Source organism: Pseudomonas sp. A-RE-19, from assembly GCF_019956555.1.
GTDB lineage: Bacteria > Pseudomonadota > Gammaproteobacteria > Pseudomonadales > Pseudomonadaceae > Aquipseudomonas.
Genome location: NZ_JAHBDQ010000021.1, coordinates 1 through 56991, shown reverse-complemented (window position 1 = coordinate 56991; position 56991 = coordinate 1). Strand labels below are relative to the sequence as shown.

The 56991-nt window shown below is 59.2% G+C and carries 52 protein-coding genes (1 of these 52 only partly in view); 25 read left to right on the top strand and 27 right to left on the bottom strand.

What is annotated here, in order from left to right; all coding sequences use genetic code 11:
- The 4 genes from KGB14_RS14825 to rpsU form a co-directional block, all read right to left on the bottom strand.
- Nucleotides 1-189, bottom strand: the 5' end (the start) of a protein-coding gene (locus tag KGB14_RS14825) for a bifunctional diguanylate cyclase/phosphodiesterase (RefSeq protein ID WP_223487556.1). The gene continues 3558 nt to the left of window position 1, outside the view; 189 of the gene's 3747 nt are visible here — the first part of the coding sequence; its start codon is at nucleotides 187-189; its stop codon lies off the left edge, out of view.
- 123 nt (nucleotides 190-312) lie between these two features.
- Nucleotides 313-2160, bottom strand: a complete 1848-nt coding sequence (gene rpoD / locus KGB14_RS14820) for an RNA polymerase sigma factor RpoD (RefSeq protein ID WP_223487555.1) — start codon at nucleotides 2158-2160, stop codon at nucleotides 313-315.
- 67 nt (nucleotides 2161-2227) lie between these two features.
- Complete coding sequence (gene dnaG, locus KGB14_RS14815; RefSeq protein ID WP_223487554.1) at nucleotides 2228-4201, bottom strand: DNA primase; 1974 nt, start codon at nucleotides 4199-4201, stop codon at nucleotides 2228-2230.
- 482 nt (nucleotides 4202-4683) lie between these two features.
- Nucleotides 4684-4899 carry a 30S ribosomal protein S21 gene (gene rpsU, locus KGB14_RS14810; protein WP_002551877.1) on the bottom strand — a complete coding sequence of 72 codons (216 nt, stop codon included), beginning with the start codon at nucleotides 4897-4899 and terminating at the stop codon, nucleotides 4684-4686.
- 199 nt (nucleotides 4900-5098) lie between these two features.
- Here rpsU and tsaD point away from each other — a divergent pair, with 199 nt between their 5' ends.
- Nucleotides 5099-6124, top strand: a complete 1026-nt coding sequence (tsaD, locus tag KGB14_RS14805; RefSeq protein WP_223487553.1) for a tRNA (adenosine(37)-N6)-threonylcarbamoyltransferase complex transferase subunit TsaD — start codon at nucleotides 5099-5101, stop codon at nucleotides 6122-6124.
- Between the two features lie 23 nt (nucleotides 6125-6147).
- Here the strand turns inward: tsaD and plsY are convergent, their stop codons facing one another.
- A complete protein-coding gene (gene plsY / locus KGB14_RS14800) occupies nucleotides 6148-6717 on the bottom strand; it encodes a glycerol-3-phosphate 1-O-acyltransferase PlsY (RefSeq protein ID WP_223487552.1) in 570 nt (189 codons plus the stop codon).
- A 74-nt stretch (nucleotides 6718-6791) separates the two neighbouring features.
- Between plsY and folB the strand changes: the two genes are divergently transcribed.
- The gene (folB, locus tag KGB14_RS14795; protein ID WP_223487551.1) at nucleotides 6792-7145 is read left to right on the top strand and encodes a dihydroneopterin aldolase; all 354 of its coding nucleotides are present in this window, start codon (nucleotides 6792-6794) and stop codon (nucleotides 7143-7145) included.
- Nucleotides 7136-7654, top strand: coding sequence for a 2-amino-4-hydroxy-6-hydroxymethyldihydropteridine diphosphokinase (gene folK, locus KGB14_RS14790; RefSeq protein WP_223487550.1), 519 nt, complete (start codon nucleotides 7136-7138; stop codon nucleotides 7652-7654). Before folB ends, folK begins: the two co-directional genes overlap by 10 nt.
- A gap of 88 nt (nucleotides 7655-7742) precedes the next feature.
- On the opposite strand, the gene KGB14_RS14785 is transcribed toward folK, so the two are convergent.
- The 11 genes from KGB14_RS14785 to KGB14_RS14735 form a co-directional block, all read right to left on the bottom strand.
- A complete protein-coding gene (locus KGB14_RS14785; RefSeq protein WP_223487549.1) occupies nucleotides 7743-8966 on the bottom strand; it encodes a multifunctional CCA addition/repair protein in 1224 nt (407 codons plus the stop codon).
- Between the two features lie 63 nt (nucleotides 8967-9029).
- Complete coding sequence (locus KGB14_RS14780) at nucleotides 9030-10592, bottom strand: SpoVR family protein (protein ID WP_223487548.1); 1563 nt, start codon at nucleotides 10590-10592, stop codon at nucleotides 9030-9032.
- Nucleotides 10589-11860: a YeaH/YhbH family protein gene (locus tag KGB14_RS14775; protein WP_223487547.1), complete on the bottom strand. Its 1272-nt coding sequence runs from the start codon at nucleotides 11858-11860 to the stop codon at nucleotides 10589-10591. Before KGB14_RS14775 ends, KGB14_RS14780 begins: the two co-directional genes overlap by 4 nt.
- A 200-nt stretch (nucleotides 11861-12060) precedes the next feature.
- Nucleotides 12061-13983, bottom strand: coding sequence for a PrkA family serine protein kinase (locus KGB14_RS14770; protein ID WP_007904259.1), 1923 nt, complete (start codon nucleotides 13981-13983; stop codon nucleotides 12061-12063).
- Nucleotides 13984-14280: 297 nt separating this feature from the next.
- Nucleotides 14281-14610, bottom strand: a complete 330-nt coding sequence (glpE, locus tag KGB14_RS14765) for a thiosulfate sulfurtransferase GlpE (protein ID WP_030130002.1) — start codon at nucleotides 14608-14610, stop codon at nucleotides 14281-14283.
- 33 nt (nucleotides 14611-14643) lie between these two features.
- Nucleotides 14644-15525 (bottom strand): symmetrical bis(5'-nucleosyl)-tetraphosphatase, encoded by an 882-nt coding sequence (locus tag KGB14_RS14760; protein ID WP_223487546.1) that lies wholly within the window; start codon nucleotides 15523-15525, stop codon nucleotides 14644-14646.
- Nucleotides 15525-15905, bottom strand: coding sequence for a Co2+/Mg2+ efflux protein ApaG (apaG, locus tag KGB14_RS14755; protein ID WP_223487545.1), 381 nt, complete (start codon nucleotides 15903-15905; stop codon nucleotides 15525-15527). The genes KGB14_RS14760 and apaG overlap by 1 nt, the downstream gene beginning before the upstream one ends.
- A 115-nt stretch (nucleotides 15906-16020) precedes the next feature.
- Nucleotides 16021-16839 (bottom strand): 16S rRNA (adenine(1518)-N(6)/adenine(1519)-N(6))-dimethyltransferase RsmA, encoded by an 819-nt coding sequence (gene rsmA, locus KGB14_RS14750; RefSeq protein ID WP_223487544.1) that lies wholly within the window; start codon nucleotides 16837-16839, stop codon nucleotides 16021-16023.
- Nucleotides 16836-17825, bottom strand: coding sequence for a 4-hydroxythreonine-4-phosphate dehydrogenase PdxA (gene pdxA / locus KGB14_RS14745; protein WP_223487543.1), 990 nt, complete (start codon nucleotides 17823-17825; stop codon nucleotides 16836-16838). The genes rsmA and pdxA overlap by 4 nt, the downstream gene beginning before the upstream one ends.
- Nucleotides 17822-19138, bottom strand: a complete 1317-nt coding sequence (surA, locus tag KGB14_RS14740) for a peptidylprolyl isomerase SurA (protein WP_223487542.1) — start codon at nucleotides 19136-19138, stop codon at nucleotides 17822-17824. Before surA ends, pdxA begins: the two co-directional genes overlap by 4 nt.
- On the bottom strand, nucleotides 19119-21932 hold the full coding sequence (locus KGB14_RS14735; RefSeq protein WP_223487541.1) for an LPS-assembly protein LptD: 2814 nt from the start codon (nucleotides 21930-21932) through the stop codon (nucleotides 19119-19121). Before KGB14_RS14735 ends, surA begins: the two co-directional genes overlap by 20 nt.
- A 130-nt stretch (nucleotides 21933-22062) precedes the next feature.
- On the opposite strand from KGB14_RS14735, the gene KGB14_RS14730 reads away from it, so the two are divergent.
- The 3 genes from KGB14_RS14730 to KGB14_RS14720 are packed head-to-tail and all read left to right on the top strand — an operon-like array spanning nucleotide 22063 to nucleotide 24519.
- Nucleotides 22063-23082 carry an aminoglycoside phosphotransferase family protein gene (locus KGB14_RS14730; RefSeq protein WP_223487540.1) on the top strand — a complete coding sequence of 340 codons (1020 nt, stop codon included), beginning with the start codon at nucleotides 22063-22065 and terminating at the stop codon, nucleotides 23080-23082.
- On the top strand, nucleotides 23079-23750 hold the full coding sequence (murU, locus tag KGB14_RS14725; RefSeq protein ID WP_223487539.1) for an N-acetylmuramate alpha-1-phosphate uridylyltransferase MurU: 672 nt from the start codon (nucleotides 23079-23081) through the stop codon (nucleotides 23748-23750). Before KGB14_RS14730 ends, murU begins: the two co-directional genes overlap by 4 nt.
- 1 nt (nucleotide 23751) lies before the next feature.
- Complete coding sequence (locus KGB14_RS14720; protein ID WP_223487538.1) at nucleotides 23752-24519, top strand: TerB family tellurite resistance protein; 768 nt, start codon at nucleotides 23752-23754, stop codon at nucleotides 24517-24519.
- Between the two features lie 142 nt (nucleotides 24520-24661).
- Here the strand turns inward: KGB14_RS14720 and KGB14_RS14715 are convergent, their stop codons facing one another.
- On the bottom strand, nucleotides 24662-25654 hold the full coding sequence (locus KGB14_RS14715) for an alpha/beta hydrolase family protein (protein ID WP_223487537.1): 993 nt from the start codon (nucleotides 25652-25654) through the stop codon (nucleotides 24662-24664).
- Between the two features lie 74 nt (nucleotides 25655-25728).
- Between KGB14_RS14715 and KGB14_RS14710 the strand changes: the two genes are divergently transcribed.
- The 10 genes from KGB14_RS14710 to trpE all read left to right on the top strand — a co-directional run bounded on the left by KGB14_RS14710 (nucleotide 25729) and on the right by trpE (nucleotide 38142).
- A complete protein-coding gene (locus KGB14_RS14710) occupies nucleotides 25729-28122 on the top strand; it encodes a PAS domain S-box protein (RefSeq protein WP_223487536.1) in 2394 nt (797 codons plus the stop codon).
- Between the two features lie 104 nt (nucleotides 28123-28226).
- Entirely contained in the window at nucleotides 28227-28856 is a 630-nt protein-coding gene (locus tag KGB14_RS14705) for a response regulator (protein WP_223487535.1), read from the top strand.
- 337 nt (nucleotides 28857-29193) lie between these two features.
- A complete protein-coding gene (locus KGB14_RS14700; protein ID WP_223487534.1) occupies nucleotides 29194-30318 on the top strand; it encodes an ABC transporter ATP-binding protein in 1125 nt (374 codons plus the stop codon).
- 49 nt (nucleotides 30319-30367) lie between these two features.
- On the top strand, nucleotides 30368-31411 hold the full coding sequence (locus KGB14_RS14695) for an ABC transporter substrate-binding protein (protein ID WP_223487533.1): 1044 nt from the start codon (nucleotides 30368-30370) through the stop codon (nucleotides 31409-31411).
- 180 nt (nucleotides 31412-31591) lie between these two features.
- Entirely contained in the window at nucleotides 31592-32839 is a 1248-nt protein-coding gene (locus KGB14_RS14690) for an ABC transporter permease (RefSeq protein WP_223487532.1), read from the top strand.
- A gap of 12 nt (nucleotides 32840-32851) precedes the next feature.
- Complete coding sequence (locus KGB14_RS14685; RefSeq protein WP_223487531.1) at nucleotides 32852-33676, top strand: ABC transporter permease; 825 nt, start codon at nucleotides 32852-32854, stop codon at nucleotides 33674-33676.
- Between the two features lie 184 nt (nucleotides 33677-33860).
- Complete coding sequence (locus KGB14_RS14680; RefSeq protein WP_223487530.1) at nucleotides 33861-35009, top strand: iron-containing alcohol dehydrogenase; 1149 nt, start codon at nucleotides 33861-33863, stop codon at nucleotides 35007-35009.
- A gap of 91 nt (nucleotides 35010-35100) precedes the next feature.
- Nucleotides 35101-35775: a ribulose-phosphate 3-epimerase gene (gene rpe, locus KGB14_RS14675; RefSeq protein ID WP_223487529.1), complete on the top strand. Its 675-nt coding sequence runs from the start codon at nucleotides 35101-35103 to the stop codon at nucleotides 35773-35775.
- Entirely contained in the window at nucleotides 35772-36590 is an 819-nt protein-coding gene (locus KGB14_RS14670) for a phosphoglycolate phosphatase (RefSeq protein WP_223487528.1), read from the top strand. Before rpe ends, KGB14_RS14670 begins: the two co-directional genes overlap by 4 nt.
- A 70-nt stretch (nucleotides 36591-36660) precedes the next feature.
- Nucleotides 36661-38142, top strand: a complete 1482-nt coding sequence (gene trpE / locus KGB14_RS14665) for an anthranilate synthase component I (RefSeq protein ID WP_223487527.1) — start codon at nucleotides 36661-36663, stop codon at nucleotides 38140-38142.
- 98 nt (nucleotides 38143-38240) lie between these two features.
- Here the strand turns inward: trpE and estP are convergent, their stop codons facing one another.
- Nucleotides 38241-40151, bottom strand: a complete 1911-nt coding sequence (gene estP / locus KGB14_RS14660; RefSeq protein WP_223487526.1) for an esterase EstP — start codon at nucleotides 40149-40151, stop codon at nucleotides 38241-38243.
- Between the two features lie 410 nt (nucleotides 40152-40561).
- On the opposite strand from estP, the gene KGB14_RS14655 reads away from it, so the two are divergent.
- The 4 genes from KGB14_RS14655 to KGB14_RS14640 all read left to right on the top strand — a co-directional run bounded on the left by KGB14_RS14655 (nucleotide 40562) and on the right by KGB14_RS14640 (nucleotide 43894).
- Nucleotides 40562-41155 (top strand): aminodeoxychorismate/anthranilate synthase component II, encoded by a 594-nt coding sequence (locus tag KGB14_RS14655; RefSeq protein ID WP_008067458.1) that lies wholly within the window; start codon nucleotides 40562-40564, stop codon nucleotides 41153-41155.
- Between the two features lie 9 nt (nucleotides 41156-41164).
- Complete coding sequence (trpD, locus tag KGB14_RS14650; RefSeq protein ID WP_223487525.1) at nucleotides 41165-42214, top strand: anthranilate phosphoribosyltransferase; 1050 nt, start codon at nucleotides 41165-41167, stop codon at nucleotides 42212-42214.
- Nucleotides 42211-43047: an indole-3-glycerol phosphate synthase TrpC gene (gene trpC / locus KGB14_RS14645; RefSeq protein WP_223487524.1), complete on the top strand. Its 837-nt coding sequence runs from the start codon at nucleotides 42211-42213 to the stop codon at nucleotides 43045-43047. The genes trpD and trpC overlap by 4 nt, the downstream gene beginning before the upstream one ends.
- 145 nt (nucleotides 43048-43192) lie before the next feature.
- Nucleotides 43193-43894, top strand: coding sequence for a biotin/lipoate A/B protein ligase family protein (locus tag KGB14_RS14640; RefSeq protein WP_223487523.1), 702 nt, complete (start codon nucleotides 43193-43195; stop codon nucleotides 43892-43894).
- Nucleotides 43895-43904: 10 nt separating this feature from the next.
- Here the strand turns inward: KGB14_RS14640 and crp are convergent, their stop codons facing one another.
- The gene (crp, locus tag KGB14_RS14635; protein ID WP_223487522.1) at nucleotides 43905-44549 is read right to left on the bottom strand and encodes a cAMP-activated global transcriptional regulator CRP; all 645 of its coding nucleotides are present in this window, start codon (nucleotides 44547-44549) and stop codon (nucleotides 43905-43907) included.
- A 248-nt stretch (nucleotides 44550-44797) separates the two neighbouring features.
- On the opposite strand from crp, the gene KGB14_RS14630 reads away from it, so the two are divergent.
- Both KGB14_RS14630 and speD read left to right on the top strand, forming a co-directional pair.
- The gene (locus KGB14_RS14630) at nucleotides 44798-45220 is read left to right on the top strand and encodes an OsmC family protein (RefSeq protein WP_007941657.1); all 423 of its coding nucleotides are present in this window, start codon (nucleotides 44798-44800) and stop codon (nucleotides 45218-45220) included.
- Between the two features lie 198 nt (nucleotides 45221-45418).
- Nucleotides 45419-46213 (top strand): adenosylmethionine decarboxylase, encoded by a 795-nt coding sequence (gene speD, locus KGB14_RS14625; RefSeq protein ID WP_223487521.1) that lies wholly within the window; start codon nucleotides 45419-45421, stop codon nucleotides 46211-46213.
- 122 nt (nucleotides 46214-46335) lie between these two features.
- On the opposite strand, the gene coq7 is transcribed toward speD, so the two are convergent.
- From coq7 to hemJ, 6 genes are all read right to left on the bottom strand, one after another.
- Complete coding sequence (coq7, locus tag KGB14_RS14620; RefSeq protein WP_223487520.1) at nucleotides 46336-46983, bottom strand: 2-polyprenyl-3-methyl-6-methoxy-1,4-benzoquinone monooxygenase; 648 nt, start codon at nucleotides 46981-46983, stop codon at nucleotides 46336-46338.
- A gap of 199 nt (nucleotides 46984-47182) precedes the next feature.
- Nucleotides 47183-47521 (bottom strand): histidine triad nucleotide-binding protein, encoded by a 339-nt coding sequence (locus KGB14_RS14615; protein ID WP_223487519.1) that lies wholly within the window; start codon nucleotides 47519-47521, stop codon nucleotides 47183-47185.
- 81 nt (nucleotides 47522-47602) lie between these two features.
- Entirely contained in the window at nucleotides 47603-48391 is a 789-nt protein-coding gene (locus tag KGB14_RS14610) for an SDR family NAD(P)-dependent oxidoreductase (protein WP_223487518.1), read from the bottom strand.
- A gap of 62 nt (nucleotides 48392-48453) precedes the next feature.
- Nucleotides 48454-49431, bottom strand: coding sequence for a DUF805 domain-containing protein (locus KGB14_RS14605; protein WP_223487517.1), 978 nt, complete (start codon nucleotides 49429-49431; stop codon nucleotides 48454-48456).
- A gap of 70 nt (nucleotides 49432-49501) precedes the next feature.
- The gene (locus KGB14_RS14600) at nucleotides 49502-50470 is read right to left on the bottom strand and encodes an NAD(P)H-dependent flavin oxidoreductase (RefSeq protein WP_223487516.1); all 969 of its coding nucleotides are present in this window, start codon (nucleotides 50468-50470) and stop codon (nucleotides 49502-49504) included.
- A 33-nt stretch (nucleotides 50471-50503) separates the two neighbouring features.
- Nucleotides 50504-50935, bottom strand: coding sequence for a protoporphyrinogen oxidase HemJ (hemJ, locus tag KGB14_RS14595; RefSeq protein ID WP_223487515.1), 432 nt, complete (start codon nucleotides 50933-50935; stop codon nucleotides 50504-50506).
- 135 nt (nucleotides 50936-51070) lie between these two features.
- Between hemJ and argC the strand changes: the two genes are divergently transcribed.
- Nucleotides 51071-52105, top strand: a complete 1035-nt coding sequence (gene argC, locus KGB14_RS14590; RefSeq protein ID WP_223487514.1) for an N-acetyl-gamma-glutamyl-phosphate reductase — start codon at nucleotides 51071-51073, stop codon at nucleotides 52103-52105.
- A 168-nt stretch (nucleotides 52106-52273) separates the two neighbouring features.
- Complete coding sequence (erpA, locus tag KGB14_RS14585; RefSeq protein ID WP_007906865.1) at nucleotides 52274-52624, top strand: iron-sulfur cluster insertion protein ErpA; 351 nt, start codon at nucleotides 52274-52276, stop codon at nucleotides 52622-52624.
- A gap of 73 nt (nucleotides 52625-52697) precedes the next feature.
- Here the strand turns inward: erpA and KGB14_RS14580 are convergent, their stop codons facing one another.
- Entirely contained in the window at nucleotides 52698-53789 is a 1092-nt protein-coding gene (locus KGB14_RS14580; RefSeq protein ID WP_223487513.1) for an anhydro-N-acetylmuramic acid kinase, read from the bottom strand.
- A 2-nt stretch (nucleotides 53790-53791) separates the two neighbouring features.
- Nucleotides 53792-55210 (bottom strand): peptidoglycan DD-metalloendopeptidase family protein, encoded by a 1419-nt coding sequence (locus KGB14_RS14575; RefSeq protein WP_223487512.1) that lies wholly within the window; start codon nucleotides 55208-55210, stop codon nucleotides 53792-53794.
- A 210-nt stretch (nucleotides 55211-55420) separates the two neighbouring features.
- Between KGB14_RS14575 and tyrS the strand changes: the two genes are divergently transcribed.
- Nucleotides 55421-56620, top strand: coding sequence for a tyrosine--tRNA ligase (tyrS, locus tag KGB14_RS14570; RefSeq protein WP_223487511.1), 1200 nt, complete (start codon nucleotides 55421-55423; stop codon nucleotides 56618-56620).
- Nucleotides 56621-56991: the final 371 nt, after the last annotated feature.

Sequence of the window (56991 nt, the reverse complement as noted above, 5' to 3'; positions counted from 1 at the left end):
AGCCAAGCCTTGATAGCGGCCATGTTCGTCGCGAAATTCAAATGGCGGCCAGGACGCGTCGACACCCAGACGCAACTCCGGGTGAGCCGTCAGCCAGCCACGTTCTTCGTCGGTCAGAGTCAGCGCGCCAGCCGTTGCGGTCCAAGTTATCAGCGACAGCAAAAAAAGCACGGTCGACCATCTGGGCATAACGGTCTCGTTATGGCTTGGGGGGAATGTTTCGAGTGTAGACGGGCAATTCGGCGGGAGGGACGTGCGGGGCATTTAATCTGCATAAAGCAAAACCCCCGGCCTGGGCCGGGGGTTCTGTGATCACTCGTCGAGGAAGGAGCGCAAATGCTCGCTTCTCGTCGGGTGGCGCAGCTTGCGCAGCGCCTTGGCTTCGATCTGGCGAATCCGTTCACGGGTCACGTCGAACTGCTTACCAACCTCCTCAAGGGTGTGGTCGGTATTCATGTCGATACCGAAGCGCATGCGCAGAACCTTGGCTTCACGGGCAGTGAGGCCGGACAGGACTTCGCGAGTCGCTTCTTTAAGGCTCTCAACAGTGGCGACATCGATTGGCGACTGCATGGTCGAGTCTTCGATGAAATCACCCAAATGAGAATCTTCGTCATCACCGATCGGGGTTTCCATGGAGATCGGCTCTTTAGCGATCTTCAATACCTTGCGGATTTTGTCCTCAGGCATTTCCATGCGTTCGCCCAGCTCTTCCGGGGTCGGTTCGCGACCCATTTCCTGCAGCATCTGCCGGGAAATACGGTTGAGCTTGTTGATCGTCTCGATCATGTGCACCGGAATACGGATGGTGCGGGCCTGGTCGGCGATCGAGCGAGTGATCGCCTGACGGATCCACCAGGTGGCATAAGTCGAGAATTTGTAGCCGCGGCGGTATTCGAACTTGTCTACCGCTTTCATCAGACCGATGTTGCCTTCCTGGATCAGATCGAGGAATTGCAGGCCACGGTTGGTGTACTTCTTGGCGATGGAGATCACCAGACGCAAGTTCGCTTCGACCATCTCTTTCTTCGCGCGGCGGGCCTTGGCCTCACCGATCGACATGCGACGGTTGATGTCCTTGATCTCGGCGATCGTCAAACCGGTTTCGGTTTCCAGCGCGGTCAGCTTCTGCTGGCAACGAATGATGTCCGGTTGCAGGCGACCAATGGCTTCAGCGTATTTGCTTTTGCCTTTGGCCAGTGCATCGCTCCAGCTTTCGTCAACTTCGTTGCCCGGGAACTGGCGCAGGAAGTCGGCACGCGGCATGCGGGCATCACGAACGCACAATTGCATGATCGCGCGCTCTTGCTGACGCAGACGATCCAGGGCACTGCGAACACGCTCGACCAGGCCTTCGAATTGCTTCGGCACCAGTTTGATCGGCATGAACAGCTCAGCCAGGGCGATCAGCTCGGCGATTGCCAGCTTGTTGCCACGACCGTGCTTTTTCAGGGCCTTGCGGGTGATTTCCATCTGATCGGCGACAGCGCCAAAGCGCTGTGCGGCGATGACTGGATCCGGACCGCTTTCGGCTTCTTCTTCGTCATCGGTCGCTTCGGCATCATCGTCGTCGGCGTCGTCGGCAGCTGGAGCGGCTTTCGGGTCGACAGGCGGTGGTACTTCGGCTGCAGGCGGCGCAATGCCGTCGTCCGGGTCGATATAACCGCTCAGGACGTCGGACAGGCGGCCACCTTCGGTGGTGACGCGAGTGTACTCGGAGAGAATATGGTCAACCGTGCCAGGGAAGTGCGCGATTGCGCCCATCACTTCGCGGATGCCCTCTTCAATACGTTTGGCGATTTCAATTTCGCCTTCACGTGTGAGGAGCTCTACCGTACCCATTTCACGCATGTACATGCGCACCGGGTCGGTGGTGCGACCAATGTCGGTCTCGACCGCTGCCAACGCTGCTGCTGCCTCTTCGGCCGCGGCTTCGTCGGTATCGGCGTCGGCCAGCATAAGGGAATCCTTATCTGGCGCAACCTCGAATACGTTGATCCCCATGTCATTAATCATGCGGATGATGTCTTCCACCTGTTCCGGATCTGAAATATCCTCCGGCAGGTGGTCGTTGACCTCCGCGTAAGTCAGGTAGCCCTGCTCACGACCAAGTGTGATCAACTCTTTGATACGAGACTGCTGTTGCGCTTTTCCGGACATAACACCCTATCCACTGAAGGTCTTGGCGGGCAAAAAACAAGCCGAGGATTATACCTGAGCTATGACCTCACGCGCCAGTTGAGGTCGGGCTTGATGCGGAAACATTGCGACTTAAAAGGTCGCGCAGTTGATTCTTCTCTTCGGTGCTCAATTCACTTTGACGTGCTTTTCGAAGAAGTTGTTCCAGGTTTCGCTCGCGTTGGCGGGCTGACAAGCTAGTAATGGTGTCGAAAAACTGTTGTTCAAGGTTATCTCCATCAATCAGCCATTCCTTTTCTGCCAGCGCTTTGAGCAATCGGCCTTGTTCGGTGCCGTGCCAGCGCGCAATCAGTTGAAATGAGTTTAGCTTGGGATTCTTCTGTACGGCTTCGAGCAGGGCGACCAACAGTTGCGTGTTGGTATGGTCCTCGGCAGCGAAGTGCCCGGCGTCCTCGACTTTCTCAGCCAGTTGCGGGTGATGCAGCAGTGTGCGCAAGGCTGCCAGGGTGGGCGGCTCTACAGCGGCCGGAATCCGTGGCGCGCGCGGCTGATCACGATCGCCGCCGCGTTTGCCGTTCTTGTCCCACGGCTTCTTGTCCCATTTCTTGCCGCCTGCGCCAGGCTTCTTCGGCGTCCATTCCTGCTGCGGCACGTACATCTCTTGTGCCTGCGGCTGATGGTAGTCGCTGTAATCCGGCATGGCGTCGTAATCGATGCCCGGATCGTAAGCGGGTGGCGCTTCCTGAGGCTGTGGCGTGCTTTGCACCAGTTGGCTTACGGCTTCACCGCTAAGCCCGGTAATTTCGCTCAGGCGCTGGCGCATCAAGATGCGCAGGTTGGCGCCCGGGACTTTGTCGATCAGCGGCGCGGCGAGGGTGGCCATGTGGGCCTTGCCTTCAAGCGAGCGCGGGTCCGATTCCTCGGTCAACTGCTGAAAAAAGTAATCGGCCAATGGCTGGGCATGCTGATTGATTCGCGCGCGGAAGGCGTCAGTGCCCTCGGAGCGGACCAAGGTGTCCGGGTCCTCGCCCTCGGGCAGGAACAGAAAACGCGCCCGACGCCCGTCCTGCAGGCACGGCAGGGTGGCTTCCAGTGCTCGCCAGGCGGCATTGCGGCCAGCCTGGTCGCCGTCGAAGCAAAACAGCACGCTGGGCACGACACGAAACAGGCGCTTCAAGTGTTCTTCGCTAGTGGCGGTGCCCAAGGTTGCGACGGCATTGCGCAGGCCTTGCTGGGCGAGGGCGATGACGTCCATGTAGCCTTCGACGACGATGATTTCGTCGAGGTTGCGGTTGTTCTTGCGTGCTTCGTAAAGGCCGTAGAGTTCCTGGCCCTTATGGAAAACCGGGGTTTCCGGTGAGTTCAGGTATTTCGGCTTGTCGTCGCCCAGTACCCGGCCGCCGAAGGCGATGATGCGCCCGCGACTGTCGCGGATCGGGAACATCACGCGATCGCGGAAGCGGTCATAGCGCTTGCCGGTTTCAGCGTTCTCGATCAGCAGGCCGGCATCGATCATGGCTTTTTGCTGCAGGGTGTCGCTGCTCAGGTGCTTGAACAGATTGTCCCAGCCCGGCGGAGCAAAGCCGAGGCCGAAGTCCCGGGCGATCTCGCCGGTCAAGCCGCGTCCTTTCAAGTAGTCCACAGCTGCTTTGCGCGCCGGATGGCTTTTCAGGGCCTGACGGTAGAAGTCGGCGGCGGCGGTGAGCAGCGGATACAGGGGCGAATCGGTGGGCTGCCGCGGTTTGTGCGGTCGACCGCTTTCTTCGCGGGGGATTTCCATGCCGGCGGCTTTGGCCAGTTCTTCGACAGCCTGGACGAAATCCAGGTTGTCGTGGTCCATCATGAAGCCGAGGGCGTTGCCGCCAGCGCCGCAGCCGAAGCAGTAATAGAACTGTTTGTCGGGGCTGACACTGAAGGACGGGGTTTTTTCTTTGTGGAACGGGCAGCAAGCGGTGTAGTTCTTGCCGGCCTTTTTCATTTGCAGGCGCGAGCTGACCACATCGACGATGTCGGTGCGGTTCAGAAGGTCGTCAATGAAGCTCTGGGGAATTAGCCCGGCCATGGCGTTCTCGTCATCTGCGCTGAAAATGGACCCAAAACGAAGGGCGGCCGAACGCGGGTCGTTGTTTGAGGCGCGCAGGGTATGCGGCTCGACCGGTGTCGTCTGCGTATCGCTGTCGGGAAGTGTATCTGCCGAAAATCCACTGACGTTAGTACCAATCAGTAATCGACTATTTGAAAGTGTTTCGCTGAATCCGGCGACGGCCAGTCATTGGCCTCGGATAGCTCATAAGCGGGCACGCAAGAAGGTGCCTTGGGCTGATCGTCGTGAGAGGAATCAGTGGGTGTGCTCGTCAGTAGCCTTGGAAGGCTCGTCAGAAAAGACGTGCACCGCTGGCAAAAGAGCCAGGTCTGACGCTGTGAAGCAGGTTTGTCTCGGTCGCGTCTGCGGCTTTGACGGTGAAGCATCAAGCGTTGTCCGCAAATGCCATTAGCCCGGCTGAGGGCCGGGCTTGGCAGAAGCTTGCTACGATCGTCTGTGTATTAGTACAGACGAACGGCGCGGCGCTGTTCGCGCTGAACTTTCTTGGCGTGACGCTTAACAGCGGCTGCTGCTTTACGCTTACGCTCAGAAGTTGGCTTCTCGTAAAATTCGCGGCTACGAACTTCAGCCAGTACACCGGCTTTTTCGCAGGAGCGCTTGAAACGACGCAGAGCTACGTCGAAGGGTTCGTTCTCTTTTACTTTGACGGCTGGCATCCAGAGCTACCTTCATTCATTACCGGGGTCAACATCCTCGCGGCAAAAGAGCACTTGAAGACGTCGGTTTTTAAGGGTTGCGGATGTTAACCCCTCATCGCTCGGAATGCAAAGCCTCTGATCGAAAACCGCTGGTCGGGGCATCACGCGACGACTATTATGCGCGCCTTCGAATTCAGCCTCTACAAGGCGCAAACCCATGCTAGTACTGGGATTAGAAACCTCTTGCGACGAAACCGGTGTCGCGCTTTACGACAGTGAACGCGGGTTGTTGGCCGACGCACTGTTCAGTCAGATCGACCTGCATCGCGCCTATGGCGGCGTGGTGCCGGAGCTGGCTTCGCGTGATCACGTCAAGCGCATGCTGCCCTTGATCCGTCAGGTTCTGGCCGAGGCCGACTGTGTGCCGACCGAGATCGACGCCATCGCGTATACCGCCGGCCCCGGCCTGGTCGGGGCCTTGCTGGTGGGGGCTTCCTGCGCCCAGGCGCTGGCGTTTGCCTGGGGTATTCCGGCCTTGGGCGTGCACCACATGGAAGGTCACTTGCTGGCGCCGATGCTGGAGCCGCAACCACCGCAGTTCCCGTTCGTCGCTTTGTTGGTATCGGGTGGTCATACGCAGCTGGTTCAGGTCGACGGGATCGGTCATTACACGCTCCTGGGCGAGACGCTTGACGATGCTGCCGGCGAAGCGTTCGACAAGACCGCGAAAATGATGGGCCTCAATTATCCGGGAGGCCCGGAGATCGCTCGTCTGGCGGAGCAGGGCGTTGCAGGACGTTTCACTTTTCCGCGTCCGATGTGTGATCGTCCAGGCTTGGCTTTCAGCTTCAGCGGCCTGAAAACCTTTGCTCTGAACACCTGGCAGCAGAGCGTCAGCGCCGGGGACGACGGCGAGCAAGCCCGTTGCGACATCTCGCTGGCGTTCCAGCAGGCCGTGGTGGAGACTTTGACCATCAAGTGCAAGCGTGCCCTGAAACAAGCGGGCATGAAGCGTCTGGTGATCGCAGGAGGCGTCAGCGCCAACAAGGCGTTGCGGGCTTCACTGGAGAAAATGCTCGGCGACATGAAGGGCGATGTATTTTATGCCCGTCCGGAGTTCTGCACCGACAATGGCGCGATGATTGCGTTTGCTGGCTGCCAGCGCTTACAGGCTGGTCAGCATGAAAGCCTGGCGATCAGCGTGCAGGCGCGCTGGCCGATGGAGCAGTTGTCGGCCCTGTGATGAGCGGCGTTCACGAGCGGTATTTAAAAATGCCGTTCGCGCCCGGCAAACAGGTCGCGTAGATTGCCGCGATGGCGCCAGACGATCAGGCCCGTGAGCGCGCTCATGGGCAGCAGTGCCGCCGGTTCTTGCCAGGCAAGTAACGGCAAGGTCAGTGGTGTGGCAATCAGGGCGGCGAGTGAGCTGGTGCGGGTCAGGTAGAACGTCAGCGTCCAGGCGCAGACCGCCAGCAACGCGGCGGGGGGGTAGAGCCCCAGCAGCATGCCGGCCGCGGTGGCGACACCCTTGCCACCGCGAAAGCGGAAGAACAGCGGAAACAGGTGGCCGATGACGGCACAGACGCCGATCCAGGCCTGTTGCGGCAGCGAAAGGCCCGCTGCACCTGCGATCAACACTGGCAGCAGACCTTTGTTCAGGTCGCCGAGCAAGGTCAGGATGGCGAGTTTCTTGCCGGCCAGACGCAACATGTTGGTGGCACCGGCATTGCCCGAGCCACTCATTCGCGGATCGGGGTTACCGGTCAGGCGGCTGAGCAAAATGGCGAAGGACAGAGAGCCAAGCAGGTAGGCGAGGATCGCCAGTAACCAAAACATGCTAACTATTCCGGGCGAGGACGCCCTGATTCTAACGGCGCATTGCGCCCTTGTCGTGCAGCGGAGAGAAGTGCTTGGACAGAGTGTTTATCGAGGGCCTGGAAGTCGACACCGTGATTGGTGCCTACGACTGGGAACGAGGCATCCGACAGTGTCTGCGACTTGATCTGAGCTTCGCCTGGGACAACCGTCCGGCCGCCGCCGGTGATGACCTGACCCTGGCGCTCGATTACGCGAGCGTTTCGGCACGCATCCAGGCATTCGCCGAACAGGCGCAGTTCCAGCTGGTCGAGACCTTTGCCGAGCGTCTGGCAGAAGTGCTGATGAGTGAATTCAAGATCACCTGGATGCACCTCAAGCTGACCAAGCCAGGTGCGGTCCCGGCGGCCACGGGCGTGGGTGTGGAGATCGAGCGCGGATGTCGCTGACTCAGGTGTATCTCGGGCTCGGTAGCAATATCGAGCGCGAAGCCCATTTGCAGGCCGGCCTGGACGCCTTGGCGGGTTTCCTGGTGGATATGCACTGCTCGGCAGTGTTTGAAAGCCAGCCGGTGGGGATCAAGAGCGGGCCGTTTTTCAACTTTGTGGTCTCGGGCTTCACCGATCTGCCGCTGATGGAGCTGGATCGACGGCTGAAATTCATCGAAGCGGATAACGGCCGTTACGCGCCCGACCGCAAGGGGTTGCCGCTGGATATCGATGTGCTGCTGTTCGGCGATCTGGCAGGTAATTTCGATGGTTTGATCTTGCCGCGTGCAGAGATTCTGAAAAACGCCTTCGTGCTGTGGCCGTTGTCGCTGATTGCGCCGGATAGGGTGCATCCGGGCGTAGGCAAGAGCTTTGCGACCCTGTGGGCTGAGGCGCAGATCGATCAGGTGTTGGCGCCGGTGGCGTTTGAATGGCGCGGCCAGCAGTTGACCCCCTCCGATATGCTGTAAAACAAAAGATCGCAGCCTTCGGCAGCTCCTACAGAAGTTCACCATTTCTCTGTAGGAGCTGCCGAAGGCTGCGATCTTTTGCTCTTGCTTACGCTTGTTCTTTGTAAGCCTTCAACGCCTTGAGCCTCTCGCGCTTGATCGCCTCGCCCAGGTCCGGCCCCTTGAATCCCTTCTCCAGCAACGGCTGAACGGCAACACTTCGCGCCGCGGTTGCCGCGCCACGTAAATAATCCGCCTGTGGATAACTTCTTTGCTCCAGGCCTTTACGTCCCCGAGCGTCCATCTCGCAGGCTGCGATAAATTCCTCAAAGCGCTGAGGCCGACGATAGACGTCGAAACTCTGCAGCAACTCCTGCAAGGTTGACGGTTTCAGCTCCAGGGCGCGATGGCCGTGGGTGTGATACTCGCCCACCAGTAGCGCCAGTTCCTGACAATCCTTCGGTGCCTTGAAGCGTTCGTTGACTGCTTTGATCAGCTTCAGGCCTTTGTGTTCGTGAGCAATGTGGCGGGGCCATTCGTCCTTGGGTGTCAATCCTTTGCCCAGGTCGTGCAGCAGGCAGGCCCAACGCACGGTCAGCGGTTGTTTGTGCAGCGCCGCCTGCTCCAGCACGCTCAGGGTATGCACGCCCGTGTCGATTTCCGGGTGATGGGCTTCGGGTTGCGGCACGCCGAACAATGCGTCGACTTCCGGCATCAGCACTTTGAGCGCGCCGCACTCGCGTAACACCTCGATGAACACTTGTGGCTGATCTTCCATCAAGGCACGGGCGATTTCTTTCCAGCTGCGCTCGGCGGTCAACGCCTCCAATTCACCTGATTCGCTGAGGTGGCGCATCAACTCCAGCGTCTCGGGCGCGACGGTGAATCCCAGGCCTGCATAGCGCGCAGCGAAGCGGGCAACGCGCAGAACACGGAGCGGATCTTCGGCGAACGCGGGGGAAACGTGACGAAGCACGCGAGCCTCGAGATCCTGTTGGCCATGGTAGGGGTCGGTCAGGTTCTGCTGATCGTCTTCGGCCATGGCATTGATCGTCAGGTCGCGACGAATCAGATCTTCTTCGAGCGTGACCTCGGGGCTGGCGTGAAAGGTGAAGCCGCCATAGCCGCGCCCGCTTTTGCGCTCGGTGCGGGCGAGGGCGTATTCCTCACCGCTTTTTGGGTGAAGAAATACCGGGAAGTCCGCGCCCACCGGACGAAAGCCCTTGGCGAGCATTTCTTCAGTGGTGGCACCTACCACGACCCAGTCGATATCGGTGACAGGTTTGCCCAGCAGGCGATCGCGTACCGCACCGCCGACTTTATAGATCTGCATAAAAAACCTCCGTTAGCCCGACAGAATAACCTTTGCGTCGAACTTCCGGAGGCAGAAACAGGATCAAAGATGAATGACAGCCAGGTCCAGTCGACCGTAATCCCCTTCGCTATGTTCGCCTCTGGGCGGAACATGGTGGGTTTTCACTACCTGGTCTCCTTGCAGGGTTTCCAGGTGAATGTCGAAGCCCCAGAGCCGGTGCAGGTGTTTGAGCACTTCCTCGGTCGAGTCGCCCAGTGGTTTGCGGTCGTGTTGCTGGTGGCGCAAGGTCAGGGAGCGGTCGCCACGCCGATCGATGCTGTAGATCTGTATGTTGGGTTCGCGATTGCCCAGGTTGTATTGCGCCGCCAGGGTTTCGCGAATGGTTCGATAGCCGTCTTCGTCGTGTATCGCTGGAACCAGCAGATCATCTTTCTGATCGTCATCGAGGATGCTGAATAGCTTCAGGTCACGGATCACCTTGGGTGACAGGTACTGCAGGATGAAACTCTCATCCTTGAAGCTGCTCATGGCGAATTTGATACTGGACAGCCAGTCGGTGCCGGCGATTTCCGGGAACCAGCGGTAGTCCTCCTCGGTGGGTGCTTCACATATCCGCCGGATATCGCGATACATGGCAAAACCCAGGGTGTAGGGGTTGATTCCGCTGTAGTAGGGGCTGTCGAAGCCGGGTTGAAAGACCACGCTGGTATGGGACGTCAGGAATTCCATCATGAAGCCATCGGTGACCAGGCCTTCGTCGTACAGGTCATTCATCAGCGTGTAGTGCCAGAACGTGGCCCAGCCCTCGTTCATCACCTGGGTCTGGCGCTGTGGATAAAAATACTGCGCGATCTTGCGCACGATCCGTACGATTTCGCGCTGCCATGGCTCCAGCAGTGGGGCGTGTTTTTCGATGAAGTACAGGATGTTTTCCTGAGGTTCGGCAGGGAAGCGCGCGTTGTCCTTGTCGCTGTACTTGTCCGCGCCTTTTGGAATGGTTCGCCACAGATCATTGATTTGCTTCTGCAAATGCTCTTCCCGATCCTTCTGTCGACGACGTTCTTCTTCGGCGGAAATCGGATAAGGGCGTTTGTAACGGTCGACGCCGTAATTCATCAGCGCATGGCAGGAATCGAGCAAGTCTTCCACCGCGTCGATGCCGTGGCGTTCTTCGCACTGCATGATGTACTGCTTGGCGAACACCAGGTAATCGATGATCGAGCTGGCATCGGTCCAGGTGCGGAACAGGTAGTTGCCTTTGAAGAAGCTGTTATGGCCGTAGCAGGCGTGAGCCACCACCAAGGCCTGCATGCAGATGGTGTTTTCCTCCATCAGATAGGCGATGCAAGGGTCCGAGTTGATCACGATTTCGTAGGCCAGTCCCATCTGGCCGCGACTGTAGGATTTTTCGGTGCTGAGGAAGTGTTTGCCATAGGACCAATGGTGATAGCCCAAGGGCATGCCGACAGAGGCGTAGGCGTCCATCATCTGTTCGGCGGTGATCACTTCGATCTGGTTGGGGTACGTATCCAGCGCGTAGCGGGCCGCAAGGCGACTGATTTCGCGGTCGTAGGCCTGGATCAGCTCGAACGTCCATTCAGAGCCGGTGGAAATGGGTTGGCGCTTCTGCTCTTTGGCGGTCATGTCACTAACCTGCGCTGGAAGAGTTCACGGAAGACCGGGTAGATATCCCCGGCCGAGACCAGCTGTTGCTGGGCAAAAGTGTCAGAGAAGGCTTCGGCGATGCGTTCGTACTCGAACCACAGAGCCTGATGTTCGCGCGGGGTAATCTCAACATAAGTGTAGTACTGCACGAACGGCATGATCTGGTTGATCAGAATGTCGCGGCAGATCGGCGAGTCGTCGTTCCAGTTATCACCGTCGGACGCCTGGGCAGCGTAGATATTCCATTCGTTGCTCGGATAGCGCTCAGCCATGATCTCCTGCATCAGCTTCAAGGCGCTGGAGACGATGGTGCCGCCGGTTTCCCGGGAGTAGAAAAACTCTTCTTCATCCACTTCACGGGCACTGGTGTGGTGGCGGATGAACACGACGTCGATCTTGTCGTAGTTCCGCTTGAGGAACAGGTACAGCAGGATGAAGAAGCGTTTGGCGATGTCCTTGGTCGCCTGGGTCATGGAGCCGGACACGTCCATCAGGCAGAACATCACCGCTTTGGAGCTGGGGTTCGGCTGCTTGATGAGCAAGTTGTACTTGAGGTCGAAGGTGTCGAGAAATGGCACTCGATGAATGCGCGCACTGAGTTTCTCGATTTCGGCTTCGAGATCCTGGATATCGCCGAAGTTGTCCGGTTCTTCCCGTTTAAGTCGGGCCAGTTCTTCTTTGGCTTCACGCAGTTTTGCCCGGCTGCTGCCGGACAGGGCGATTCGTCGGGCATGGGCCGAACGCAGGGTACGGATAATGTTGATCCGCGACGGGTTGCCCTCGTTGCTGATGCCCGCGCGTACGGTCTTGAAGGTATCGGTGCCGGTCAGGTTGCGCTTGACCAGGTTCGGCAGTTCAAGGTCCTCGAACATGAATTCGAGGAATTCCTCCTGGGTGATCTGGAAGACGAACTCGTCCATCCCTTCACCCGAGTTGCCAGCCCTGCCGGGGCCCCTGCCGCCGCCACCTCCGGGTGGGCGGGCGATATGCTCGCCGCTGGTGAACTCCTTGTTGCCCGGGTGCACGACGGTCTGCTTGCCGCCGCGGCCATGGTGAAGCACCGGCTCGTCGATGTCGCGGCCGGGAATACTGATTTGCTCGCCGTGTTCCATGTCGGTAATGGAGCGCCGGCTGACCGCCTCCTCGACAGCCTTTTTGATGTGATCACGGTAGCGCCGCAGAAACCGCTGGCGGTTTACCGTGCTCTTGTTCTTGCCATTGAGACGTCGGTCGATCACATAGCTCATGACTGCTCCTTAGAAGCTGTCCTGAAAGGGGCGGGCGTTAACGCAGCTAAGCCAGAGCCTGGGGTGTTCACGCTCCCCCAAGCGCTTGGGTTGCTGCCTGAACCTCGCTACCGCATTTTCGGACACCTCCAGAGGCCTGTGTAACAGAAAAAACGTAAACAGGCCTCGGGCTAACGACAACCGGTCTGACCGGCAGCGGGTTACTGTGATTTTCTGACCCGCAGGTACCACTCGGACAGCAGTCGTACCTGTTTGTCGGTGTAGCCCCGCTCGACCATCCGTGTGACGAAGTCGTTGTGCTTCTGCTGGTCCTCTTTGCTGGCCTTGGCGTTGAAGCTGATGACCGGCAGCAGGTCCTCGGTGTTGGAGAACATTTTCTTCTCGATGACCACCCGCAGTTTTTCGTAGCTGAGCCAGGTTGGGTTCTTGCCGTTGTTGTTGGCTCGGGCGCGCAGTACGAAGTTGACGATTTCGTTGCGGAAATCCTTCGGATTGCTGATGCCGGCCGGTTTTTCGATTTTCTCCAGTTCTTCGTTCAGGGCTACGCGGTTAAGGATCTCGCCGGTTTCCGGATCGCGGTATTCCTGATCCTGAATCCAGAAGTCGGCGTACAGCACGTAGCGATCGAAGATGTTCTGACCGTACTCGCTGTAAGACTCGAGGTAGGCAGTCTGGATCTCCTTGCCGATGAATTCGATATAACGCGGCGCCAGGTATTCTTTCAGGAAGCGCAGATAGCGTTCGCGGGTCTCGGCCTGGAACTGTTCCTGTTCGATCTGTTGTTCCAGCACGTAGAGCAGATGCACCGGGTTGGCGGCGATTTCGTGTGGATCGAAGTTGAAGACCTTCGACAGAATCTTGAAGGCGAAGCGGGTCGACAGACCATTCATGCCTTCGTCGACACCCGCCGCGTCCCGGTATTCCTGGATCGACTTGGCCTTCGGATCGGTGTCCTTGAGGTTTTCGCCGTCATACACGCGCATCTTGGAGTAGATGTTGGAGTTCTCCGGCTCCTTGAGGCGCGAGAGTACGGTGAACTGCGCAAGCATCTTCAGGGTGTCGGGCGCGCAATGAGCCTTGGCCAGCGAGCTGTTGAACAGAAGCTTGTCGTAGATCTTCACCTCGTCGCTGACGCGCAGGCAATACGGCACTTTGACGATGTAGATCCGGTCGATGAATGCTTCGTTGTTCTTGTTGTTACGGAAGGTGTGCCACTCCGATTCGTTGGAGTGGGCCAGCAGAATCCCGGTAAACGGAATCGCCCCAAGACCTTCGGTACTGTTGTAGTTGCCTTCCTGGGTGGCCGTCAGCAATGGGTGCAGCACCTTGATCGGTGCCTTGAACATTTCGACGAACTCCATCAGGCCCTGGTTGGCCCGGCACAGCGCACCCGAGTAGCTGTAGGCATCGGCGTCGTTCTGCGGGAATTCTTCCAGTTTGCGAATATCGACCTTGCCCACCAGTGCCGAGATGTCCTGGTTGTTTTCATCTCCCGGCTCGGTTTTCGCGACCGCAATCTGGTTGAGGATCGATGGATAGAGTTTCACCACGCGGAACTGGCTGATGTCGCCGCCGAATTCGGCCAGGCGCTTGGTGGCCCATGGCGACATGATGGTATTGAGATAGCGCCGTGGGATGCCGAAGTCTTCCTCGAGGATCGCGCCATCTTCAGTGGCGTTGAACAGACCCAGAGGCGACTCGAAAACCGGAGAGCCCTTGATTGCGTAGAAGGGCACTTTCTCGATCAGTTGTTTGAGCTTTTCGGCCAGCGACGACTTACCGCCACCGACAGGGCCGAGCAGGTAGAGGATCTGTTTCTTTTCTTCCAGACCCTGAGCGGCATGGCGGAAATACGACACGATCTGGTCGATGCATTCTTCCATCCCGTGGAAGTCTTCAAAGGCCGGATAGCGACGGATCACCTTGTTGGAAAAGATTCGCGACAGCCTCGAGTTGGTCGAGGTGTCGAGCAGCTCCGGTTCACCGATGGCCAGCAGAAGACGCTCAGCTGCGGAAACGTAGGCGCTGCGGTCCTTTTTGCACAGCTCCAGGTACTCCTGCAGAGAGAGTTCTTCCTGGCGCGTGGACTCGAAGCGTTGTTGGAAGTGGCTAAAGATACTCATGACGTCACCTCGCTCGATACGTGGAGCCGACGCCGGATCAGTCAGTCGATGCTGGCAAGCAACTGAATATGCAGTTGCTGTTTACCCCCCAGAACACCTCCAGGGTATCAACCCTGAAAGCTACTCCCGATGACCCGCGCGCCGGTGTACCGGCTCTCCCCTGTTTTGGATGGCCTGCGCTTAAGGATAGTTCGGAATCTTGAAGGTAAAGGCGCAATAAGTAATTAGTTGTGGCAGACCGTTCGTCTGCCAGCGCGCAAGCCCAAGGGGGCCGGGCCTTGCGCGCTTTGAAAAAAATTATTCGGAAGTGCCTTGCGCCGTTTCCGAAGGATAGGTCGTACGCCACAACTCAAAACCGCCGTCCATGCTGTAGACGTCGGAGAAGCCCTGACTGATCAGATAGGCCGCCGCGCCCTGACTGGAATTGCCGTGATAGCAGACCACGACGGTTGGCGCGTCCAGATCAGCGCCCTGGATGAAGGCGTGCAGGGAATGGTTGTCCAGATGCTTCGAGCCGGCGATGTGCAGCGCGGCAAAAGTTGCCGGGTCACGGACATCGACCACTACCGCGCCTTGTTCGCGCAGGGCCTGGGCCTGTTCTGGGGGGATACGTTTGAATTCGCTCATGGCGGGCTCCTGTGGCTCGGCTGAAAGCGCAGTCTAGCGCGGGGCGCTGGCTGACGTTGGTTCGGGAATGGGCGTGGCGACTGGCGGCCGAATGTTGCCATGGGCGTCGCATTTGCATTGCAGCTGCTCGAAGGTGTCGACGTTCATCAGGGTCATGGCGCCGCCCCAGACACAACCGGTATCGAGCGCAAACAGGCCTGGCTCGTTGCACTGGCCTTCGAGCGCTGCCCAATGGCCGAAGATGATCTTCAGGCCTCTGGCCTTGCGCTCCTTGTGTGTAAACCACGGCGCATAACCCGGTGGCGCGGTGTCGATGCCTTCCTTGCCTTTTAGATCGAGTTTGCCGTCGCTGGTGCAGAAACGCATCCGGGTGAAATAGTTGGTGATCACTCGCAGGCGGGCCGCGCCTTTGAGGTCGTTGTTCCATTTCACCGGTTCGTTGCCGTACATGCCGTCCAGGTAAGGGGCGAAGCGGTTGTCGTCACGCAGGGCTTCTTCGACTTCGGCGGCGCACTTCAAGGCTTTACGCAGCGACCATTGTGGCGGGATGCCGGCATGGACCAGAGCGATATCGCGCTGTTCGTCGTAATGCATGAGCTTTTGTTGCCGAACCCACTCCAGCAGATCACCGCAATCGGGTGCTTCAAGAATCTCGCGCAGCGTGTCGGCCTTCTTCAGGCGTTCGATGTTTTGCCCGACGGCCAGCAAGTGCAGGTCATGGTTGCCGAGTACGCAGATCAGCGATTCGCGGATGCTATAGAGGAAGCGCAAGGTTTCCAGCGACTGTGGACCCCGGTTGACCAGATCGCCCACCAGCCATAAGCGGTCGCGGGCCGGGTCGAAAGCGACCTGCTTGAGCAGGCATTGCAGCGGCTCAAGGCAACCTTGCAAATCGCCAACGGCATACGTCGCCATCAGTGCAGGGCTCCGGGTACTGCCAGACGAAACGGAGCGATGACGGCATCGAAGTGTTTACCGTCATCGGCAAGCATCTGGTAGGTGCCCTGCATCGTACCGACCTTGGACGTCATGACGGTGCCGCTGCTGTAAGTGTGGCTCTTGCCCACGTCGATCAACGGCTGCTGGCCGACGACGCCTGCGCCGCGAACCTCCTCGACATGTCCGTCGCCGTCGGTGATCACCCAGTGCCGTGAAAGCAGTTTGGCCGGTAGCTCGCCATTGTTCTGCACGGTGATGGTGTAGGCGAAGGCAAAGCGATTGTGCTCGGGTTGCGATTGTTCTGCCAGATAGCGGGTGACGACGCTGACGTCGACCTGATAACGAGGATCGGACATGCAAAAGGCCTTAAAAACGAAGCGGGACGCGGGGCGTAACTGATGGATCTCAGTCTAGGCCAAGTATCGGGTAGTAGACCAGAGTGGCGTCCTACCCGATAGCGCTCATCGCCTGTCAGTCGGTGGCAGGCTTTTGTAGGACTTGTTCGCTGAGCTTGTCGGCCAGGCGCACGAAGGCGGCCAGGTCGAGCTGCTCGGGGCGCAGGCTGCCATCGACGCCGGCGGCTTCGATTTCGGCGTTGCTCAGCAACAGTTTCAGCGTGTTGCGCAGGGTCTTGCGGCGCTGGTTGAAGGCTTCGCGCACGACGCGCTCCAGCAGCTTGTGATCTTTGGCTGGATGCGGGAGTACCGCGTGAGGCACCAGACGCACGATGGCCGAATCGACTTTCGGCGGCGGATTGAACGCCCCCGGGCCAACGTTGAACAGATGCTCGACCCGGCAGTGGTACTGAACCATGATCGACAGGCGACCCCAGTCACCGCCGCCAGGCCCGGCCGCCAGACGCTCGACCACTTCCTTTTGCAGCATGAAGTGCATGTCGCGAATCAGGTTGGCGTTGTGCAACAGGTGAAAGATCAGCGGCGTAGAGATGTTGTACGGCAGGTTGCCGACGACTCGCAGGCTGTTCGGCGCAGCGTTCAGACTATTGAAGTCGAACTTCAGCGCGTCGCCCTGATGCAGGTTGAAATTGCTCTTGCCGGCGAACTGCTGGTTGAGGATCGGGATCAGGTCCTTGTCCAGCTCCACCACGTCCAGTTGGGCGCCGCTGTTGAGCAGGCCTTGGGTCAATGCACCCTGGCCCGGACCGATTTCCAGCAGGCGGTCTTCGGGTTTAGCGTGAATGGAGCGCAGGATGCGGTCGATAACGCCGGCATCGTGCAGGAAGTTCTGGCCAAAGCGTTTGCGCGCCTTGTGTTGGTAATGCTCGGTCATAAACGGGTCTCGGCCATCTGGTAGGCGGTTTCCAGGGCGACTTGCAGGCTGCCGGTGTCGATTTTTCCGCTGCCGGCCAGGTCCAGGGCAGTGCCGTGGTCGACCGATGTGCGGATGATCGGCAAGCCGAGGGTCACGTTGACTGCCGCGCCGAAGCCTTTGTACTTCAGCACGGGCAGGCCCTGGTCGTGGTACATCGCCAGCACCGCGTCGCAGTGCTCCAGATATTTGGGGGTAAACAGAGTGTCGGCGGGCAGGGGACCACGAAGGTCCATGCCCTCGCCGCGCAGGCGCTCTAATGTGGGTTCGATAATGTCGATTTCTTCATGGCCCAGGTGGCCGCCTTCACCGGCATGCGGGTTCAGCCCGCAAACCAGGATGCGTGGCTGGGCGATGCCGAATTTTTCTTGCAGGTCGGTGTGCAGAATTCGCGTGACTCGTTCCAGGCGCTCCGGGGTGATCGCATCGGCGATCTCGCGAAGGGGCAGGTGAGTGGTGACCAGCGCCACGCGCAAACCGCGGGTCGCGAGCATCATCACCACTTGCGCGGTATGAGTCAGGTCAGCGAGAAACTCCGTGTGCCCGGAAAAAGCGATCCCGGATTCATTGATCACGCCCTTGTGTACGGGGGCGGTGATCATGCCGGCGAAGTGCCCGTCCAGGCAGCCCTGGCCAGCACGGGTCAGGGTTTCCAGAACGAAAGCCGCATTGGCCTTGTCCAGTTGCCCGGCGATGACCTTGGCGTTGAGTGGCGTATCCCAGACGTACAGGCTGTTGGCCGGCGCAGGAACGTCCGGCCAGTTGTCCGGCGCTACCGGCAACAGATCGACAACCACGCCCAGCTGCGCGGCCCGCTCGATGAGCAGGTCGCGGCTGGTAATGGCAATCAGGGGGTGTGGCTGGGCTTGCGAGGCGAGCAGCAGGCACAGGTCAGGACCTATGCCGGCCGGTTCGCCGGGGGTCAACGCGAAACGCTTGGGTTTCACTGCGTTGCCTGGTCTGCACCAGGGAGTTTGATTTCTACGTACGCTTCGTCACGGATCTGACGCAGCCAGGTTTGCAGCTCTTCGTCGTATTTGCGGTTACGCAGTACGGTCATCGCTTGCTGCTCACGGGCCTGGGTGGTGCTGTCGGTGGCGCGACGGCCAAGGACTTCCAGAACGTGCCAGCCATATTGGGTCTTGAACGGCTTGGACAGCTGACCTTGTGGGGTCTTGGCCATCACTTCGCGGAATTCAGGCACCAGTGCATTCGGATCGATCCAGTTCAGATCGCCACCGTTGAGGGCGGAACCCGGATCTTCCGAGAAGCTTTTTGCCAGCTCGCCGAAATCTTCGCCCGCTTCGATACGGGAGTAGAGCGATTGAGCCAGGGCTTTGGTTTTTTCTTCGTCGCGGATCGGGCTTGGTTTGACCAGGATGTGACGCACATGCACCTCATCACGCACCTGGCTCTCGCCGCCACGCTTGTCGAGGATCTTCAGGATGATGAAGCCCCCCGGAGTGCGCATGGGCTGGGTCACATCGCCAACGGCCATGGTGCCCAGCAGGCGATCGAACGGAGGTGGCAGTTGAGCGGCTTTACGCCAGCCCATGTCGCCGCCTTCCAGTGCGGTTTCGCTGGCGGATTTGGCGATTGCCAACTGACCGAAGTCAGCGCCTTGCTTGAGCTGCTGGTAAACCGCGTCCGCTTGCTTGGCTGCATTCTGAATCGCGTCGGAGTTGGCGCTTTCCGGCGTAGGAATCAGGATGTTGGCCAGACGGAATTCTTGGGACAGCTGCATTTTGCCCAGGTCGGAAGCCAGGAAGTTCTTCACTTCTTGCTCGGACACCTGGATGCGTTCGGCCACACGACGCTGACGCACACGGCTGATGATCATTTCGCGACGAATCTGGTCACGGGCGTCGTCATAAGACAGACCGTCGTGAGCCAGGGCGGCGCGGAATTGTTCAATCGACATGTTATTGCGCTGGGCAATGGTGCCGACAGCCTGGTTCAGCTCTTCATCGGTGATACGAATGCCGGAACGCTCGCCGATCTGCAATTGCAGGTTTTCGACGATCAGGCGCTCGAGCACCTGCTGATCCAGTACGCCCGTAGGCGGTACGGCAGCACCGCGTTTGGCGATGGTTTGCTGAACTTCGTGAACACGCTGGTCCAGTTGGCTTTGCATGACCACGTCGTTGTCGACAATGGCCACCACTTTATCGATGGACTGTACCGCGGCGTTGGCCGCGGTACCCAGGAACAGCGCGCCCAGCATGAGCGGGCGCAGACAATCAGAAAGCTTGGTCTTCACGTTCACGATAACCTTGGATGCCTTTGTCGAGGAAGCTCTCTACTTTGGCGCCGGTGAGGCCGCCGAGACCTTTCAGAACGATTTGTAGGAAGACGCCGTGGTCGCCTTTTTCGTTTTGCGGAGCTTCCTGACTGAATTCGTCATAGGAAACCCAGTAACGGTTGATCAGGCGCAATTTCCAGCAGCAGTTGTCGTATTCGAAACCACCGAAGGCTTCCAGAGTACGGTTGCGGTTGTAGTCATACTGCCAGCGGCTGATGGCGTTCCATTGCGGCACGATCGGCCACATCACCGAGAAGTCGTGCTGCTTGATCTTGTAGTAGTCCTTCACGTAGCCAGGTTGGCCCGGGGTGCCATAGTCACCGCCGCCCACCGACCATTGACCGGTGTTCTGGTCATAACGGACCTGGTCATTGCGATAGCGATAACCGGCGTTGATGATCTTGTTCGGGTTGTCTTCAGGCTGGTAGTGGAACATCGCGCTGCCCGAGCGAGGGCTGCGGCTGTCCGGGTCCCAGTTGTAGTCGGCCGTGGTGCGCCAGTCGCGGTTCCAGCGGTATTCGTATTCCAGTGCATACGGCGAGACGTTGGCTTGAGCATCGGCGCGGGTTTTCGCATCGATACCTGGCAACTGGACTTCGCGGTCCTTGAAATACAAAGCCTGGCCGACGCTGATGCGTTGACGTTCGAAGCCATTGTCTTCGATCCAGCGGTTGGTGATGCCCAGCGACAGTTTGTTCTCGTCGCCGACACGGTCGGAGCCGGAGAAGCGGTTGTCGCGGAACAGCGACGCGTAATTGAAGGTGTATTCGCCGGTGTCGAATACCGGAATATCCTTCTGGTCTTCCTCAGGTACATAGAGGTAGAACAGGCGCGGCTCGAGGGTCTGGCGATAATTCTTGCCGAACCATTGAGTGTTGCGATCGAAGTACAGGCCGCTGTCGATGCTCGCGATCGGCACGCCACGGTTCTGGTTGCTGCCGAAATGACCATTGATGTTTTCAGTCCCGGCTGCAGCTGCGGCTTGATCCTGGGCCGCTATCTGGCTTTTTCCGGTGCCATCCAGATCCAGTTGGTACTGGGTGTACTGATACTTGAGCGAAGGCTTCAGGAAGCCATAGGTCCAGTTCAACGGCAGGCTGACAGCCGGTTTGAGATTCAAGCGGTCGCCGTTGGCACGTGCCAGGCCGGTCACGTTGTTATCAAGGCGCGATGCGACAGTGCCGTCTTCATTCACGAAGTTGCCGTTCTTCAAATCACGGTCAAACCGCACGACCTCGGTCTCGTAATCGAAATTCAGACCTTCCGGATGATAAGGCAGCTGTCCATTGAAGGTGATCTGCGGCAAACGATCGTACGGCGTAATGTTCGAAACGGTTGCCAGCTGATAAGCCTGGGCATTCACACGAGCGGTATAGCTGTCGCCACGATAGGTGACAGAACCCTGCTGGTTCACGTAATCGGCGCTTTTCACCCCGATTTGATCGGTCTGCAGATCCTGGAAGTAATACGGATCGCTGATCTTGGTGTAGTCGACCTGCGTGAAGACGCGCGAGTCGAGACCACCCTTGTGCTGCCAGTTATACATGTAGCGATTTTTTTGGTAGTCGGTCTGACCACTGCGATCGGTGTCTTCGTCGTTGAGGTACGCGGCGCCGAACTGACCTTCGCTGGATTTGGTCAGGTAGCGGAACTCGCCTTCCATCAACAGCCCGTGCTTGCTCATGTAGCGCGGGTACAACGTGGCATCGTAGTTCGGTGCCAGGTTGAAGTAGTACGGAGTGACCAGCATGAAGCCGGTATCGCTGCCGGTGCCGATGGTCGGCGGCAGGAAGCCCGACTGGCGACGGTCGTCGATCGGGAAATAGATGTACGGCGTGTACAGAACCGGAATGTCCTTGACCCGCAGCGTCACGTTGGTCGCGGTACCGAAACCGGTCGCCGGGTTCAAGGTGATGTTGTTGCCCTTGAGCTGCCAGGCGTTGCTGTTCGGTTCGCACGTGGTGTACGTACCATCCTTGAGGCGGATGATCGCGTTCTCGGCACGTTTGGCGTACAGCGCGTTACCGCGGATACGGGATTTGTGCATCACGTATTCGGCGTTGTCGACCTTGGCTTCACCCGTGTCGAGTTGCACGTCGGCGTGGTCGCCCACGATCAGTGCGCCGTTGTCGCGAACACGGACATTGCCGCTCAGTTCGCCACGGCTCTCGGCCTGGTAGAGGTTCGCTTCGTCAGCTTCGACCTGCATGCTGCCTTGACGCATGACCACGTCACCCGCCAGGGTCGCGACCTGCTCATCCTGCTTGTAGCGAGAGGCTTTGGCGCCGAGGAAGGTCGGAGCGTCACTTTTATTCGTCTTGTCATTCATGCCAGGACGAATCGGTTCGATATAGGAACCAGAGCAGTAAGGACCGGTTTCGGCCAATTGCGCTGCAGTGAGGTTCTCGCGCGGAACCCAGTCGAGGTGGCTGTAGTCTGCACTACGCGACTTCAGGCCGCGGCCCTTGGCCTCGGTAACCAGCACGGGCTTGGCGCCGGTATCTTCGCTGGAGCCAGGCTCCGACGGGGTTTCGCCAGTGGCGGAAACTGCGCTGCCGTCATGGACGGGACGTGGTGGCAATGCAGCTGCCGGCGTCTTTGGCGCACAGTTCCAGGCACCCGAAGCAGAGACTGAGCAGTCATACTGTTCCGCGGCGACCACGAACGACGTGGCCAGGGGTTGCAGGGCCAGCAGACTGCCGGTGACCAACAACGGAAATTTTTTACGAAACGCGGGGGATTTCAATGCCATCTTATTAGTCCGGGCTTCCTGCGTGCCATCTGCCCGCGGTGTGGGCCGCACGCCTCTCGATGGTCTGAAAAAGATGCTGGATAATAAAGCATGACCCGCTTGACGGCTAGCGCCGTCGGAGACCCTTGCAATGCCTGATCAAGATGTACGCTTGCAACACCTGAAAGTTTGGCTCGATGAACAGTTGGCTATCCTCTTTGCAGAACAAGGTTGGGGCACCGTGCCCCCGGCCACGTTGACCGCGGCCAGCAGTGACGCGAGTTTTCGGCGCTATTTCCGCTGGGAAGGCGCAGGAAGAAGTTTCGTCGTGATGGACGCGCCGCCACCCCAGGAAAACTGCAAACCCTTCGTGGATATCGCTTTTCTGCTGGCGAAATCCGGAATAAACGTGCCGAAAATTTATGCCGAAGACCTCGAGCGTGGTTTTCTTTTGCTCAATGACCTGGGCAACAAGACTTACCTGGACGTGATCGACAGCGAAAACGCCGACGATTTGTTCAAGGATGCCCTGCAAGCGCTGCTGGCTTTCCAGCAATTGCCGATGGTGGCGCCTCTGCCGAGTTATGACGTGGCGCTGCTGCGTCGCGAGCTGGAACTGTTCCCCGAGTGGTACGTGAAGCGAGAGTTGGGCATCGAGTTCGACTCGGCGCAGCAAGCGCTCTGGCAGCGTGTCAGTGACCTGCTGATCGACAGCGCCCTGGCTCAGCCAAAAGTGCTGGTGCATCGCGACTACATGCCGCGCAACCTGATGATCAGCGAGCCGAATCCCGGCGTGCTGGATTTCCAGGACGCGGTTTACGGCCCTGTGACCTACGACGTGACTTGCCTGTTCAAGGACGCGTTCCTCAGTTGGCCCGAAGAACGCGTGCGCGGTTGGCTGGCTGATTACTGGCAGCAAGCCGGCGCGCTCGACATCCCGGTGCAACCAGACTTCGAAGACTTCCTGCGCGCCAGCGACCTGATGGGCGTGCAACGGCACCTGAAAGTCATCGGCATCTTCGCCCGTATCTGCCATCGCGACGGCAAGCCACGCTACCTCGGCGATGTGCCGCGCTTCTTTGCTTATATAGAGGCGGTCGTCGCCCGTCGCCCTGAGCTGGCGGAGCTGGGTGAATTGCTGGCCAGTCTGCGTGCCGGAGCGACTGCATGAAGGCAATGATTCTGGCGGCGGGCAAAGGCGAGCGTATGCGTCCGCTGACCCTGACCACGCCCAAACCGCTGGTTCGCGCCGGCGGAGTGCCCCTGATCGAATATCACCTGCGCGCCCTGGCGGCGGCGGGGTTTACCGAAATCGTGATCAACCATGCCTGGCTCGGTCAGCAGATCGAAGATTATCTGGGCGATGGCTCGCGGTATGGCGTGAGCATTCAGTACTCGGCGGAAGGCGAACCGCTGGAAACCGGTGGCGGAATATTCCGCGCGTTGCCGTTGTTGGGTGACGAAGCCTTTGCGGTGGTCAACGGTGACATCTGGACCGACTACGACTTCAGCGTGTTGCATCAGCCCATCGCCGGGCTCGCTCATTTGGTGCTGGCGGACAACCCGGCGCACCACCCGAGCGGAGATTTCACTTTGCTCGATGGCCATGTGCAGGACGGTCAACCGGACGCATCAACCTTGACCTACAGTGGTATTGCCGTGCTGCACCCGCGTCTGTTTGACGGGTGCACCGCCGGTGCCTTCAAGCTTGCGCCGCTGCTGCGCAAAGCCATGGCTGACGGGCAAGTGACGGGCGAGCGCCTGAATGGGCATTGGGTGGATGTCGGGACTCATGAGCGCCTGGCTGAAGTGGAAACTCTGATAGAAGCGAGACACTGACATGTTGTGGCCAGGGACTCTGATTGGAGCCGGTGCGGGCTTTGCCATAGCCAGCATTCCGGGGGCCATGCTCGGCGCGTTGTTAGGACAGGCGCTGGATCGGCGCCTGCACCTGCAGAGCTGGGCGCATTTATGGGAAAAATTCGGTGGCCGCTCGGTGCTGCGCAACGATGAGCTGCTGTTTGTGTTGCTGGGCCGATTGGCCAAGAGCGATGGGCGGGTAGTGGATGGCCACATCCAGCAGGCGCGGCAGGAAATGCGCTCGCTGGAGATGACCGAATCGGCACAACGTCGGGCGATTGCGGCATTCAATCGCGGTAAGTCGGGAGATGACCGGTTGCGTGGTTATCTGCGACGCTTGAGTGCCCAGCCCCACGCGGCGGAAGGCGTATTGCGTGCCTGTTGGCGGATGGTCTGGGCCGATGGCCGCGCCGGTAGCCGTGAGCGCGAGCTGATTGCCCAGTGGGGCAAATGGTTGGGATGGACGTCACAACAGGTGCAGGCCTTGGCGGCAGACTATGAGCTGCAGAAGCGCCCATTGGTCAACGCCGCCCTGACTTACCAGGATGCCTTGCGGCTATTGGGGGTCTCGGCGACCAGCGAGCCGGCGCAAATCAAGCGCGCCTATCGACGCCTGCTCAGTCGCCATCACCCGGACAAGATTGCCGGCAGTGGTGCGACGGCGTTGCAGGTTCGCGAGGCCACGGACAAGACTCGTGAATTGCACAATGCTTACACGTTGATTCGGGAGCGGCGGGATTTTCGTTAGCAGGATAGGTATGTGTTGTTTGTGATGCCGCCATCGCGAGCAGGCTCGCTCCCACATTAAATCGTCAGGGGACACAGAATTTGTGTACGACCGAGATCAATGTGGGAGCGAGCCTGCTCGCGAAGGGCGCGACGCCGATCTATCAGTCCGCCGCAGGCTGCGGATTCAACCAACCCCGCACCCGCCGGACCAACTGCTCTTGCTCGGCCTTGGCATTACCCGGCAGTGCCTTGAGCGATACCTGACTGAACCCCGAAGTCTTCAAGCGTTTGCTGGCCTGCAGGCGTTCGAGTGCCGCGTTGCGCTCCACCGGCTTGTCCATATAGAAAATGTCGACGGTAGGCAGCTTGATCGTCGGTGTCAGTTCGGCCAGTTCGGGCTTCGCTGTAACGGGCGTCTGGACGGCGACCATCACGAACTTTTCGACTTGCGATGGCTGCTTTTCGCTCAGATAACGCGCGGCCCAGTAAGCGCCGGTACCATGGCCCAGCACGACGATGCGGCGAGCGCTTTGCTGTTCGGCGTAGGCGATGGCAGCGTCGATGCGGGCGAAGATTCGCTCGGCGTCGGCTTTGGCCTGTTCTTCGGTGGTTTCGACGACGGCCTTGTCGGCCACATCCGCTTCGCCGCCGGCCGCCTGTTCGATGGGCGCCGCAGTGGTGGAGTCTTTGCTGGCGGCATCAGGCGCTTTGGGCGCTGGCGCCACTTCGACGATACGTGGCGCAATGGTTTCGCTTTGCAGGTCCGGCAAGGTAATACTCAGGCTGCTCCACTCGGCGTCCGGCAATTTGCGCCGCAATGGGCTGATTGCTTGCGGCCAGTCAACGGTTTCACCAGCGCCGGGGATGATAATCACCGCGCCTTTGGGCTCGGCGGTATTGGCCGGTTTCCACAAGGCGAGGAAGTTGTCGGCACCGGCTTGCAGTTGTTGCTGTTCCTGTGCAGGAATTTTTCGCTCAAGTGCGCTCGCTTCTTCCTGACTACGCTCAAGCAGCGGCTGACGTTCGACCGGTTTTTCTTCGGCGGGTTTTTCCGCAGCGGCAGGTGCCGGGTCGGCCGCCTTGACGGAAAAGGCGCACGGCAGGATCAGCGACAGGCACAATGCTGGCAGTGCCAGGCGGTAGACAGGGGGCATCGGATATTCCAGGCCAGAAGTTATTCCGGCAGCCTAATGGGTTGGTCAGTATTTGTCAGTGTGTGAGAACTTCGATGATGCGTTTTCGCTGCCTGTGGGTTATCGGCTGTTTGTGGTTTCCCTTGATGGGCTGGGCGGCGCCCGCGCCACCGGTGCACATCGTGCAACTGTCTTCTGCGCAGCAGCAATGGCTGGCGCAGCATGGCGAATTGCGGGTCGGGTTGGTGCTGCAAACGCCCTATGCCCAATACGATCGCCGCTTACAACGCTTGTCCGGGGTTAACGTCGAGCTGATGAAGTGGCTGGCCAAGGCGCTCAAGGTCGAGCTGAGCTGGCGTAATTATCCCGATCTTGCGCAACTGGAAGCCGCCGCCCGTGAAGGCGACATCGATATCGCGCCGGGGCTGACGCAAACCCCTGCCGGTTTGCGGTTCTGGCAGTTTTCCGATCCCTATATGCGGGTGTCGCAACTGGTCGTCAGCGACCAGAAGAGCACCGGCACGGTGGAGCTGGAAAAACTCGACAGCCAGACCCGCGTCGCCGTGCGCATGCCCAGCGCCACTGCCGATTATTTGCGCAGCAACTATCCCCATCTGAACCTGCAAGGCGTGCCCCTGGAGCGCCAGGCGCTGCAACTGTTGTTGAGTCAGCAGGCCGGTTACGCCGTGGTCGATGAAGCGCAGTTCGGGCGCCTGTCTGCCGAGACTGAGTTCTCCGGGCTGGTCGTGGTAGGCGACATAGGTTTCCCGCAACTGCTGCGAGTGGCCACGCGCCGGGATTGGCCTGAGCTGGCCGACATCGTTGAAAGCGCGCTGCGGGCGATCCCGGCCAAGGACCTCGAACAACTGCACAATCAATGGCTGCAACCCAAGTATCCGCGGTTGTCCGAGTCGCCGGGGTTCTGGCAGAACCTCAGCCTGCTCTTGGTGGTGTTGCTGTTGAGCTGCATCGCCATTGTGTTCTGGCAACGTCGCCAACAACACAGCCTGGAGCACCGATTGCTGGCAGCGCGCGAGGACATTGCCCTGCGCGAGGCCAGCGAAGAGGCCTTGCGCCTCACGCAGTTCTCCATCGATCAAAGCACTGTCGGCATCCTTTGGGTCAACTGGGACAGCCATGTACGCTACGCCAACCGGGCAGCCGAAACCATGCTCGGCTATCCGGCGGGCGGGATCATTGATCGGCCATTGATCGACTTTGAGCCCGGTTTGCACATGGACCGCTGGCTGAACCTGTGGAAACGCGCCCGTGCCAGTGAGGAAGGGGTGCAAAGTTTCGAAACCAATTGCGTGCGAGCGGATGGCAGTATTCTGCCGGCGGATGTTTCGTTGAGCTTCTTGCGTTTTCGCGATGGCGAATACCTGGTGGTTTACCTCAATGACGTCACCGAACGTCGTCGCGCCCTCGCCGCATTGCAGGAAAGCGAAGCGCGGCTGCAAGGGATCGCCGCCAACGTTCCCGGACTGGTCTTTCGTCTGGAGCGGGCGCCGGTAACCGGGCAGATCGACTTTGCCTACATCAGTGAAGGCAGCGAGAGCCTGGTGGGCTACTCGCCGGCCACCCTGGCTCATCGGGACAAAGGCCTGCGCAGTCTGGTGCACCCGGATGACAAAGCCAGTTATCACCAGACTCAGGACCATGCGCTGGACACCGACAGTGACTGGTCGTGGCAGGGACGGATTCTGACCCGTCAGGGCGAACAGCGCTGGGCCGAAATCAAGGCCATCACCCGCCGCCTCGACGACGGCGCCTATGTCTGGGACGGGATCGTCTGGGACATTACCGAGAGCAAGCGCATCGAACTGGAACTGGCCAGCTCCCGCGAGCAATTGCGTGAGTTGTCCGCCCACCTGGAGAGCGTGCGGGAAGAGGAAAAGGCGCGCATCGCCCGGGAAGTTCACGACGAGCTGGGTCAGATGTTGACCGTGTTGAAATTGGAAACGTCCATGTGCGAACTGGCCTACGCCCAGCTCGATCCTGGTCTGAACGAACGCTTGAACAGTATGAAACGCTTGATCGCTCAGCTGTTTCAGCTGGTGCGTGATGTGGCCACGGCGCTACGGCCGCCGATTCTCGATGCCGGGATTGCCTCGGCCATCGAATGGCAGGCGCGGCGGTTCGAGGCGCGCACGCAGATCCCGTGCCTGGTACAGGTGCCGGATAACTTGCCGGTGCTCAGCGACGCCAAGGCCATCGGTTTATTCCGGATCCTTCAGGAAGCGCTGACCAATGTCATGCGCCACGCCCAAGCGCATACTGTGGAACTGACGCTGGCCCTTGAGGGCGATGAACTCTGTCTGACGGTCAGCGACGATGGCGTAGGATTTGTCGCCGCTACTGGCAGGCCGACATCCTTTGGGCTGGTCGGCATGCGTGAGCGGGTGTTGATCATGGGCGGGCAGTTGTCGCTTGAGAGTGAGCCGGGGGAGGGTACGACCTTGACTGTGCGAGTGCCGCTGGACCGCTAAAAGATCGCAGCCTTCGGCAGCTCCTACGCCGAACGCGTATCTCTGTAGGAGCTGCCGAAGGCTGCGATCTTTTCGGCGACAAGGCAATTATTGAGGAGAGGCAAGTGATCCGTGTACTGGTAGCCGAAGACCACACCATTGTTCGCGAAGGCATCAAGCAATTGATCGGCCTGGCCAAGGACTTGCTGGTGGTAGGGGAGGCGAGCAATGGCGAGCAATTGCTCGAGACCTTGCGCCATGTTCCGTGCGAAGTGGTGTTGCTGGATATCTCCATGCCCGGGGTCAACGGCCTGGAAGCGATTCCGCGGATTCGCGCGCTGAACAATCCCCCGGCGATTCTGGTGTTGTCGATGCACGACGAAGCGCAAATGGCGGCCCGGGCATTGAAGGTCGGCGCCGCAGGCTACGCGACCAAGGACAGTGATCCGGCATTGCTGCTGACGGCAATCCGCAAAGTCGCGGCGGGCGGGCGATACATCGACCCGGACCTGGCCGACCGCATGGTCTTCGAAGTCGGCCTGACCGATGCGCGACCGTTGCACTCGTTGCTGTCGGAGCGTGAATTCTCGGTGTTCGAGCGCCTGGCCCAGGGCGCCAACGTCAACGACATCGCCCAGCAACTGGCCTTGAGCAGCAAAACCATCAGCACCCACAAGGCGCGGCTGATGCAGAAGCTCAACATCACCTCCCTGGCCGAACTGGTGAAGTACGCCATGGAGCACAAACTCCTCTGAAAACCGTTCGCGATCCCCTGTAGGAGCGAGGCTTGCCCGCGAAGCTTTTAGCGTCAGTGAGGACCCCTTCGCGGGCAAGCCTCGCTCCTACAGGAATTTAGTGGCATGTCCAATTGCGACATGCACTCAAAGCTGTTTTTACCGGTTCTTGCGGCTTGCAGCTCACCGCCTGTCGCCATCACGAATCGACATATCCATCCCCGCCATCCTTGTAGGGCAATCCCTACCCCGATTCTTCCATCCGGCTGAGGCGATTCTCTCCTGCGCCCCGATTTGCGTGGCTCCCAGCGTCCACTAGGCTTAGTCCACAGCAGTCATCAATAACAAAGGTGTGGGTATGAGCCAGGTTGATTCAAGCGCAGGGGCCAGCGATATTCTGGTCAGCTTTCGTGGAGTGCAAAAGAGCTACGACGGCGAGAACCTGATCGTCAAAGACCTCAACCTGGATATTCGCAAAGGCGAATTCCTCACCTTGCTCGGGCCGTCCGGCTCCGGCAAGACCACCAGCCTGATGATGCTCGCCGGTTTTGAAACGCCAACCGCCGGGGAGATTCAACTGGCCGGGCGTTCCATCAACAACGTGCCGCCGCATAAACGCGACATCGGCATGGTGTTCCAGAACTATGCATTGTTTCCGCACATGACCGTGGCCGAGAACCTGGCGTTCCCGCTGACCGTGCGCGGCTTGAACAAGAGCGACGTCAGTGACCGGGTCAAACGTGTGCTGAGCATGGTTCAGCTCGACACGTTCGCCCAGCGCTATCCGGCGCAATTGTCCGGCGGTCAGCAGCAGCGTGTGGCTTTGGCCCGGGCGTTGGTGTTCGAACCGCAACTGGTACTGATGGACGAACCCCTTGGTGCACTGGACAAACAACTGCGCGAACACATGCAGATGGAAATCAAACACCTGCACCAACGCCTCGGCGTGACCGTGGTCTACGTGACCCACGACCAGGGCGAAGCCCTGACCATGTCCGACCGCGTCGCCGTGTTCCATCAGGGTGAGATCCAGCAGATCGCGCCGCCGCGCACACTCTACGAAGAGCCGAAAAACACTTTTGTCGCCAACTTCATCGGCGAGAACAACCGCCTCAACGGTCGCTTGCACAGCCATACCGGCGACCGCTGCGTGGTCGAGCTCGGTCGCGGTGAAAAGGTCGAAGCCCTGGCGGTCAACGTCGGCAAGACCGGCGAACCCGTCACGCTGTCGATTCGCCCGGAGCGCGTGAGCCTCAATGGTTCGAGCGAGTCCTGCGTCAACCGCTTCTCGGGAAGGGTGGCGGAATTCATCTATCTGGGCGACCACGTCCGGGTTCGCCTGGAAGTCTGCGGCAAGACCGACTTCTTCGTGAAACAACCGATTGCCGAGCTCGATCCTGCGCTGGCTGTCGGCGACGTGGTACCGCTTGGCTGGCAGGTCGAACACGTTCGCGCGCTCGACCCACTTTTAGAGGCGCATTGATCGCCCCCTGCTTCACCAACACCAACCCTGCACGTGGAGAGAACAATAAATGTTGAGATCCCTGAAATTCACCGCCCTGGTCGTAGGCATGATGGGTGCGGCACACGCGATGGCGGCGGGCCCGGACCTGACCGTGGTGTCCTTTGGCGGGGCGAACAAGGCGGCGCAGGTCAAAGCCTTCTACGCACCGTGGGAAGCGGCCGGTCACGGCAAAATCGTCGCTGGCGAATACAACGGCGAGATGGCCAAGGTCAAAGCCATGGTCGACACCAAGAGCGTGTCCTGGGATCTGGTGGAAGTTGAATCGCCAGAACTGTCCCGTGGTTGCGACGAAGACATGTTCGAGCAACTTGACCCTGCGCTGTTCGGCAAGAGCGAAGACTACGTCAAAGGCGCTATCCAGCCGTGCGGCGTGGGTTTCTTCGTGTGGTCGACTGTGTTGGCCTACAACGCCGACAAGCTGAAAACCGCGCCGACCAGCTGGGTCGATTTCTGGGACACCAAGAAATTCCCGGGCAAACGCGGGCTGCGTAAAGGTGCCAAGTACACCCTGGAATTCGCCTTGATGGCTGATGGTGTGGCGCCCAAAGACGTCTACAAAGTGCTGGCCGGCAAGGACGGTCAGGACCGTGCGTTCAAGAAGCTCGATGAGCTCAAGCCAAGTATCCAGTGGTGGGAAGCCGGCGCACAACCGCCGCAATACCTCGCCTCCGGTGACGTGGTCATGAGCTCGGCCTACAACGGCCGGATCGCAGCGGTACAGAAAGAAAGCAACCTGAAAGTGGTGTGGAACGGCGGCATCTACGACTTCGACGCGTGGGCGATTCCAAAAGGTCTGGATAAGACCCGTGCCGAAGCGGCGAAAAAATTCATCGCGTTCTCGGTGCAACCGCAGCAACAGAAGACCTACTCGGAAAACATCGCCTACGGCCCGGCCAACACCCAAGCCGTGCCGTTGCTGGCCAAGGATGTCCTGAAAGACATGCCGACCACCCCGGAAAACATCGCCAACCAGGTGCAGATCGACGTCAGCTTCTGGGCTGACAACGGTGAGCAACTGGAGCAGCGCTTCAATTCCTGGGCTGCGAAGTAATCCTTCGCCTGTAGGAGCTGCCGAAGGCTGCGATCTTTTGACTTTGGCTTTTCAAGATCAAGAGATCGCAGCCTCGTTGCACTCGACAGCTCCTACAGGAGCGAGGCGTTTTTTGAGTATTGATGTAATGCGGCATCGCTGTGTGCGATGCCGCCCATCCAAAGATTTCCGGAGTACGCCATGGCTATCGCCATTCCCGTGAACGCGGGCACCGACCCCACCTTGAAGCAGCGGCTCAAGCACGCCGAGCGGATCAACCGCTGGAAAGCACAAGCCTTGATCGCGCCGCTGGTGCTGTTTCTGTTGCTGGTGTTCCTGGTGCCGATCGTGGCGCTGCTCTACAAAAGCGTCGGTAACCCGGAAGTGGTCGGCGTCATGCCGCGCACCGTGGCGGCCATCGCCAGCTGGGATGGCCGAGGCCTGCCGGCAGAGCCTGTGTACAAGGCCGCCAGCGAAGACCTCGCCGAAGCCCGCAAGAATCAGACCCTGGGCGACTTGTCCAAGCGCTTGAACATGGAGTTGGCCGGCTACCGCAGCCTGCTGACGAAAACCGCACGTGCCTTGCCGTTCGCCACGCCGCCGACTTCTTATAAAGACGCGCTGGAAGGCCTCGACGAGCGCTGGGGCGACCCGGCCTATTGGCAAGTCGTACGCCGCAACACCAGTGGCGTGACACCTTATTACCTGCTGGCCGCCGTCGATCACCGTATCGACGACCTCGGCGAACTGGCCCCGGCCACCCCCGATCAAGCGATCTACCTCGATATCTTCGCCCGTACCTTCTGGATGGGCCTGATCATCACCGTGATCTGCCTGGTGCTGGCCTATCCATTGGCCTACCTGCTGGCGAACCTGCCATCGCGGCAAAGCAACCTGTTGATGATTCTGGTGCTGTTGCCATTCTGGACCTCGATTCTGGTGCGGGTCGCCGCGTGGATCGTATTGCTGCAATCGGGCGGCTTGATCAACAGCGGCCTGATGGCCATGGGCATTATCGATAAGCCGCTGGAGCTGGTGTTCAACCGCACCGGGGTCTACATCTCGATGGTGCACATCCTGCTGCCGTTCATGATTCTGCCAATCTATAGCGTGATGAAAGGCATCTCGCCGACGTACATGCGTGCGGCGATTTCCCTGGGCTGCCACCCGTTCGCCAGTTTCTGGCGGGTGTACTTCCCGCAAACTTATGCCGGTGTCGGCGCCGGTTGCCTGTTGGTGTTCATCCTCGCCATCGGCTACTACATCACCCCGGCGTTGCTGGGCAGCCCGAACGATCAGATGGTCAGCTATTTCGTCGCCTTCTACACCAACACCAGCATCAACTGGGGCATGGCGACCGCACTCGGTGGGCTGTTGCTGCTGGCGACCGTGGTGCTTTATCTGATTTACAGCTGGCTGGTGGGCGCCAGTCGCCTGCGCCTGAGCTAAGGGGAGAATGAAATGCTGAGTCCTTATATGTCGCCCATCGAACGGGTGTGGTTCTACAGCTTGCGCACGCTTTGCGGGCTGATCCTGTTGTTCCTGATCCTGCCGGTGCTGGTGATCATTCCGCTGTCGTTCAACTCCGGTAGTTTTCTGGTCTATCCGCTGCAAGGTTTCTCGCTGCACTGGTACCAGGACTTCTTTGCGTCGGCGGAGTGGATGCGTTCGCTGAAGAACAGCATGATCGTGGCCCCGGCAGCGACGGTACTGGCGATGATCTTCGGCACGCTGGCGGCGATCGGCCTGACCCGGGGCGACTTCCCGGGCAAACCGCTGGTGATGGCGCTGGTGATTTCGCCGATGGTGGTGCCGGTGGTGATCATTGGTGTGGCCAGTTACCTGACCTTTGCTCCGCTGGGGTTTGGCAACAGCTATATATCGCTGATCGTTGTGCACGCCGTGCTGGGTGTGCCGTTCGTGATCATCACGGTGTCGGCGACCTTGCAGGGGTTTAACCAGAACCTGGTGCGAGCCGCTGCAAGCCTGGGGGCCTCGCCACTGACGACGTTCCGTCGGGTGACCTTGCCGTTGATTGCTCCGGGCGTGATTTCCGGTGCGCTGTTTGCCTTCGCCACCTCGTTCGACGAAGTGGTGGTGACGCTGTTCCTGGCCGGCCCCGAGCAAGCGACCTTGCCTCGGCAAATGTTCAGCGGTATCCGCGAAAACCTCAGCCCGACCATCGCCGCTGCCGCGACGCTGCTGATTGCATTCTCGGTGATCCTGCTGCTGACGCTGGAATGGTTGCGCGGGCGCAGCGAAAAACTGCGCACTGCCCAAGTCTGACGCGGTCCCCTGTAGGAGCTGCCGAAGGCTGCGATCTTTTGACTTTGATTTTTAAGATCAAAAGATCGCAGCCTTCGGCAGCTCCTACAGAAGTACCTCGATCATTCACCAACTTAATAACAGACAAACCCCAATCCCCGGCTACTCTTGTGCCCAGCTCCCCTATCTATAAGAGGCTGCGCACATGAGTCTTTCCTCTTTCAAAATCGCTCACAAACTGATCACTGGTGCAGGGGCCATCGAGCAACTGGCGGCTGAGCTCACGCGTCTGGACATCGACAACCCACTGATCGTCACCGACGCCGCACTGGTCAAGTCCGGCACGGTAGAGCTGGCGCTGGCGCAGTTGGGTGAGCGCAGTTACGAGATTTTCGATCGAGTGCTGCCGGACCCGGAAATCGCCATCGTCGAAGATTGCATGCGGGTGTACCGCGAAGGCGGGCATGACGGGCTGATCGGTCTCGGTGGCGGCAGCGCCATCGACATCGCCAAGAGTGTTGCAGCCTATGCCGGTTACCACGGTGCGCTGGAGGATTTGTTCGGCGTCGATCAGGTGCCGCGCAAAGGCCCGCCGCTGATCGCCATCCCGACCACCGCCGGCACCGGGTCGGAAGTGACCAATGTGGCGATTCTTTCCGACAAGGTCGCGCAGCTGAAGAAGGGCATTATCAGCGACTACCTGTTGCCGGACGTGGCGCTGGTCAGCCCGCAAATGACCCTGACCTGCCCGCGCAGTGTCACTGCCGCCAGTGGCGTCGATGCGTTGGTGCACGCCATCGAGTCCTACCTGTCGCTCAATGCCTCGCCAATCACTGACTCGCTGGCCATTGGCGCGATCAAGCTGATTACCAAGGCGCTGCCCAAGGCCTATGCCAACCCTGCCCATCTACAAGCCCGCGAAGACATGGCCACCGCCAGCCTGATGGCCGGCATGGCATTCGGCAATGCCGGGGTCGGCGCGGTGCATGCGTTGGCGTATCCCCTGGGTGGGCGTTTCAACATTGCCCATGGCGTCAGCAATGCCTTGCTGCTGCCGTATGTCATGACGTGGAACAAGATGGCTTGCGTGGAGCGCATGCAGGATATTGCCGAGGCCATGGGGGTGAAGACCGCTCATCTGAGCGCCAATGAAGCGGCGGACAAAGCCGTGGAGGCGATGACCGAGTTGTGCGCCGCAGTGGAAATCCCGCTGGGCCTGCGCAGTTTCGGGGTGCCCGAGGACGCGATCCCGGCCATGGCGGTGGAAGCCGCCGGCATCGAACGCCTGATGCGTAACAGTCCGCGCAAATTGAGCGCCGTCGATATCGAGAAGATTTACCGAGCGGCCTACTAGGACCTGCCCCAATCATCGCAGCACGGTGCGCGCGTCAAAGCATGAGGTATACAATGCGCGCCATCGTGATTCTGCTCAAAAAAGGTGCGTCATGCAGCCCTTCGTCATTGCTCCATCGATTCTCTCCGCCGACTTCGCCCGCCTGGGGGAAGAAGTGGACAACGTTCTGGCCGCCGGCGCCGACTTCGTGCACTTCGATGTCATGGACAACCACTACGTGCCGAACCTGACCATTGGCCCGATGGTCTGCTCCGCGCTGCGCAAGTACGGCGTGACCGCGCCGATCGACGCGCACCTGATGGTCAGCCCGGTGGACCGCATCGTCGGTGACTTCATCGAGGCCGGTGCGACCTACATCACCTTCCACCCGGAAGCCACGCTGCACGTCGATCGCTCCCTGCAACTGATCCGCGAAGGCGGTTGCAAGGCCGGCCTGGTGTTCAACCCGGCGACCCCGCTGGACGTGCTCAAGTACGTGATGGACAAGGTCGACATGATCCTCCTGATGAGCGTCAACCCGGGCTTCGGCGGGCAGAAGTTCATTCCCGGCACCCTCGATAAGCTGCGTGAAGCGCGGGCGCTGATCGATGCCTCCGGGCGCGACATTCGCCTGGAAATCGACGGCGGCGTGAACGTGAACAACATTCGCGAAATCGCCGCTGCTGGCGCCGACACCTTCGTCGCCGGTTCGGCGATCTTCAATGCACCGAACTATCAGGAAGTGATTGAAAAAATGCGCTCCGAACTGGCGCTGGCCCGTCCATGAGTGGTTTTGAGCAGCTGTTCCCGGGGCGTCTGCCGCGGCTGGTGATGTTCGATCTGGATGGCACGCTGGTCGATTCGGTCCCCGACCTCGCGGCGGCTGTGGATAACATGCTGCTCAAACTCGGGCGTAAGCCCGTCGGTATCACACCGGTGCGAGAGTGGGTTGGCAACGGCGTGCATATGCTGGTGCGCCGGGCCTTGGCCAACCACATCGACGGCGAGGGTGTCGATGAGGTCGAGGCCGAGCATGCCCTGGAATTGTTCAACGGCTTTTATGAGGACGGTCACGAACTGACGGTGGTTTACCCCGGCGTGCGTGACACCCTCAAGTGGCTGAACAAGCAAGGCGTTGAAATGGCGCTGATCACCAACAAGCCGGAGCGCTTCGTCGCGCCGCTGCTGGATCAGATGAAGATCGGCCGTTACTTCAAATGGATCATCGGTGGCGATACCCTGCCCAATAAGAAACCCGACCCGGCCGCGCTGTTTTTCGTGATGAAAATGGCCAACATTCCGGCGTCGCAATCATTGTTCGTCGGCGACTCGCGCAGCGATGTGCTGGCGGCGAAAGCGGCGGGGGTCAAATGCGTGGCCCTCAGTTATGGCTATAACCACGGCCGGCCGATTGCCGAAGAATTGCCTGCGCTGGTGATCGATGATCTGCGCAAACTAATTCCCGGTTGCCTGGATCCGGCTGCTGAGATAACGTTGCCCGACGCTGTTCAACCCCCTTCTGGAAACGCCATCGTGGTGGTCACTCGCAAACTCTGGATGAAAGTCATCAAGGCCCTGGCCCGCTGGCGTTGGCGCGCCTGACTTGTTCCTGGCCGGCGTACCGGCGCGTTTGCACACCTGACTGTTAGACCCTCAAGCCACGAGGCACCTCATGATCCGCGAAGAATTCCTGCGTTTGGCCGCTGCCGGCTACAACCGCATCCCGCTTGCCTGCGAAACCCTGGCCGACTTCGACACGCCGCTGTCGATCTACCTGAAACTGGCCGACGAGCCCAACTCCTACCTGCTGGAGTCGGTGCAGGGCGGCGAGAAGTGGGGCCGATATTCGATCATCGGCCTGCCGTGCCGCACGGTGCTGCGGGTTCATGATCACCACGTCAGCGTGACCCACGACGGCGTCGAGATCGAAAGTCACGACGTTGAAGACCCGCTGGCGTTCGTCGAAGCCTTCAAAGCGCGCTATAACGTGCCGACCATCGCCGGTCTGCCACGTTTCAATGGCGGTCTGGTGGGTTACTTCGGTTATGACTGCGTACGTTATGTGGAGAAGCGTCTGGGCAAATGCCCGAACCCGGATCCGCTGGGCGTGCCGGACATTCTGCTGATGGTCTCCGACGCGGTAGTGGTGTTCGACAACCTCGCCGGCAAGATGCACGCGATTGTCCTGGCTGATCCGTCGCAGGCAGACGCCTTCGAACAAGGTCAGGCGCGTCTGCAAGCGCTGCTGGAACAACTCCGTCAGCCCATCACTCCGCGCCGTGGCCTGGACTTCAGCAAGCAGCAATCGGCTGACCCGGTATTCCGTTCGAGCTTCACCCAGGGCGATTACGAAAAAGCCGTCGACACCATCAAGGAATACATCCTGGCCGGAGACTGCATGCAGGTCGTGCCGTCCCAGCGCATGTCGATCGACTTCAAAGCCGCACCTATCGACCTGTACCGGGCGCTGCGCTGCTTCAACCCGACGCCTTACATGTACTTCTTCAACTTCGGCGACTTCCACGTCGTCGGCAGTTCGCCAGAAGTGTTGGTGCGGGTCGAAGACAACCTGATCACCGTGCGCCCGATTGCCGGCACCCGTCCACGGGGCGCCAATGAAGAGGCTGATCTGGCGCTGGAAAAAGACCTGCTGTCGGACGACAAGGAAATCGCCGAGCACTTGATGCTGATCGATCTGGGTCGCAACGACACCGGTCGTGTTTCGGAAATCGGCTCGGTGAAACTCACCGAGAAGATGGTCATCGAACGTTATTCCAACGTGATGCACATCGTGTCCAACGTTACCGGCCAGTTGAAGGCCGGGCTGACCGCGATGGACGCACTGCGGGCGATTCTGCCGGCCGGCACCTTGTCGGGCGCGCCGAAGATTCGCGCGATGGAAATCATCGACGAGCTGGAGCCGGTCAAGCGTGGCGTCTATGGCGGCGCTGTCGGGTACTTCGCCTGGAACGGCAACATGGACACCGCCATTGCGATCCGCACGGCGGTGATCAAGAACGGCGAACTGCATGTGCAGGCTGGCGGCGGCATCGTCGCTGATTCGGTACCGGCGCTGGAATGGGAAGAAACCCTGAACAAACGTCGCGCCATGTTCCGCGCCGTGGCCCTGGCCGAGCAGACGCCGGAAAGCTAAGTGCGCAAAACCTGCGGGAGCAGGCTTTTGCACAATAAGTGCTCACCATGAAAAAACGCGGCACCTGTGAGGGCGCCGCGTTTTTTATTGCCCGGGATTTAGAAGTCCAACGCTACCCCAACGTTAATACCTTGCTGGGTAAAGTCATCATCTTTGCGGAAATCGTAGCTGGCCCGCAACGCCAGGTCCTTGGTGAGGTTGTGGCTCACGCCCAGGTTCAAACGGTTCAGGTTGGTCTGCGGAGTGTAGCCGGCCAGGGTGTAGTGATTGTTCGGCAGGCTGTTGAGGTTCATGGTCACGCCCTGGGTGTCGTCGTTGTACTCACGTTCGTGAGCCAGTTCGCCAAACACCTGGGTCTGCGAGGTGATCTGGTACTTGCCCTGAATCCCGAGGCCCAGGCGCCGAGAGATGCGCGACTGGTCATCGAAGGTCAGCGCGGTGGAGTCAGCGCCATTTTCCGAGTACCCGTCGACTTCAACCTTGGCGAAATCAGCGCTGACGAACGGCGACAGGTGCCAAGGGCTGGTTGCTTCTGGTGCGATGTCGTAACCCAGCCGACCGCTGAAGGCCAGTACATAACCGTCGGTATCGCCTTTCTCCCCTCGCTCGTTGACCCCCAGTTGGAATTTGCGTTTGAGGCTGTCGTAGTCCAGATGCCCGGCCGTCAGTGCCGCGTCACCCCACCAGCGGTTCTGCTGGTACTGGGCGAAAGCCGTACCCATGTAGGTGTTGAGCTTGTAGTCCGAATCGTTATCACCGGCTTCCAGTTTCTGATTGTAGAAACCAGCCGCCAGGCCAACACGCCACGCTTCATTCAGCCGGTAGCTGCCACCGATGTTCAGGTTGTAGCCGTTGCCGTCAGCACTGGCGCCGCTGCGCTGACTGTCGAAATCCTGATGCTGGCCGCCGCCGGCGACAATCGCCCGCCATTGACCCACGCCTTGCCAGTTTTCCCAATCGGCCAGCCACTGGTTGCGCAATTCATCCTGATGCGCACGCAGGGTGCCTTGAGCCATTTCCGGCAGGAGGGTCGCTTCCCATGGCGCGGCCAGCAGCGAGTAGGCGTAATCGGCAATCAGGCGTTGCCCGGCTTCGGTCGGATGCACCGAGTCGTTGTAGATCAGTTTGGTCGGGTCCGGAGTGGCACTGTTGATCCCGTAACGGGCGTTCTCGGTGCAACTATTGCCGCTGAAGCAGGTGGCGCTCAGGTTCTGGTCGGCGGCCAGACCGAATTGCGTCGGGTTGGCGAACGTTTCTTTGAGCAGCACCGGAATGTTCAGTGGAATGACGTTGGCATTAACGCTTTGCAGCTGGCTCACCAGTTCGCTGTTGAACTGGTTGCTGAGCTGGGACGTGAACGCTTGCAGCGGCGTGCCGTTGAAAGCCGGGGTAAAGCCGATGTCCGGCAGCAACCAGACCATGATGTAGCGGGCACCGGCCTGTTGCAGGGTTTGCACACTGCTGGCCAGGCGATCGGCGGCGGCGCTGGCCTGAGTCGGACTGTTCACGCGACCTTGAAGGAAGTCGTTACCCCCACCGGAGAGGTAATACAGTGCGTTCGGGTCGGCGCGGAAGTTGTTCGATGGCAGATAGCCTGCGCGTGTACGTTCGCCGGTGGCAGAGGTGCCGGTGATCGAGTCGAGAATCTGGTCGGTGCGATAACCGCCAACCGCCCAGTTGTTGCCATCGGGCAAGCCTTCGTTGGCGCGTACCGCCGAGGAAGAAGACGCCGTCTGGTCCGGTGAGAACCCCAGTCTCCCGCCGAGAATTTGCGTGGCATTGAGCGAGCGCACTTCACCGCTGCCGTCCAGGTAGACCGGGCCGGTGCGATTGGTGAAACGTTGGGTCGCCCCGGCAGGCCCGCCGGTGTCGGTGTAGGTCCCGGCATCGCTGAGGCTGTCGCCGAAGACGACGAAATTCGAATAAGGGTTGGGCGCAGCGATCGCCTGGGCACAGGCAGCAGCGAGCAGGCATCCGGCGAGCGGTACAAACAACGTCTGTTTGATCATGAGCAAGTCCGTTTGTTTTATTTTTGTAGTTAGCGAAACGACAGTACCAAAAACTTTCGGCCTTTTGCCATCTGTCGTGAACCCTTCGATTGTTTCGCAAGCTGTCGCCCCGGCCATATTGCACGCTCTGCCCAGCTAAGTTACTGTGCCGAGACGTATGAATGAGACCTTCCCCGTGTTGATCGTCAGCAAACTCCTGGATCAAGTCATCAAGGCACACGCCCGTTGGCGTTGGCGCGCCTGAATCTTTTCTGCCGGCCTGGCCGGACCTGTACCGCTTTGCCTTCTTTACCTGTGTGAAATGCCGCTTTGCTGGCGCCACTCCAGCACCTGACAAAGCGCAGCGCACTGCGGGTAAATCATTCGAAGGCCGTATTAAAAGTCAGTGAATTCAAGAGGTTCTTAACGCCATGTTGCTGATGATCGATAACTACGACTCTTTTACTTACAACGTTGTGCAATACCTCGGCGAGCTGGGCTCCGAGGTCAAAGTCGTGCGCAACGATGAACTCACCATTGCCGAAATCGAAGCACTCAACCCTGAGCGCATCGTCGTGTCTCCTGGTCCTTGCACCCCGACCGAGGCCGGTATTTCCATCGAAGCGATCAAGCACTTCGCCGGCAAGCTGCCGATTCTCGGTGTTTGCCTGGGTCACCAGTCCATCGGCCAGGCCTTTGGTGGCGATGTGGTCCGCGCCCGTCAAGTCATGCACGGTAAGACTAGTCCGGTATTTCACGAGGATAAGGGCGTCTTCGAAGGTCTGAATCGCCCGCTGACGGTCACCCGCTATCACTCGCTGATCGTCAAGCGCGAAACCCTGCCCGATTGCCTGGAACTGACCGCCTGGACCCAGCTTGAAGACGGCTCGGTCGACGAAATCATGGGCCTGCGCCACAAAACGCTGAACATCGAGGGTGTGCAATTTCACCCCGAATCTATCCTCACCGAGCAGGGCCACGAACTGTTCGCCAACTTCCTCAAACAAACCGGCGGCACGCGCTAAGGACTTTCCATGGATATCAAGACAGCCCTGAGCCGTATCGTCGGCCACCTCGATCTCAGTACCGATGAGATGCGCGATGTCATGCGCGAAATCATGACCGGGCAATGCACGGATGCGCAGATCGGCGCGTTCATGATGGCCATGCGCATGAAGAGCGAAAGCATCGACGAGATCGTCGGCGCCGTGACGGCGATGCGCGAGTTGGCGGACAAGGTTGAACTCAATACCCTCGACGGCGTGGTCGATGTGGTCGGCACCGGCGGCGACGGTGCGAACATTTTCAACGTCTCCACGGCGTCATCGTTTGTCGTCGCAGCGGCCGGTTGCACCGTGGCCAAGCACGGTAACCGAGCGGTGTCGGGAAAAAGCGGCAGCGCCGATTTGCTGGAAGCGGCCGGTATCTACCTGAACCTGACGCCGGTCCAGGTGGCGCGCTGCATCGACAACGTCGGCATCGGTTTCATGTTTGCCCAAACTCACCACAGTGCCATGAAGCACGCCGCCGGCCCACGCCGCGAGCTGGGCTTGCGCACCTTGTTCAACATGCTCGGCCCGCTTACGAATCCGGCCGGTGTGAAACATCAGGTGGTGGGTGTGTTCAGTCAGGCGTTGTGCCGGCCATTGGCCGAAGTCTTGCAGCGTCTGGGCAGCAAACATGTGCTGGTGGTGCATTCGAAGGATGGCCTGGACGAGTTCAGTCTGGCGGCACCGACCTTTGTGGCAGAGCTGAAGAATGACCAGATCACCGAGTACTGGGTCGAGCCCGAAGATCTGGGGATGAAGAGTCAGAGCCTGCACGGTCTGGCGGTGGAAAGCCCGGCGGCCTCCCTTGAGCTGATTCGCGATGCCTTGGGCAAGCGCAAGACCGAGAACGGTCAGAAAGCCGCCGAGATGATCGTGCTCAATGCCGGTGCCGCGTTGTACGCCGCCGACCATGCGACAAGTTTGAAAGAGGGCGTTGCCCTGGCGCACGATGCGCTGCACACCGGCCTCGCTCGGGAAAAACTTGAGGAGTTGGGTGCATTTACCGCGGTATTCAAAGTGGAGAATGAGGGATGAGTGTACCGACGGTTCTGGAAAACATTCTGGCCCGCAAAGTCCAGGAAGTGGCCGAGCGTAGCGCCCGTGTGAGTCTGGCGGAGCTGGAAAGTCTGGCCAAGGCAGCCGATGCGCCCCGTGGTTTTGCCAAGGCGTTGATTGCACAGGCCAAACTCAAGCAGCCGGCAGTGATTGCTGAAATCAAGAAAGCCTCGCCGAGCAAAGGCGTGATTCGCGAGAACTTCGTTCCCGCCGACATCGCCAGAAGTTACGAGAAGGGCGGCGCCACTTGCCTGTCGGTGCTCACCGACATCGATTACTTCCAGGGTGCCGACGCGTATCTGCAACAGGCCCGGGCGGCGTGCAAGTTGCCGGTGATCCGCAAGGATTTCATGATCGATCCGTACCAGATCGTCGAAGCCCGTGCATTGGGTGCTGACTGCGTGCTGTTGATCGTCTCCGCACTGGACGACGTGAAAATGGCCGAGCTGGCGGCCGTGGCCAAAAGCGTCGGTCTCGATGTGCTGGTGGAAGTCCACGACGGCGACGAGCTGGAGCGGGCCTTGAAAACCCTCGACACGCCGCTGGTCGGCGTGAACAACCGCAATCTGCACACCTTCGACGTCAATCTGGAAACCACCCTCGACCTGTTGCCGCGTATTCCGCGTGATCGTCTGGTGATTACTGAAAGTGGCATTCTTAACCGGGCCGATGTCGAGCTGATGGAAATCAGCGACGTGTATGCGTTCCTGGTCGGCGAAGCGTTTATGCGCGCCGAAAGCCCGGGTACCGAACTGCAGCGCCTGTTCTTTCCCGAGCGTGGCGTTCCAGTGAGCGGTTCTACGCTCGACTGATAACACGCAGACCGAGTCGACCCCATCATGAGCAGGCTCGCTCCCACAAGAGATCTACTAACATCAGAGATCCAATGTGGGAGCGAGCCTGCTCGCGATGGCGGCATAAGTAGCACCACAGACTTCATGTCCTATGGAATACCTTATGACCTCACCAACCCCTCTGACCATCGAAGCCGGCCTGCTCGCCGAACAGGATCTGCTGGCCCATGTGTGCACCGGTGAGTCGGAGTTCGGTCTGCTGTTCTGGCAACCCACTGACCGCGCGTTGGTCATGCCCCGCCGCTTGAACCGTCTGCCACAGTTCGACGCCGCGTGCGAAATATCCGCTGCCGCCGGCTGGCCGGTACTGCTGCGTGAAACCGGCGGTGAGCCGGTGCCGCAATCGGCCTCGACGATCAACATCGCACTGGTTTATGCCCCGCCGCGCGGCGAAGGCGATCTGAACCGCATCGAAACCGGCTACCGGCGTCTGTGCGATCCGATCTGTCAGTTACTGGATGAGCTGGGCGGCACTTCGTCGTTGGGCGAAATCGAGGGCGCGTTCTGCGACGGCCGTTTCAACGTCAACCTGGATGGTCGCAAGATGGTCGGCACCGCTCAGCGTTGGCGCCAGAGCAAGGGGGGGCAGCGTCCGGTCGGCCTGGTGCACGGGGCGATGTTGATTGATAACGAGCGAGAGTCGATGGTTGCGGCGGTTAATCGCTTCAATGAAGCCTGCGGCCTGGAACAGCGGGTTCGCGCGGAAAGCCACATCGCCCTGCATGAAAAGTTTGCCGCTCCCGACGCGCTGGAACGGCTGGACACGCTATACCGACAGTTACTGGCAGAAATGCTCGGGGCTTAGATTTCCGAGCTTAGCGCGTACCGAAGACCACCATGGTCTTGCCTTTGACGTCGACCAGGTTGCGCTCCTCCAGATCCTTGAGTACGCGGCCGACCATTTCACGGGAACAACCGACAATCCGGCCGATTTCCTGGCGGGTTACCTTGATCTGCATGCCGTCGGGGTGGGTCATGGCGTCTGGCTGCTTGCACAGCTCAAGCAGGCAGCGGGCAACACGACCGGTCACATCGAAGAACGCCAGATCGCCGACCTTGCGCGTGGTGTTGCGCAGGCGCTGTGCGATTTGTCCGCTAAGGACGTAAAGAATGTCTGGATCCTGTTGGGACAGCTCGCGGAATTTCGCGTAGCTGATTTCCGCGACTTCGCATTCGACCTTGGTGCGTACCCAGGCGCTGCGTTCCTGTTCCAGGCCGGCTTGCTCAAACAGACCCAGTTCGCCGAAAAAATCGCCGGAATTAAGATAGGCAATAATCATTTCACGGCCGTCGTCATCCTCGATCAGGATGGTCACTGAACCTTTGATGATGAAATACAGTGTGTCCGAGCGGTCGCCAGCACAAATGATGTTGCTCTTGGCGGCATAGCGACGGCGCTGGCAGTGCATCAACAGTTTGTCGAGGTTCTTGATTTTGGGTGTGGGGGTAATAGCAACCATGGTTGTATCCCGAAAAGACTGCACGGTATGTTTATTTTTTTGTAGGCGCTGGCGAAGCCTGCGATCGTTTATTCGCTACAAAGTTGGCTGCGCGCCATTGAATTGGCGCCAGCTTAACAGACGCATTCCTTCAAGATTCGAGAATTTACCTACAATGCGGATGGTTATGTCTTAGGACGGCGAAGCGCTGTCAATCATGGGCCCTGTGCTAAGCTGGCGACCCTTTTTTAGACAGTGGAGTCTTGGCGATGAAGGCACGCATCCAATGGGCTGGCGAAGCCATGTTCCTCGGTGAATCCGGCAGCGGTCATGTCGTGGTCATGGACGGTCCGCCCGATGCCGGCGGTCGTAACCTGGGTGTCCGGCCGATGGAAATGCTCCTGCTGGGTGTTGGCGGTTGCAGCAATTTCGATGTGGTCAGCATCCTCAAGAAGTCCCGTCAGGCCGTCGAAAGCTGCGAAGCCTTCCTCGAAGCCGAGCGAGCGACCGAAGATCCGAAGGTTTTCACCAAGATCCACATGCACTTCGTGGTCAAGGGGCGCGGGCTGAAAGAGGCTCAGGTCAAGCGCGCCATCGAGCTGTCGGCCGAGAAGTATTGCTCGGCCTCGATCATGCTTGGCGCGGCTGGCGTGGCGATTACCCACGACTACGAAATCATCGAACTCGGTTGAATCGACATTCAACTATCATAAAAGCGGTGCAGACTCTGGCGATCCATCGCTGACGTCTGCACAGGTCGCTTGCCTGAACAGAAAACAAAAATCGCCATCGCGAAGAGGTGTTAACCGTCCTACGCAGGTGCGTCGTTCGCATCTGACGGGCATGCTTGATCACGCGGCCAGCCCGCAATACATAGAGAGTTTTAAACGGTGAAAAGCAAACTCAAGCTCCACGGGTTCAATAACCTGACAAAGACCTTGAGCTTCAACATCTATGACATCTGCTACGCGGAAACCCCGCAAGACCAACAGGCTTACGTCGAGTACATCAATAAAGAGTACAACGCCAAGCGCCTGACGCAGATACTCACAGAAGTTGTCGATATCATTGGTGCCAACATCCTGAACATCGCGAGTCAGGATTATGAACCCCAGGGCGCCAGTGTCACGATTCTGATCTCTGAAGAGCCGGTGACCCCGACCGACAGCCAGATCGAAGAGTCTCCGGGCCCATTGCCCGAGATCATCCTGGCCCACCTCGACAAGAGCCACATCACGGTGCACACCTACCCGGAAATTCATCCGGTGGACGGTATCGCGACCTTCCGTGTGGACATTGATGTGTCGACCTGTGGCGTCATTTCACCGCTCAAGGCGCTTAACTTTCTGATTCACCAGTTCGATTCGGACATCGTGACTGTGGATTACCGCGTGCGCGGCTTCACCCGTGACGTTGAAGGCAAGAAGCATTTCATCGACCACGAGATCAACTCGATCCAGAACTACTTGTCCGAAGACACCCGCGACGCGTATCAGATGACCGACGTGAACGTGTACCAGGAAAATCTGTTCCACACCAAAATGCTGTTGAAGAACTTCGAGCTGGATAACTACCTGTTCGGCGACGCCACCAGCAACTTGTCCCCTGAGCAACGTGCTCAGGTGACTGAGCGTGTGAAGCACGAAATGCTTGAAATCTTCTACGCGCGCAACATGACGAGCTAAGATTTCCGAGTACAAAAAAAGGCGACTACCTTGCGGTAATCGCCTTTTTTATTTGTTGGAATACAGAGCCCTTGTAGGAACGAGGCTTGCCCGCGAAGAGGCCCTATTTAACAACCTGATCCTCAGATCCGATAAGTACTCTTCGTCATCACCTTAGCCAACAAACTCATCCCGAACTTCACCGGCGCCGGAAAGCGAAAACCACCCGCATCCAGCGCACTTTCAGCATGATGCTCTTCATCGATGCGCATCTGTTCCAGGATTGCCCGGGACTTTTCGTCCTCGGCCGGCAGTTGTTCAAGGTGTTCGTTCAGGTGTTTGCAGACCTGATGCTCAGTGGCGGCCACGAAACCCAGGCTGACTTTATCGCTGATCAGCCCGGCGACCGCGCCAATCCCGAACGACATACCGTAGAACAATGGATTGAGGATGCTGGTATGGCTGCCCAACTGATGAATGCGTTGTTCGCACCAGACCAGATGGTCGATTTCTTCTTCGGCGGCATGCTCCATGGCGGCGCGCACTTTCGGCAGCCTGGCGGTCAGGGCCTGACCTTGATACAGCGCCTGGGCGCACACTTCGCCGGTATGGTTAATGCGCATCAAGCCGGCGACGTGTCGGGTGTCCTCGTCGCTCATCTGTGCATCCGGCTGCACGATGGCGGGCGACGGACGGTAGGGCTGACCACTGAAGGGCAGCAAAGTACGCATCGCGGCATCGGCTTGCAGCAGAAGACGGTCAATCGGCGAGTAGTGACGTTGGGTAGTCATGCTGACCTCCGGAAAGAATCTCGGCGGCCAGTTTAACTCAATCGGCCGGGGGAGGGTTTGCGCTGGGTCATTTCCGGTGGGAGCGACACCAATCCTGTAGGAACGAGCGGTGCGGCGATCCGACTTGCCCGCGAAGGCGTCCTCATGTGCACCAAAAGCTTCGCGGGCAAGCCTCGCTCCTACAGGGGGAGGGCAGTGATCAGCCCGGCGGCCAGTGCATCTGGCGCTGACCCAGTACATGCATATGAATGTGATAGACGGTCTGCCCACCCAGTGGATTGCAGTTCATGACCACGCGGAAGCCTCCGTCACAGCCCAATTCCTTCGCCAGGCGCTGCGCGGTGAACAGAATATGCCCGGCCAAAGCCTTGTCGTCCTCGGTGAGGTCGTTAAGGGTGGGCACCGGTTTCTTCGGGACTACCAGGAAATGCACGGGGGCCTGTGGTGCGATGTCGTAGAAGGCCAGTACCTGGTCGTCCTCGTAAATGATCTTCGCCGGGATTTCCCGGTTGATGATCTTGGTGAACAGAGTATCCACAGCTGTTTTCTCCGTTGTTTGGGCTGGCCTGAGTGTAACCATGGGTTATCTCAGAGCCCAGTCTTTTGCCTTGAGGATTGATCAGCGCGGGCAATAGGTTTTGTTGACCATGCCCGCGATTGTCCGGGTCAGCCAGCGCGAGCCGAGCCGCGGCAGGAATGCGAGCCACCGATTCAGGCGACCCGGGATAATAATGGCGCGGTTTTTGTCCAGGGCTCGCACGGCATAGAGCGCGACCTCCTCGGGGCTCATCAGCCTTTTGCTCTCGTCCACTTTTGCGCTGTCCCATTGTGCAGTACGAAAAAACGCCGTACGGGTCGGGCCAGGGCAGAGCACCGACACCTTGACCGCGCATTTTTTCAGTTCAACGCGCAACCCTTCGGAAAAATGCAGCACATAAGCTTTGCTGGCGTAATAAGTGCTCATCCAGGGGCCAGGATGGAACGCGGCCATCGAGGCGACGTTCAGAATCTGCCCGCCGCCTTGCAAAGCCATGCTGTTGCCGATGGCATGACACAAGCGAGTGAGGGCCAGGATGTTCACTTCGATCAGGTCTTGTTCGGTCATCCAGTCCTGGGCCAGGAACGGGCCGCAGGTACCGATGCCGGCACAGTTGACCAACAAATCGATCTGTCGATCACCTTCCTCAAGCTCCAGCAGAAATCCGGACAGCCTCAGCGGCTCGCCCAGGTCACAGGCACGAAACAACACTTCCACGCCAAAACGTTGAGTCAGTTCAATCGCAATGCTTTCCAGCTGATCACGCTGTCGGGCCACCAGAATCAGGTTGCGGCCGCGCCGGGCCAGCGCTTCGGCCATCGCCAGGCCGATGCCGCTGGAAGCGCCAGTGATCAGAGCGTAACGGGTCATGCAGTTCTCCATCGCAACGGCTCCGCGCCGGCGACGCAGGTGTCACGGGCGGGGAGCGCTGTTCATTCTTTCGCAGAGTCTACAGGGGGCTGGGCGTCTTCGGCTGCATCGTCTGCGGAATCGGGCGCTTGTTCGGCCTCTGCGGCCGGTTCGACTACAACTTCGTCGGTGGTCACCGAGGCGCTGCCATAGCTGTTCTCGGTAGTGTTTTCATATTCATTCTGCAAAGCACCGATGCCGCCAGTGAGAGCGCTAATGAACACAACAGTGACGAACACCAGCCAAAGGGCACAAAGCACTTTTACCGCGGTGCTGTTGGGTGGTGGCGGTGCGCCGTATTGGTTGGCTGCAGTGTTGCCGGGCAGTACCGCCAGTAAAATCGGCAAGAGCCCGCCCACGAATGGCACCAATGTCAGTAGGTAAAGCCAACCGGACCAACCCAGATCGTGCAGGCGCTGAACGCTGATCTGAATACTGACGACGAGAAACGCGATGCATATTGCCGTGCCAACCAGCCCGCCGATTACCAGACCAACCGTTGACGTAAGGGCGATCAGTGACAAACCGATGGAGACGAACACCCCGGCGACACCCATCAGCACCAGCATCAAGGCCATCGTCCAGGCTAGATAGCGCAGACGGCCGATGCGTCCTGTGAATGTGAAGGCCTTGAGCGTGCCGAATTCGGGTAACGCCTCACCGACGTGAGCGCGCGGTGGTGCATAAGGTGATTCGGCGTCTGTCGATCCCCATTGGCCAGACGCAGGGGAGGAGTCGTGAACGTCGGACAGGTTCAGTTCTATGGCGGATTCGGTTTCAATTTGGGCATCGATCCCGGTTTTCGTCAGTGCCTGAAGATAAGTCTGCGCGTCCGCGTGTGACAGGTCGCGTTTGAGCGCAACCTGCCGGCCACTGAACAGGCGTTCGATGGCTGCGACATCGCTTTTGAACAGCTCGGCGAGATTGAGCTTCGCGGTAGTGGCGTCCACACCTGGCAGCAGAGCACCATCGAAGACGATCTTGAAACGGTTTTCGCTCATGGCCGAGGCATCCTTGTCGCGAGAGTATGTAATGGACAGTGTCGCAAGTATGGAGTGTAAGACCCGCCTGTCAGCGCGGCCAGCGCTTGGGCAGCGCCGCCGCCAATTCCAGCGCCTTGCGGTATTCGGTGTCGAGACGTGCGACCAGTTGATCGACACTTGGCAGGTCCTCGATGTCTCCAACGCCCTGGCCTGCGGACCACACGGTTTTCCAGGCTTTGGCTTCATCGCTCAACGGCTTGAGCTTGGCACCGAAGTTCACCTCGCCCTTGCCTTGCAGCGCCGTCATGTCGAAACCGGCGGCCTCCAGGCTCTGACGCATGAAGCTTGCCGGTACGCCCGACACCGCTGGAGTATGGACAATGTCAGCGGCTTTGGAAGTCAGGAGCATCTCTTTATAAGCGTCAGGCGCATGACTTTCAGTGGTGCCGATAAATCGCGTACCGAAGTAGGCCAGATCCGCACCGAGCAATTGCGCGGCGAGAATCTCGTGACCGTGGTTCAGGCAGCCTGCCAGCAATAGGGTCTTGTCGAAAAACTGGCGAATCTCGGCGATCAGCGAGAACGGGCTCCAGGTACCGGCGTGACCACCCGCCCCAGCGGCAACGGCAATCAAACCGTCAACACCGGCTTCGGCGGCTTTTTCCGCGTGGCGACGCGTCGTCACGTCGTGAAACACCAGGCCGCCATAGCTGTGCACGGCATCCACCAGTTCCTTCACGGCGCCGAGGCTAGTGATCACGATGGGTACTTTGTGCTCGATGCAGATCGCCAGATCCGCCTGCAATCGCGGATTGCTGTGGTGGACGATCAGGTTCACCGCGTAAGGCGCGGGATTTTCCAGTGCCGCCAGTCCTGCTTCGATTTCTTCCAGCCAGGCCCTGAAACCGCTGCTCTCGCGCTGGTTCAGCGCCGGGAAACTGCCCACCACGCCATTACGGCAGCAGGCGAGCACCAGCTCAGGATTGGAAATCAGGAACATCGGCGCCGCCACCACGGGCAAACGCAAACGTTGTTCGAGCAAAGCGGGCAGCGACATTTGGAAGTACCCCGGTGAGTTGTGCTTGTCGGATTAAAACGGCCGAACGACGACCAGAATTACGATAGCCAGCAATATCAGAACCGGCACTTCATTGAACCAGCGATAAAAGACATGGCTGCGGGTGTTCTCGCCACGGGCAAAACGCTTTACCTGGGCGCCGCACATGTGGTGGTAGCCGATCAGGATCACCACCAGGGTCAACTTGGCGTGCATCCATGCGCCCTGGCCGAAGTAGGCGCTCGGGTTGAGGCTGATCAACCAGATGCCGAATGCCAGCGTCGCAATCATCGCCGGGCCCATGATGCCCCGGTACAACTTGCGCTCCATGATGCTGAAGCGTTCCTTACTGACGGTGTCTTCGCTTTGGGCGTGATAGACGAACAGGCGCGGCAGGTAGAACAGGCCGGCAAACCAGCAGACCAGGCTGACGATATGAAGCGCTTTGAGCCACAGATAAAGCATTTTCAGGTATTCCCAGGTTCACGGTAGCGGGGATAGTAGGGGGTAGAACGCCCGCACGTCACCTTGAAGGTTGTCGCAGGGCCGCGCGGCCCCTATTATCGACGGCTTTCCAGTGGGTTCGTTGAGGGCAGGTTTATGGTCAAGGTCGGTATCGTCGGCGGCACGGGTTACACCGGTGTCGAACTGCTGCGTCTGTTGGCACAGCATCCGCAAGCTGAAGTGGTAGTGATCACTTCCCGATCCGAGGCCGGCCTGGCCGTGGCCGACATGTACCCGAACCTGCGAGGCCATTACGACGGCCTGGCATTCAGCGTTCCGGACATCAAGACCCTCGGGGCCTGTGACGTGGTGTTCTTCGCCACCCCGCACGGTGTTGCGCATGCGCTGGCCGGTGAGCTGCTGGCAGCCGGGACCAAGGTCATCGACCTGTCGGCAGACTTCCGTCTGCAAGACGCTGATGAGTGGGCCAAATGGTACGGTCAGCCGCACGGCGCGCCGGAACTGCTGGAGGAGGCGGTCTACGGCTTGCCGGAAGTCAATCGCGAGCAGATCAGGCAGGCGCGCCTGATTGCTGTGCCGGGTTGCTACCCGACTGCCACTCAATTGGGGTTCCTGCCATTGCTTGAAGCCGGTCTGGCAGACACCACTCGTTTGATTGCAGACTGCAAATCCGGCGTCAGCGGTGCCGGTCGTGGTGCTTCTGTAGGTTCGCTGTACTCCGAGACGTCGGAAAGCATGAAGGCCTACGCTGTCAAAGGGCACCGTCACTTGCCAGAAATCCGCCAGGGCCTGCGTCGTGCAGCGGGCAAGGACGTGGGGCTGACCTTCGTTCCGCACCTGACGCCAATGATTCGCGGTATTCACTCGACGCTTTACGCGACCGTGGTCGATCGCTCGGTGGATCTGCAGGCGTTGTTTGAAAAGCGTTATGCCAATGAACCGTTCGTCGATGTCATGCCCGCAGGCAGCCATCCGGAAACCCGCAGTGTTCGCGGCGCCAACGTTTGCCGTATCGCCGTGCATCGTCCGCAGGATGGTGATCTGGTGGTGGTGCTGTCGGTGATCGATAACCTGGTCAAAGGCGCGTCGGGTCAGGCGGTGCAGAACCTGAATATCCTGTTCGGCCTGGATGAGCGCCTGGGCCTGTCCCATGCCGGCATGCTGCCGTAAGACTTTATCCCGCTCAGCAAAAAGGCCCGTTGAACGGGCCTTTTTGCGTTCTGGGCCGGCAATCGGGTTTATTGATATACCGTAACAATAGTTGACCGATTTTCTGGGAGAAGCGGATAATGCGCGTCATCACGCATTATGGCGGCGTAACGCCGGGAGATAGTCAGCATGAGCGTCGAATCCTTCACCCCCACGGCTTTGCAATTCACTCACGGTGCTGCGCACAAGGTGAAGAGCCTGGTCGATGAAGAGGGGAATGATCGCTTGAAGCTGCGCGTATTCGTTACGGGCGGCGGTTGTTCAGGGTTTCAATACGGCTTCACCTTCGATGAAGAAGTGGCCGATGACGACACCATCGTCGAGCGCGAAGGCGTCAGCCTGGTGGTCGATCCGATGAGCTTCCAGTACCTGGCAGGTGCCGAGGTGGATTACCAGGAAGGTCTGGAAGGTTCGCGTTTCGTGATCAAGAACCCGAACGCTACCACCACGTGTGGCTGCGGCTCTTCGTTCTCGATCTGATCGCACCTCACCGCATGACCAGGCGCCGCAGAGTCCCAGGACTCTGCGGCGTTTTGCTGTCTGAGGTTCAGGCTCAGGCGGGGTAGATGGCGCCGAGTACACGCAGGCCGCGGGCGCCGGTGACACTCGGACGGTTGGCCGCGATACCCTCCAGGCAGCAATGGGCCAGCCAGGCGAAGGCCATGGCTTCGACCCAGTCCGGGTCTACACCATAGGCAGCGGTGCTGCTGACTTTTGCATTCGGCAACAGGCAGGCCAAGCGCTTCATCAACGTGGCGTTGTGCGCGCCGCCGCCGCAGACAAGCAGTTCCTCGGTATCCGATTGGGCGCTTTGCAATGACTCGACGATAGTCAGCGCCGTCAGCTCTAGCAGCGTGGCCTGTACGTCTTCGGCAGCGAAGGTCTGTAACTGCGACAGATGCTGCATCAGCCATGGCAGATTGAACACTTCGCGGCCGGTACTCTTCGGGCCTTGAGTTACAAAGAATGGATCGCTGAGCAGTTCGTTCAACAGAGCAGGTTCAACCTTGCCGCTGGCGGCCCATTGGCCGTCGCGATCAAAGTTGTCGCCGCGTTGCTGGTGAATCCAGGCGTCGAGCAGGACGTTCCCCGGGCCGCAGTCAAAACCGGCAACAGGCTTGCCGGGTTCGATCAGGCTGAGATTGCTGAACCCGCCGACGTTCAATACCGCGCGGTTGCCAGACCGTTCTTCAAACAGCGCTTCGTGAAAGGCTGGAACCAATGGTGCGCCTTGTCCGCCAGCGGCTACATCACGGCTGCGAAAATCGCTGACCACGGTGATGCCGGTCAGTTCGGTGAGGAGGGCAGGGTTGCCGATCTGTACCGTGAATCCTCGCGCCGGTTCGTGGCGAATGGTCTGGCCGTGGCTGCCAATCGCGCGAATGTCTTCAGGCTTCAGGTTTTGTTGATCGAGGAGGGAGTGAATGCCCTGTGCGGCCAGTTTCACCCAGTTCTGTTGGGCAATGGCGGAGCGGGCAATCTCGTCCGGGCCGCTGGCGCACAAGCCAAGCAGCTCGGCGCGCAGGGAATCAGGCATGGGGATGTAATGGGTGGCGATCAGCTTGATCGCCGGGGCTTGCTCGATCAGCGCAATGTCCAGGCCATCAAGGCTGGTCCCGGACATCACACCTATATAGAGCGCCATGGCTAGCGTTTGCTCGAAGCCAGCATGGTGGCTTTCTCTTGATCCATCCGTGCCATCAACGGTTGGCTCTGCGCGAGGAAGCGTGCGCGTTCGGCCTTGGAGATCGGATCGGCCATCGCCACCTTCTGACCCAGCGGGTCAACGTGCACGCCATTGACCTGGAATTCATAGTGCAAGTGCGGGCCGGTGGACAAGCCGGTGGTGCCGATGTAACCGATCACCTGACCTTGCTTGACGCTGCCGCCAGTTTTGATGCCTTTGGCGAAGCCCTGCATGTGCCCATACAGCGTGCGGTAGGTGCTGCCGTGCTGGATGATCACGGTGTTGCCGTAACCGCCGCGGCGACCGGCCAACAATACCTGGCCGTCGCCGGCAGCCTTGATTGGTGTGCCACGCGGAGCTGCGTAATCGACACCTTTGTGGGCGCGGATCTTGTTCAGAATCGGGTGCTTGCGGCCCATGGAGAATTTCGAGCTGATGCGGGCGAAGTCTACCGGGGTACGGATGAACGCCTTGCGCATACTGTTGCCGTCAGCCGTGTAGTAGCTGCTGTTACCTTGCTTGTTGGTGTAGCGCACGGCGGTGTAAGTCTTGCCACGGTTGGTGAACCGCGCGGAGAGAATCGGGCCGTTACCAACGGCTTTGCCGTTGACGACCTTCTGCTCGTAGATGACGTCGAACTCGTCACCCTGGCGAATATCCTGGGCAAAGTCGACGTCATAGCCAAACACACTGGCCATATCCATGGTCAGGCTGTGGGACAAGCCGGCTCGGGCGGCGGATTGCGACAGCGAACTGTTGATCACGCCATGGACGTAGGCGGAGCGAACGGTGGGCTTGGCGGTAATACGGTTGAACGCATAACCCTTGCCATTCTTGGTCAGGCTGATGCTTTCCGTGTCGCTGACTTTGCTGTGCAAATTGGTCAGTTGGCCATCCGGGCCCAGTTCGAACTCGAGCTTCTGGCCATGTTTGAGCTGGCTGAACTGTTTGGCCTGCTTGTCGCTGGCCAATACTTCATGCACCGAAGCGGCCGGAAGGCCGACTTTCTCGAACAGCGTCGAAAGAGTGTCGCCTTTGGCTACGATCACTTCCCTGTGGCCTGGCGCCTTCTTTTCTTCGACGACTGGCGCGGGGGCGACCTGGGCGGTTTCCTGGGGGGCTTCGGCGCTGTTTTCGATCTGCGCGAAAGGAGGCGCTGCCGGCTCATTTGTGGCTTGGACAGCGTCGGCGGCGTCTTGATCTTGTGTCAGTTGTTCTGCAGGGCTTTCCAGTTCAAGACTCAGGGTCGTCTTTTTTGCTTCAACGTCACTGGAAGGGAATACCAGAAGCGCCAGGCTGAGAAGGGCGGCGATACCACTTGCGGCAAGCAGGTGGGTCTTCGGGTAAAGCGGCGGCGCTTTAGACGGTTCTGTGGTCATAGGTAGTTTTGACTTTGAAAAAATGAATTGGAAAAGATGAATGACATGATGAAGATGAAATAACTGTATAAAATATAACCAAATCATCTCTGAAGCAAGCTCGCGGACACTCTGTCCGCGGATTGGCATCCGTGCGCCGGGCAAAACTTGTATTTGGTGCACGATCTTGTATGGTTGTTCCCCTTTGAATTCGAGCCTTGCGGGTCTGTTATGAAGTCGGTTGAAGAGCAGCTAGCGCTGATCAAACGTGGTGCGGAAGAACTGTTGGTCGAGTCCGAGCTGATCGAAAAGCTCAAGCGTGGCCAGCCGCTACGTATTAAGGCAGGCTTCGATCCGACCGCGCCGGATCTGCACCTGGGTCACACCGTGCTGATTAATAAGCTGCGCCAGTTCCAGGAACTGGGGCACCAGGTGATCTTCCTTATAGGTGACTTCACCGGGATGATCGGTGATCCGAGTGGCAAGAGCGCGACACGTCCCCCGCTGACCCGCGAGCAGGTTCTCGAGAATGCCGAGACCTACAAGACTCAGGTCTTCAAGATTCTTGATCCGGCCAAGACCGAAGTGGCGTTCAACTCCACCTGGATGGATCAGATGGGGCCGGCGGACTTCATTCGCCTGACTTCGCAGTACACCGTCGCTCGCATGCTCGAGCGCGACGACTTCAATAAGCGCTACTCGACCAATCAGCCAATCGCCATTCACGAGTTTCTCTATCCGCTGGTTCAGGGGTATGACTCGGTTGCTTTGCGTGCGGATGTCGAGCTGGGCGGTACCGATCAGAAGTTCAACCTGCTGATGGGCCGTGAGCTGCAACGAGGCTATGGTCAGGAAGCTCAATGCATTCTGACCATGCCGTTGCTCGAAGGTCTGGATGGCGTGAAGAAGATGTCCAAGTCGCTGGGCAACTACGTCGGTATCCAGGAGGCGCCGGGTGTCATGTACGGCAAGCTGGTCTCTATCCCGGATGCGCTGATGTGGCGTTACTTCGAATTGCTCAGCTTCCGCTCCATGGAAGAGATCAATGCTTTGCGGGCTGACGTCGAGGCGGGTGCGAACCCGCGTGATATCAAGATCAAGCTGGCCGAAGAGATCGTTGCGCGCTTCCATGGTGAAGAGGCTGCGGCCAACGCTCATCGTGCGGCGGGTAATCGTATGAAAGACGGTGAGCTTCCGGATGATCTGCCAGAGATCGAACTGACCGCTGCCGAAGATATGCCGATCGCTGCCGTCCTTAATAAAGCAGGTCTGGTGAAGAACTCCGCCGTGGCGCGCGACCTTCTGGGTTCTGGTGGTGTACGTATAGATGGTGAGGTTGTTGATCGCACCTTTATATACGCGCTGGGTGCGACCCATGTTTGCCAGGCCGGGAAGAAGGCATTTGCGCGTATTACGCTCAAATCCGAATAAAGCTGAAATCAGGGGTTGACGGCAGATTCTGGAAGTCTATAATTCGCCCCACTTCCGGCGCAGTCGAAACGGAAAACTCCTTGGTAAACAAAGAGTTACGCAGTTTTCGGCAGCGGTTACGCTTCAGTTCATCGAGGCCAGAAGGAGTTGAAAGAGCGGTGTTGTTTGGCTCTTTTAACGGTTCGATCTTCTCGGTCGAAAGCGGAGAAAAAGAGGTGTTGACAGCAGCGAGTAACGCTGTAGAATTCGCCTCCCGCTAACGAGAGATCGGAAGCGCAAGTGGTTGAAGTTGTTAAAGATTTCCAAGCGAAACTTTGAAAACTTCTGAAAATAACCGCTTGACAGCAACAGAGGCTGCTGTAGAATGCGCG

Bases quoted from the DNA above. Each gene is read 5' to 3' on its own strand.
- rpoD (WP_223487555.1), bottom strand. From the start codon at position 2,160: ATGTCCGGAAAAGCGCAACAGCAGTCTCGTATCAAAGAGTTGATCACA.
- dnaG (WP_223487554.1), bottom strand. From the start codon at position 4,201: ATGGCCGGGCTAATTCCCCAGAGCTTCATTGACGACCTTCTGAACCGC.
- rpsU (WP_002551877.1), bottom strand. From the start codon at position 4,899: ATGCCAGCCGTCAAAGTAAAAGAGAACGAACCCTTCGACGTAGCTCTG.
- tsaD (WP_223487553.1), top strand. From the start codon at position 5,099: ATGCTAGTACTGGGATTAGAAACCTCTTGCGACGAAACCGGTGTCGCG.
- plsY (WP_223487552.1), bottom strand. From the start codon at position 6,717: ATGTTTTGGTTACTGGCGATCCTCGCCTACCTGCTTGGCTCTCTGTCC.
- folK (WP_223487550.1), top strand. From the start codon at position 7,136: ATGTCGCTGACTCAGGTGTATCTCGGGCTCGGTAGCAATATCGAGCGC.
- KGB14_RS14785 (WP_223487549.1), bottom strand. From the start codon at position 8,966: ATGCAGATCTATAAAGTCGGCGGTGCGGTACGCGATCGCCTGCTGGGC.
- KGB14_RS14780 (WP_223487548.1), bottom strand. From the start codon at position 10,592: ATGACCGCCAAAGAGCAGAAGCGCCAACCCATTTCCACCGGCTCTGAA.
- KGB14_RS14775 (WP_223487547.1), bottom strand. From the start codon at position 11,860: ATGAGCTATGTGATCGACCGACGTCTCAATGGCAAGAACAAGAGCACG.
- KGB14_RS14770 (WP_007904259.1), bottom strand. From the start codon at position 13,983: ATGAGTATCTTTAGCCACTTCCAACAACGCTTCGAGTCCACGCGCCAG.
- glpE (WP_030130002.1), bottom strand. From the start codon at position 14,610: ATGAGCGAATTCAAACGTATCCCCCCAGAACAGGCCCAGGCCCTGCGC.
- KGB14_RS14760 (WP_223487546.1), bottom strand. From the start codon at position 15,525: ATGGCGACGTATGCCGTTGGCGATTTGCAAGGTTGCCTTGAGCCGCTG.
- apaG (WP_223487545.1), bottom strand. From the start codon at position 15,905: ATGTCCGATCCTCGTTATCAGGTCGACGTCAGCGTCGTCACCCGCTAT.
- rsmA (WP_223487544.1), bottom strand. From the start codon at position 16,839: ATGACCGAGCATTACCAACACAAGGCGCGCAAACGCTTTGGCCAGAAC.
- KGB14_RS14735 (WP_223487541.1), bottom strand. From the start codon at position 21,932: ATGGCATTGAAATCCCCCGCGTTTCGTAAAAAATTTCCGTTGTTGGTC.
- KGB14_RS14730 (WP_223487540.1), top strand. From the start codon at position 22,063: ATGCCTGATCAAGATGTACGCTTGCAACACCTGAAAGTTTGGCTCGAT.
- murU (WP_223487539.1), top strand. From the start codon at position 23,079: ATGAAGGCAATGATTCTGGCGGCGGGCAAAGGCGAGCGTATGCGTCCG.
- KGB14_RS14720 (WP_223487538.1), top strand. From the start codon at position 23,752: ATGTTGTGGCCAGGGACTCTGATTGGAGCCGGTGCGGGCTTTGCCATA.
- KGB14_RS14715 (WP_223487537.1), bottom strand. From the start codon at position 25,654: ATGCCCCCTGTCTACCGCCTGGCACTGCCAGCATTGTGCCTGTCGCTG.
- KGB14_RS14710 (WP_223487536.1), top strand. From the start codon at position 25,729: ATGATGCGTTTTCGCTGCCTGTGGGTTATCGGCTGTTTGTGGTTTCCC.
- KGB14_RS14700 (WP_223487534.1), top strand. From the start codon at position 29,194: ATGAGCCAGGTTGATTCAAGCGCAGGGGCCAGCGATATTCTGGTCAGC.
- KGB14_RS14695 (WP_223487533.1), top strand. From the start codon at position 30,368: ATGTTGAGATCCCTGAAATTCACCGCCCTGGTCGTAGGCATGATGGGT.
- KGB14_RS14690 (WP_223487532.1), top strand. From the start codon at position 31,592: ATGGCTATCGCCATTCCCGTGAACGCGGGCACCGACCCCACCTTGAAG.
- KGB14_RS14685 (WP_223487531.1), top strand. From the start codon at position 32,852: ATGCTGAGTCCTTATATGTCGCCCATCGAACGGGTGTGGTTCTACAGC.
- KGB14_RS14680 (WP_223487530.1), top strand. From the start codon at position 33,861: ATGAGTCTTTCCTCTTTCAAAATCGCTCACAAACTGATCACTGGTGCA.
- rpe (WP_223487529.1), top strand. From the start codon at position 35,101: ATGCAGCCCTTCGTCATTGCTCCATCGATTCTCTCCGCCGACTTCGCC.
- KGB14_RS14670 (WP_223487528.1), top strand. From the start codon at position 35,772: ATGAGTGGTTTTGAGCAGCTGTTCCCGGGGCGTCTGCCGCGGCTGGTG.
- trpE (WP_223487527.1), top strand. From the start codon at position 36,661: ATGATCCGCGAAGAATTCCTGCGTTTGGCCGCTGCCGGCTACAACCGC.
- estP (WP_223487526.1), bottom strand. From the start codon at position 40,151: ATGATCAAACAGACGTTGTTTGTACCGCTCGCCGGATGCCTGCTCGCT.
- KGB14_RS14655 (WP_008067458.1), top strand. From the start codon at position 40,562: ATGTTGCTGATGATCGATAACTACGACTCTTTTACTTACAACGTTGTG.
- trpD (WP_223487525.1), top strand. From the start codon at position 41,165: ATGGATATCAAGACAGCCCTGAGCCGTATCGTCGGCCACCTCGATCTC.
- trpC (WP_223487524.1), top strand. From the start codon at position 42,211: ATGAGTGTACCGACGGTTCTGGAAAACATTCTGGCCCGCAAAGTCCAG.
- KGB14_RS14640 (WP_223487523.1), top strand. From the start codon at position 43,193: ATGACCTCACCAACCCCTCTGACCATCGAAGCCGGCCTGCTCGCCGAA.
- crp (WP_223487522.1), bottom strand. From the start codon at position 44,549: ATGGTTGCTATTACCCCCACACCCAAAATCAAGAACCTCGACAAACTG.
- KGB14_RS14630 (WP_007941657.1), top strand. From the start codon at position 44,798: ATGAAGGCACGCATCCAATGGGCTGGCGAAGCCATGTTCCTCGGTGAA.
- coq7 (WP_223487520.1), bottom strand. From the start codon at position 46,983: ATGACTACCCAACGTCACTACTCGCCGATTGACCGTCTTCTGCTGCAA.
- KGB14_RS14610 (WP_223487518.1), bottom strand. From the start codon at position 48,391: ATGACCCGTTACGCTCTGATCACTGGCGCTTCCAGCGGCATCGGCCTG.
- KGB14_RS14605 (WP_223487517.1), bottom strand. From the start codon at position 49,431: ATGAGCGAAAACCGTTTCAAGATCGTCTTCGATGGTGCTCTGCTGCCA.
- KGB14_RS14600 (WP_223487516.1), bottom strand. From the start codon at position 50,470: ATGTCGCTGCCCGCTTTGCTCGAACAACGTTTGCGTTTGCCCGTGGTG.
- hemJ (WP_223487515.1), bottom strand. From the start codon at position 50,935: ATGCTTTATCTGTGGCTCAAAGCGCTTCATATCGTCAGCCTGGTCTGC.
- argC (WP_223487514.1), top strand. From the start codon at position 51,071: ATGGTCAAGGTCGGTATCGTCGGCGGCACGGGTTACACCGGTGTCGAA.
- erpA (WP_007906865.1), top strand. From the start codon at position 52,274: ATGAGCGTCGAATCCTTCACCCCCACGGCTTTGCAATTCACTCACGGT.
- KGB14_RS14580 (WP_223487513.1), bottom strand. From the start codon at position 53,789: ATGGCGCTCTATATAGGTGTGATGTCCGGGACCAGCCTTGATGGCCTG.
- KGB14_RS14575 (WP_223487512.1), bottom strand. From the start codon at position 55,210: ATGACCACAGAACCGTCTAAAGCGCCGCCGCTTTACCCGAAGACCCAC.
- tyrS (WP_223487511.1), top strand. From the start codon at position 55,421: ATGAAGTCGGTTGAAGAGCAGCTAGCGCTGATCAAACGTGGTGCGGAA.